Origin of the sequence: Bradyrhizobium sp. 27S5 (assembly GCF_037217225.1) — a bacterium.
GTDB lineage: Bacteria > Pseudomonadota > Alphaproteobacteria > Rhizobiales > Xanthobacteraceae > Bradyrhizobium > Bradyrhizobium septentrionale.
On sequence record NZ_CP147714.1, the window covers coordinates 3,660,589 to 3,717,455 of the forward strand.

Here is a 56,867-nt window from a genome sequence, read left to right on the forward strand (position 1 = left end):
CGATGATCGGCTTGCCCGACTGCAATTCCTCGCGGGTCAGGCCGTAATTGAGGTAGCGCTCGAGATAGAGCGCGGTCATGCCCGGATTGTGCGGGTTGTCGAACCATTCCTGGGAGCGGAGCCGGCGGCCCTTGCCCTGCTTGGTCTCGCCTGCGGCGCTGTGCCCGTTGGTGGGGGGTTTTGTCATTGGTTTCTCCCGCAATGCAAACTCTTGATGGGCCCATTCAAGGGCTCTGGTTCAACGTTGTTCTACCTTGCGCAAATCGTGGCGCATTACAAACCTCGACGATCACGCACAGGTGTTTCACTGGATGGATTGGACCTTAGTTGAAGGGACTTGGTTGCGCTACCATTTTGTCATTTTTGCTTCCCTTGTGACAGGCTGTTGACGGGCGGATGTCAGGTGCGTCGCGCCGAGCTTTGCCGTTCCACGACACTGAAGCCGAGATCGACGACCGGCTCGGCGGGGCGGCGTCCTTCCAGCGTCTCGATCACCATCATGGCAGCGGTTCTGCCCATTTCGTAGCGATTGGTGCGCACGCTGCTCAGCGTCGGCTCGCTCGACGCCATGAATTCGAGGTCGTTGAAGCCGACGATGGCCATCTGCTCCGGCACCGCCACGTGACGGCGCTTGCATTCGAACAGCGCGCCCAGCGCAAGATCGTCATTGACGCAGAACACCGCGTCGACATCGGGCGCCTTGGCGAGCAGGTCGGCAAACAACGTGCCGCCGAGCGTGACCGAGGTCGGTATAGCCGTGGTGACGATGAGCTGTGGATCGAACAGCCCAGCCTCGGTCATCGCGGCGCGATAGCCGTCGAGCCGGCGCTGCACCCGTGGATCCATTCGCGCGCCGAGGAAGCCGATCCGCCGGTAGCCCTGGGCGAGAAGATGGGCAATCGCGCCTTTTGCCGCATCAAAATGCGAGAATCCGATCATCATGTCGATCGGGGCGGGGCCGACCTCCATGATCTGCACGATCGGGCAATCGACCGTTTCCATGATGCTGCGGGAATCGGCGGTCTGATTGATGCCGGTGATGATGAGGCCCGCCGGCCTCTGTGCCAGAAAAAGACGCAGCAGGCGCTCCTCCTGGAGGATGCTGTAGCGGGTGTTGGCGAGCTGGATGCTGTAGCGGCTGCCATCGAGCGCGTCATAGATGCCGCGCAGCACGTCGGAGAACACATTGTTGGTCAACGACGGGATCAGGACACCGATCACCTCGGTGCGCTGCGATGCGAGCGCGCGTGCCGCGAGATTGGGCACATAACCGAGTTCTTTTGCCGCACTCTCGACCCGGGCGCGCTTGCCGAGTGAAAGCGCTTCCGGATTCCTGAAGAAGCGCGACGCCGTAATCGGGCTCACTCCAGCGAGCTTTGCGACCTCAGTGAGCCGGATCTTGCCTGGCGTGATGCGCTTTCGGGCCATTTGCCGCTCATATCACGACGTTCGTCGCAGACAAACTGATATTGACAGCGCTACCAAGCGATTGCTAATCGAACGATTGCCAAAACCGGATAAACTGCTGACAATAAGTTCAGTCCAACAGAGCCGCGCACCCAGCGCGGCCGGAACAAAACAGAGCGGTGGCGGCACTCGTCGTACGTCGTCGGGAACTTGAGGGAGGGAAGTGGATGTCGTCGGTCCAGATTCGCGACGTGCGGAAATCGTTCGGCAATTTTGAAGTCCTGCACGGCGTGTCGATCCCGATCGAGGACGGCGAGTTCGTCGTTCTGGTCGGCCCTTCCGGCTGCGGCAAGTCGACCCTGCTGCGCATGCTGGCCGGGCTTGAGAACATCACCTCAGGCACGATCTCGATCGGCGACCGCGTCGTCAACAATGTCCAGCCCAAAGAGCGCGACATTGCGATGGTATTCCAGAACTATGCGCTCTATCCGCACATGACGGTCGCCGACAACATGGGCTTCTCGCTGAAGCTGCGCGGCGCCAAGCCCGAGGAAATCTCGAGCGGGGTCAAGCGCGCCGCCGAGATCCTCGCGCTGACGCCGCTGCTCGAGCGTTATCCCCGCCAGCTGTCAGGCGGCCAGCGGCAGCGCGTCGCCATGGGCCGCGCCATCGTGCGCGATCCGCAGGTGTTCCTGTTCGACGAACCGCTGTCGAACCTCGACGCCAAGCTGCGCGTCGCGATGCGCACCGAGATCAAGGAGCTGCATCAGCGGCTGAAGACCACGACGGTCTACGTCACCCACGACCAGATCGAGGCCATGACCATGGCCGACAAGATCGTGGTGATGCATGACGGCATCGTCGAGCAGATGGGCTCGCCGCTCGAGCTCTATGACAAGCCGGAGAACCAGTTCGTGGCCGGCTTCATCGGCTCGCCCGCGATGAATTTCCTGAAGGGCAAGGTCAAGGTGAACGGCGCCGCGTATTTCGAGGGACCGAACGGCGTCAAGCTGCCGCTGAAATCGGCGCCGGCCAATTCCGACGGCCAGCCCGCGGTCTACGGCGTGCGGCCGGAGCATTTCACCATCGCCGATGATGGCGCCGAGGCCGAGATCGTGGTGGTCGAGCCGACCGGCTCGGAGACCCAGGTGTTCGCCAAGCTCGGCGGCGAGCAGGTCGTCGCCGTGTTCCGCGAGCGCCATCAGTTCAATCCCGGCGACAAGGTTCGGCTCAAGCCGGACCCGGCGCTGGTTCATCTGTTCGACGATTCGACGGGGAAACGACTGAATAGCTGACGGATCGATTGATCTGAATGGCCGACCAACAGGCCAGATCAAAAACAAGAAAAACACAAATCATTTGGAGGAAGGACGATGCACGATTTGACTCGCCGCTCGCTACTTCAGGGCGGCACCGCGCTGGCCGCAACCGGCATGCTCACCGGGCCGGCGCTGTTTGACTTCGCCAAGGCCTGGGCGCAGAGCGCGCCCTGGAAGGCGGAGCCCGGCGCCAAGCTCACCGTGATGCGCTGGAAGCGCTTCGTGCCCGCGGAAGATGACGCGTTCAACGCCATGGTCGCGGCGTTCAAGGCGGCGACCGGCACCGAGATGAACGTGTTCAGCGAGTCCTTCGAGGACGTGCAGCCGAAGGCCTCGGTCGCCGCCAACACCGGCTCGGGCCTCGACCTCGCCTGGGGCCTGCACACGCTGCCGCAGCTGTTCCCGACCAAAGTGCTGAAGATGAACGACGTTGCCGACTTTCTCGGCAAGAAATACGGCGGCTGGACCGACGCCGCCGCGAAAACCTGCAAGCAGGGCGATGACTGGCTCGGCATTCCCGTCGCGACCATCGGCGGTTACCTGACCTATCGCAAGTCGGCGGTGGAGAAGGCGGGCTTCAAGCAGGTGCCGTCCGACTTCCCGGCCTATCTCGAACTGTGCAAGGCACTGAAGGCGAACAACACGCCGGCCGGCTTCGCGCTTGGCCACGCCACCGGCGACGCCAATGCCTGGGTGCACAACATCCTCTGGGGCCACAATGGCTGGACCGTCGACAAGGACGACAAGGTCATCATCAACTCGCCGGAGACGATGAAGGCGCTGGAATATGCTAAGGCGTTGTCGGACACCTTCATTCCGGGCGTGGCGTCCTGGAACGACTCCTCCAACAACAAGGCGTTCCTGTCCGGCGAGCTGTATCTGACCTCGAACGGCATCTCGATCTATGTCGCGGCCAAGGACGATCCGAGCAAGAAGGAGCTCGCCGAGGACATCGACCACGCGCTGTGGCCGGTCGGGTCGCTCGGCAAGCCGACCGAGCTGCAGCTTGCGGTTCCGATCCTCGCCTTCAACTTCTGCAAATATCCGAACGCGGCGAAGGCCTTTATCGCCTTCATGCTGGAGAAGGAGAATTTCGAGAAGTGGCTGTCCGGCGCGCGGGGCTATCTCACCCACACGCTCAATGCCTACGACTCGGCTCCGGTGTGGACTGCCGATCCGAAGAATGCCGTGTTCGGCCAGGCCTCCAAGCGCGCGCTGCCGGCCTCCGGCATCGGCACGCCCGGCGAGAAGGCGGCGACGGCGATCGCCGACTTCATCGTGGTCGACATGTTCGCGAACTACTGCACCGGCGCCAAGGACGGCAAGACTGCGATGGCGGAAGCCGAGCGGCAGTTGAAGCGCATCTATCGCTGATGTGATGCCCGCGGGCGGCGGACAGCCGCCGCTCGCGCCATCACTGGAATGCCATCATTGGAAGTTTGCGTGGTCATGCTCAATCGTTTGAGCAATCGGGACATCGCCTATGGCTGACATTGCCCTCGCGCCGCGACGTGCGAAGACGGAAATCCGCGAAGCGACCACGTGGGATCAGCTTCGCCACAACAAGAACTGGCTCGGCTTCTGGTTCATGTTGCCGGCGCTGGCCTTCCTGATCTTCTTCCTAGCCTATCCGCTGGGGCTCGGCATCTGGCTGTCGTTTACCGACACGCGGATCGGCCGCGTCGGTCATTTCATCGGCACCGAGAACTATGAGTGGCTGTGGGACGATTCCATCTTCTGGCTGTCGGTGTTCAACACGCTGCTCTACACCTTCGTCGCCAGCGCCATTAAGTTCGCGGTCGGGCTCTATCTGGCGCTGCTGCTCAATGAGCGGATGCCGTTCAAGGCGCTGCTGCGCGCTGCCGTCTTGATTCCCTTCATCGTGCCGACCGTGCTGTCGGCGCTGGCGTTCTGGTGGATCTTCGATTCCCAGTTCTCGATCATCTCCTGGTCGCTGAAGCATCTCGGCGTGATCACGCAAAACATCAATTTCCTCGGCGACACCACCTGGGCCCGCATCTGCGTGATCTTTGCCAATATCTGGCGCGGCGTTCCGTTCGTCGCGATCACGCTGCTGGCCGGCCTGCAGACCGTGCAGCCCTCGCTCTACGAGGCCGCGACGCTCGACGGCGCGTCGCGCTGGCAGATGTTCCGTTTCATCACCTATCCCTTGCTGACGCCGATCATCGCGGTCGTGATGACGTTCTCGGTGCTGTTCACTTTCACCGATTTCCAGCTGATCTGGGCGATGACCCGCGGCGGCCCGGTCAACGCCACCCATCTGATGGCGACGCTGTCCTACCAGCGCGCGATCATCGCGGGACAATTGGGCGAGGGCGCTGCGATCTCGAGCGCGATGATCCCGTTCTTGCTCGCCGCGATCATGGTGTCCTGGTTCGGCCTGCAGCGTCGCAAGTGGCAGCAGGGAGAGAACAATGATTGACCTCTGCCGCCTTGCTTATTTCTTTGCGCGAACGGGGCAGGCCCCGCGCGCGCTGGGAGAGAACAATGACTGACCTGCCCACCAGATCCATCGATCTCAAGGCCGTGCTGTCGGGCTCGACACCAACGGCCGATCACAGCGAGGGCATGAGCTACCTGCAGTCGGTGCCGCGGCGGATCGTGACGCTCTACATCCCGCTCTCGATCATCGTCATCATCCTGCTGTTCCCGTTCTATTGGATGGGCCTGACCGCCATCAAGCCGGACGACCAGCTGCTCGACCTCGACAAGTACAATCCGTTCTGGACCTGGAATCCGACCTTCAAGCACATCCACAAGCTGCTGTTCGAGAGCTACTACCCGCACTGGCTCTGGAACACGATGTATGTGGCGATCGGCGCCACCGTGCTGTCGATCGTCGCGAGCGTGCTCGCGGCCTATGCGATCGTGCGGCTGCGCTACAAGGGCGCCAACCTCGTCGGTGGTCTGATCTTCCTGGCCTATCTGGTGCCGCCCTCGATCCTGTTCATTCCACTTGCCACCGTCGTGTTCCAGTACGGCCTGTTCGACTCGCCGATGGCGCTGATCCTCACCTATCCGACGATCCTGATCCCGTTCTCGACCTGGCTGTTGATGGGCTATTTCAAGACCATCCCGTTCGAGCTCGAGGAATGCGCGCTGATCGACGGTGCCAGCCGCTGGCAGATCCTGATCAAGATCGTGCTGCCGCTTGCGATCCCCGGCCTGATCTCGGCCTTCATCTTCTGCTTTACGCTGTGCTGGAACGAGTTCATCTACGCGCTGACGTTCCTGCAATCGACCCCGAACAAGACGGTGCCGGTCGCCATCGTCAACGAATTCGTTGACGGCGACATCTATCGCTGGGGTTCCCTGATGGCAGGGGCGCTATGCGGCTCGCTACCGCTGGTTATTCTTTACGCCTTCTTCGTTGAGCATTATGTCTCGGCGATGACGGGCGCCGTGAAGGAATGAGCGCGCAAGGCCCGCATCCGAATTCGAAGAACCAGCCAAGAAGACGAGACAAGAAAAGGAGAGCAGGGTCGTGCACATTCTGATTCTGGGCGCCGCCGGCATGGTCGGCCGCAAGCTGACCGAGCGACTGCTGCGCGAGGGCCGCCTCGGCAAGCAGGACATCACCAGGATGACGCTGCAGGACGTGGTCGCGCCGGCCAAGCCCGCGAATGCCGCGATCCCGGTCAATGTCGTCGCCTCCGATTTCGCCGACGCCGGCGCTGCGGCGCCGCTGATCGCCGAGCGGCCCGACGTGATCTTCCACCTCGCCGCGATCGTTTCGGGCGAGGCGGAGGCCGAGTTCGACAAGGGCTACCGGATCAATCTCGACGGCACCCGCTATCTGATCGACGCGATCCGCGCGGTCGGCGGCGGCTACAAGCCGCGGCTGGTGTTCACGTCCTCGATCGCGGTATTCGGCGCGCCGTTCCCTGAGAAGATCGGCGACGAGTTCTTCCACACGCCACTGACGAGCTACGGCACGCAGAAGTCGATCTGCGAGCTCCTGATCAACGACTACACCCGCAAGGGCCTGCTCGACGGCATCTCGATCCGTCTGCCGACGATCTGTGTGCGGCCGGGCAAGCCGAACAAGGCGGCGTCCGGCTTCTTCTCCAACATCATCCGCGAGCCGCTGGCGGGCGAGGAGGCGGTCCTGCCGGTCTCCGAGGATGTGCGGCACTGGCACGCCTCGCCGAAATCGGCGGTCGGCTTCCTGGTCCATGCCGGCACCATGGACCTGAATGCGATCGGGCCGCGGCGCAATCTCAGCATGCCCGGGATGTCCGTGGCCGTCGGCGAGCAGATCGCGTCGCTGGAGCGCGTCGCCGGCAAGAACGTCACCGCGCGCATCAAGCGGGTGCCCGATCCGACCATCATCGGCATCGTTTCCGGCTGGCCGCGCGATTTCGTCACCGACCGCGCACTGAAGCTCGGCTTCACCACCGCCGAGAAGACGTTCGACGATATCATCCGTATCCACATCGAGGACGAGCTCGGCGGCAAGTTCGCCGCCTGAGCGACGTCCGGGCGAGCGCGGCTCTCGAGATGACCAGGGTTGCCAGCATCGGCGAATGCATGATCGAGCTGCGTCAGGCCCCGGGCGGCCAGATCGGCGGTCTGTATTCGCGCTTCTACGGCGGTGACACGCTCAACACCGCCGTCTATCTGTCGCGGCTCGGCGTCCACATCGATTACATCACGGCGCTCGGCGATGACGCGCTGAGCGATGAGATGATCGCCGGCTGGGCGAGCGAAGGCATCGGCACCAAGCATGTCGCGCGATTGGCAGGCAAGCTGCCGGGGCTCTATCTCATCCAGACCGACGACAAGGGCGAGCGGCGCTTCTTCCACTGGCGCGACAGCGCCGCCGCGCGCGAGCTGATGGATCTTCCCGAAACGGACGACCTGCTGAACTCGCTCGCGACCTATGACGTCGTCTATCTCTCGGCGATCACGCTCTCGATCCTGCGCGAGGACGGGCGGGAGCGGCTGATCGCGGCGCTCAAGCGCGCGCGGCTGCTGGGGACGCGCTTTGCGTTCGACACCAACTTCCGCGCCCGTGGCTGGCCGGATCTGAACGTCGCGCGAAAAGTCTTCAGCAGCGCGTTCGAGACCGCCGATATCGTGCTCGCCTCGACGGAAGATCTGGCGCCGCTTTATCCCGGCGAGAGCAACACGGCGCTACTGGCGGGCATCTCGAGCCCGGAGGTCGTGCTGAAGCTCGCCGAACCTGCCTGCATTGTGCGCTCTGCCGGTGGCACGCGCGAGGTGAGGGCGGAGCCGCTGCCAAAGCCGGTGGTCGATACCACCGCGGCCGGCGACAGTTTTGCCGCGGCCTATCTCGCCGCGCGGCTCGGCGGCGCCGAGCCCGAGGAGGCGGCGCGCGCCGGCCATCGGCTGGCCGGCGTCGTGGTGTGCTATCCCGGTGCGATCATTCCACGCTACGCCATGCCGCCGAAGAAGGCGCCTCGTCCCCCACCATCCCGCAAGGCCTCGCAATGACAACGACATCAAAGCAGGACCGGATCGCCGAACTGATCCGCCAGGCCACCGTGATCCCGGTGCTGACCATCGAGCGGCTCGCAGACGCAGTGCCGCTCGCCAGGGCGTTGGTCGCCGGCGGCGTGCGGACGCTCGAGGTGACGCTGCGCACGCCGGTCGCGGTCGATGCGGCCAGGGCCATCATCGCCGAGGTGCCCGACGCGATCGTCGGGATCGGCACGATCCTCAATGGCGACGATCTGGCGCGCGCCGAAGCGCTCGGCGCCAAATTCGGCATCAGCCCCGGCGCGACGCCCGAGCTGCTGAAGGCGGCCGCTACCAGCCGGCTGCCTTTCGCGCCGGGGATCGCGACCGCGTCCGAGCTGATGCAGGCGCTGGCGCAAGGCTTCGACGTTGTCAAATTCTTCCCCGCCGAGCAGGCCGGCGGTATCAAGGCACTGCGGGCTCTGGCTGGTCCTTTTCCGCACGTCAGAGTGTGCCCGACCGGCGGTATTGGCGAGGCCAATGCGGCGACCTGGCTCGCCGAGCCCAATGTGCTGGCCGTCGGCGGCTCCTGGCTGTGCCCGGCCTCCGATATCCGCGCCGGCAATTGGGCAGGCATAACCGCCATGTGCGCGCAGGCGATGAAAACGCTGAAAGCGGCCTGAAGATACGCTACATAACTCCCTGAACAGGAACAGGGAGATACGGCCATGACAGCCAGCATCGTGGGTTGGGCGCATACGCCATTCGGAAAGTTCGACGCCGAGACCGTCGAGGGCCTCGTCGTCAAGGTCGCCAACGAGGCGCTCGCCGATGCCGGTATTGCTGCGTCCGACGTCGACGAGATCATGCTCGGCCATTTCAACGCCGGCTTCTCGCCGCAGGATTTCACGGCCTCGCTGGTGCTGCAGGCCAATCCGGCGCTGCGCTTCAAGCCGACCACGCGTGTCGAGAACGCCTGCGCCACGGGATCGGCCGCTGTGCATCAGGGCATCCGCGCCATCGAAGCGGGCGCTGCGAAGATCGTGCTGGTGGTCGGCGTCGAGCAGATGACGCGGACGCCGGGCCCCGAGATCGGCAAGAACCTCTTGAAGGCGTCGTATCTGCCCGAGGACGGCGACACGGTCGGCGGCTTCGCCGGCGTGTTCGGCAAGATCGCGCAGGCCTATTTCCAGAAGTATGGCGACCAGTCGGACGCGCTGGCGATGATCGCCGCCAAGAACCACAAGAACGGCGTCGCCAATCCCTATGCGCAGATGCGCAAGGATTTCGGCTTCGAGTTCTGCCGCGCCGAGAGCGACAAGAACCCGTTCGTCGCGGGGCCGTTGAAGCGCACCGACTGCTCGCTGGTCTCCGACGGCGCCGCCGCGCTGGTGCTGACCGATGCCGAGACCGCCAAGACCATGGGCAAGGCGGTGAACATCCGCGCCACCGCGCATGCGCAGGATTTCCTGCCGATGTCCAAGCGCGACATCCTGCAGTTCGAAGGCTGCACCGTCGCCTGGCAGCGCGCGCTGCAGAAGGCCGGCCTGCAGCTCGCCGATCTCTCCTTCGTCGAGACCCATGACTGCTTCACAGTCGCCGAGCTGATCGAATATGAAGCGATGGGCCTGACGCCGAAGGGGCAGGGCGCGCGCGCGATCATGGAGGGTTGGACCCAGAAGGACGGCAAGCTGCCGGTCAATCCGTCCGGCGGCCTCAAGGCCAAGGGCCATCCGATCGGCGCCACCGGCGTCTCCATGCATGTCATGAGCGCAATGCAGCTCACGGGGCAGGCGCCTGAGGGCATGCAGCTCAAGAACCCGCAGATCGGCGGCATCTTCAACATGGGCGGCGCCGCAGTCGCCAACTACGTCTCGATCCTCGAGCCGGCCAAGTAGCTTGAACGTTGCCGAATGGCTGGCGGCGACGGCGCGGGCGCGTCCCGACGCGCCGGCGCTGCTGACCGGCTTCGACCTCGACGCCGACTATGCAACCTTTGCCCGCCGCGCCGCCTCGATCGGGGCGACGCTGGCGCGCGATCACGGCATTGCCGCCGGCGACCGCGTCGCGCTGTTTGCGACGAACTGCACGCAATATCTCGAATGCCTCTACGGCATCTGGTGGATCGGCGCCGCCGCGATCCCGATCAACGCAAAACTGCATGGCCGCGAGGCGGCGTGGATCTGCGGCAATGGCGGCGCGAAGCTCGCCTTCGTGTCCGATGATACGGTCGGCGCCCTGAGCGAGGCGAAGGACGACTGTCCCGCCGGCATGACCATGCTGTCGGTCGACAACGCTGCCTACAAGGCGATGCGAAGCGGCGAGGGCGCGCCCGCGCCGCTACCGCGCGAAGTCAACGACCTCGCCTGGCTGTTCTACACCTCAGGCACGACAGGCCGTCCCAAGGGCGTGATGCTGAGCCACGGTAATCTGGTCGCGATGTCGCTGTGCTATCTCGCCGACGTCGATGCGGCGACGCCGCACGATGCCTCGCTCTACGCCGCGCCGATCTCGCATGGCGCCGGCCTCTACAATTTCCCGCATGTCCGCATGGGCGGCCGTCACGTCGTGCCGGAATCCGGCGGCTTCGATCCGGATGAGGTGCTCAACCTCGGCCGCCAGCTCGACAATGTCGTGATGTTCGCCGCGCCCACCATGGTGCGCCGCCTCGTCGATGCCGCGAAGACGCGCGGCGAGAATGGCGAGGGGCTGCGCACCATCATCTATGGCGGCGGGCCGATGTACACCGCCGACATCCTGGACGCGATGGCGACGATGGGCCAGCGCTTCGTGCAGATCTATGGCCAGGGCGAGTCGCCGATGACCATCACGGCGCTGTCGCGCGACTGGCACCATCAGAGCGATCATCCGCGCTATCTCGAACGGCTGGCCTCGGTTGGGTCAGCCCAAAGCGTCGTCACCGTGCGCATCACCGACAAGGACGGCAAGCCGCTGCCCGCGGGCGAGACCGGCGAGATCGAGGTCAAGGGCGCAACCGTGATGCTCGGCTACTGGAACAACCCGAAGGCCAATGCCGAGACGCTGAAGGACGGCTGGCTGCGCACCGGCGATGTCGGCCGGCTCGATGCCGACGGCTTCCTGACGCTGTCGGACCGCTCCAAGGACGTCATCATCTCCGGCGGCACCAACATCTATCCGCGCGAGGTCGAGGAAGCCCTGCTGACCCATCCCGACGTCCGCGAGGTCTCGGCCATCGGTGTGCCGGATGCTGAATGGGGCGAGATCGTCGTCGCCTGCGTTGTGCTGGAGGACGGCGCCGCGGCCGACGACGGCAAGCTCGACGCGCATTGCCTGGCCTCGATCGCCCGGTTCAAGCGGCCGAAGCGCTACGTCTATCTCGATGCCCTGCCGAAGAATAATTATGGCAAGGTGCTGAAGACCTCGCTGCGGGAGATGATGGCCAAAGGGATAGGCTAAGGGATAGGCTAAGGGATAGGCCGCCGGCTCCCGCCGCGCTAAGCTGTCTGCGCCTGTCACCGGGAGAACGGACCATGGGAATCGAGACGTCTCTGTCACTGTCGGAAGTGAACAATCGCATCGCAATCCTCCGGGACAACATCAGGCAGCTGATCGAGCAGGCCGCAGGCGCTGCGGGCGCCGAAGTCGAGGAGCGCATCGCCGACCGCCTCGAGCAGCAGAATGCGGAACTAGAAAAGCTCCTGAAAGCACGCGAGGCGATGACGGGGCAGTAACCGACGTTGGGGGCGGTGGACACGCTTCGGTTTTCCCGCCGTTCCGCCGCGTGGAAACCGTCCGGCCGCCGCCGCGCATACGCCCATACGCCTGGCGCCGGTTGATCTCGGCAAAGACCTCCCGTTACTAGCTCCGTAACCAGAACATCCGGGAGCGAACAGGACGATGGGACCATTGCAGGGTATCAAGGTCGTCGACATGACGACCGTGCTGATGGGACCCTATGCCACGCAGATGCTTGGCGACTACGGCGCCGACGTTATCAAGGTGGAATCGCCTGACGGCGACGTCACGCGGCAGATCGGTCCGACGCGGCACCCCGGCATGGGGCCGGTGTTCCTCAATACCAACCGCAGCAAGCGCTCGGTCTGTCTCGATCTGAAGAAGCCGGCGGGGCGTGAGGCCGTGCTGCGGCTGATCGCGAAAGCCGATGTGCTGGTCTACAATGTGCGCCCGCAGGCGATGACGCGGCTGCAGCTCGGCTACGACGTCGTCGCCAAGGTCAATCCGCGGCTGGTCTATGCCGGCGTGTTCGGCTTCGGCCAGGAAGGGCCGTATGCCGCAAAGCCCGCCTATGACGATCTGATCCAGGGCGCCACCGCATTGCCGGCGCTGATGGCGCAGACCTCGGACGGCGTGCCGCGCTACGTGCCGAACGCGCTGGTCGATCGCATCGTCGGCCTCACCGCGGTCGGTGCGATCTGCGCGAGCCTCGTGCATCGCGACCGCACCGGGCAGGGCCAGCGCGTCGACATTCCGATGTTCGAGACCATGGCCGGCTTCGTCATGGGCGACCACATGGGCGGCCTGACCTACGATCCGCCGCTCGACAAGGGCGGCTATGCCCGCCATCTGTCGCCGGACCGGCGGCCGTACAAGACGCTCGACGGCTATATCTGCGTGATCGTCTATAACGACAAGCAGTGGGAGAACTTCTTCAAGGCGACCGGCCGCGACGATCTGCGCAGCGATCCGAAGTTCGCGACCTTCGCCGGCCGCGCCAGCAACATCGATGTCGTCTACGCCGAGCTCGCGCGCATCCTGCTGACCAAAGCGACTGCCGAGTGGAACGAGATCCTCGAGAAGGCCGACGTGCCTGTGATGCCGATGCACGATCTCGAGAGCCTGCTGCAGGACCCGCATATGGTCGCGACCGGCGTCTTTCCCGTCATCGATCATCCGACCGAAGGCCGCATCCGCAGCATGACGCCGTCGGCGCGCTGGTCGGAGACCAAGGTTGAGCCGAGCCGGCTCGCACCGCGGCTTGGCGAGCACAGCGCGGAGATCTTGCGGGAGGCGGGTTACTCCATCGATGAGATCGCGGCGATGGTGCGCGACGGCGCCGCCAAAGCGGTGCAGGCATAGGAGCAAGACAGATGGATTTCGCACTCTCCGCCAACCAGGAATCGATCCGCGATGCCGTCGGAAAAATCTGTACGCGCTTTGATGAAGCCTATTGGCTCAAGAAGGACAAGGAGGGCGGCTATCCCTCTGACTTCCACCGCGCGCTGGCCGATGCCGGCTGGCTCGGCATCTGCATCCCCGAGGAATATGGCGGCTCAGGTCTCGGCATCACCGATGCAGCGATCATGATGCGCACGATCTCCGAATCCGGTGCCGGCATGTCCGGCGCTTCGGCCGTGCACATGAACGTGTTCGGGCTCAATCCTGTGGTGGTGTTCGGCACCAAGGAGCAGTGCCAGCGCATGCTGCCGCCGATCATCGACGGCCGCGACAAGTCCTGCTTCGCGGTGACCGAGCCGAACACCGGCCTCAACACCACGCAGCTCAAGACCCGCGCGGTGCGCCAGGGCGAGAAGTACATCGTCAACGGCCAGAAGGTGTGGATATCGACCGCGCAGGTCGCCAACAAGATCCTGCTGCTCGCGCGCACGACGCCGCTGGAGGAGGTGCGCAGTCCGACCCATGGCTTGAGCCTGTTCTACACCGATTTCGACCGCAAGCGTGTCACCGTGCACGAGATCGAGAAGATGGGCCGCAAACCCGTCGACTCCAACGAGCTGTTCTTCGAGAATTTCGAGATTCCGGTCGAGGATCGCATCGGCGAAGAGGGCCGCGGCTTCGAATACATCCTGCACGGCATGAATCCCGAGCGCATCCTGATCGCGGCCGAAGCCGTCGGGCTCGGCCAGATCGCGCTGAAGCGGGCGTCGGAGTACGCCAAGGGCCGCATCGTGTTCAACCGCCCGATCGGTATGAACCAGGGGATCCAGCATCCGCTGGCGAAGTGCTGGATGGAGCTGGAGGCCGCCTGGCTGATGGTGCTGCGTGCCGGCTGGCAGTATGACCAGAACCTGCCGTGCGGCCCCGCCGCGAATTCGGCAAAATATCTCGCCGCGGAGGCCGGCTTCCACGCCTGCGAGCAGGCGGTGATGACCCATGGCGGTTTCGGCTATGCCAAGGAATATCACGTCGAGCGTTACTTGCGGGAATCGCTGATCCCGCGCATCGCGCCGATCAGCCCGCAGCTAATCCTCAGCTTCATCGGCGAGAAGGTGCTCGGCCTTCCGAAGTCGTATTGAGATGATGCGCTCGCGCAGACACATCGCGCTCTTCTCCCTCCCCCTGAAAGGGGGAGGGCAGGGTGGGGGTCGGTCAGCCACAGGCGACAGCGCATGGTGCGGAGACAGATCCCCACCCGGCTTGCTTGCGCAAGCCGACCTCCCCTTTGCAAGGGGAGGTTAAAAGATGAGCTTCGTCACCGGCGTCGGCCTCACGTCCTACGGCAAGCATGAGGGCTCATCCTCGCTCGATTTGATGAGCAAGGCGGCCGAGCTTGCGATATCAGATGCCGGGCTCAAGCGCGCCGAGATCGACGGCATCCTTTGCGGCTATTCCACCGTCTCGCCGCACATCATGCTGGCGACCGTGTTTGCCGAGCATTTCGGCATCCGGCCGTCCTACGCCCACGCCGTGCAGGTCGGCGGCGCCACCGGGCTTGCGATGACCATGCTGGCGCATCACCTCGTCGACGCCGGCGTTGCAAAACACGTGCTGGTGGTCGGCGGCGAGAACCGGCTGACCGGGCAGAGCCGCGACGCCTCGATCCAGGCGCTGGCCCAGGTCGGGCATCCCGACTACGAGGTGACGCTTGGGCCGACCATCCCGGCCTATTACGGCCTAGTCGCGACCCGCTACATGCATGAATACGGCCTCACGCAAGAAGACCTCGCCGAGTTCGCGGTGCTGATGCGCAAGCACGCGCTGACGCATCCCGGTGCGCAATTCCACGAGCCGATCAGCGTTGCCGACGTGATGGCCTCGAAGCCGGTGGCGATGCCGCTGAAACTGCTCGACTGCTGTCCGGTGTCCGACGGCGGTGCGGCCTGCGTGATCAGCCGCGAGCCGACCGGCGAACGGCGGGTCCGCGTCCGCGGCTGCGCCCAGGCGCACACCCATCAGCACGTCACCGCCGCGCCGGCGCTGAGCGAGCTTGGCGCGGAGATTTCGATCGCGAAGGCGAAGCAGGCGTCGGGCATCGCGATCTCCGATGTCCGTTATGCGGCGGTCTACGACAGCTTCACGATCACGCTCGCGATGCTGCTGGAGGACCTCGGCCTCGCCGGGCGCGGCGAGGCGGCGGCGCGGGTGCGCGCCGGCTATTTCAATCAGGATGGCGAGATGCCGCTCAACACCCATGGCGGGCTGCTCAGCTACGGCCATTGCGGCGTCGGCGGCGCGATGGCGCATCTGGTCGAAACCCAGCTGCAGATGACCGGCCGCGCCGAAAACCGTCAGGTGCGCGACGCCTCGGTCGCGCTGCTGCACGGCGACGGCGGCGTGCTGTCGTCGCATGTCAGCATGTTCCTGGAGCGCGTGCGATGAGCGGACTGATCGCGGACTGGACCAAGGGCGCGGAAGCCATCGTCTATCAGAGCTGCAGCGGCTGTGGCGCGCGGCAATACTTCCGCCGCAGCTTCTGCGCGGCGTGCGGCTCGTCTCATCTCGTCGAGCATCGCGCGAGCGGGGCAGGGACGGTGTATGCGACCTCGCTGGTCTGCCGCGCCGCGACGCCGGCGACGCGGGCGCATGTGCCCTATAACATCCTGCTTGTCGACGCCGACGAGGGCTTTCGCATGATGGCCCATGGCGACCACGACCTCGCCATCGGCGACAAGGTTTCCGCGCGCTTCACGCAATTCGCGGGACGGCTGGTTCCATATTTCGCGAAGACGAAATGAGGGGCTGAACGATCCGATCAGAACGCGAGACCAGGCTGAATTGGTTCGCTCGCGCCCCTCCAGTCGCGGATACTATGTTTGGGCATGATCTTTCGGAAAACCGCTACACACTTTTCCGGATCATGCCTCAGTGCCAATAAAAGACAAAGCTGGCGATGACGAGCATCGCCGTCACCGCCAGCATTTGCGCAAGCGCTTCCGAGGCCGCCCTCTTGGTGGCTTCCTTCATGCGTTTCCCCTAGACTTGGGCGTGACTCATCGTTGCGCCGAGAGAGCGCAAGACGGCCAGATTTTTGTACTCGGAACACCCCGCGTCGAGCATCCGCTTTTGATGAGTCCCCACTCAGCGAATATCGACTGTGACAAGGTTGTCTCGGAATGCGGCGGCAATTTGACTCGCGCGTGTTGCTCCTGCGACGGCCGCCCGTACAGAGCGTTTTCGAGCGAAGTGGGTGCCGGTTCGTGTGAAGAAAACGCGTCAAAACAAGGATCTAGAGCCCCGTTCCGATTTCATCGGAACGGAAAAGGCTCTAGTGTTTCGGAACCCGACAGAAACAACGGCAAGATCAAGGTTAGGAAATGGCCCGCATCGACTACTCCGATCCTGCGAAGGCAAACCCGCGCACCCGCGAGATCCTCGACAAGAACCGCAACGCCAACATCTTCCGCATGATGGCGCATTCGCCGAGCTACTTTGAACAATACTGCCGGCTCGGCGGTGCGATCCGCCACAAGGGCGAACTCGATCCGATCGTGCGCGAGCTTGCGATCACGCGCACCGGCATTCTCTGCGAGGCGCCCTACGAGATCGTTGCGCACAAACGCATCGGCAAGAATATCGGCGTCACCGACGAGCAGAACGCGGCGCTGGACAACTGGCAGTCCGCGACCTGCTTCAACGAGGTGCAGCGCGCGGCGCTCACCTTCACCGACGAGATCGTCAAGCTGAGGAAACCGACCGACGCGACCTTCAAGGCGATCGCGGCGATGCTGACGCCGGCCGCGCTGATCGAGCTGCAGCTCTCGGTCGGCTTCTACATCATGACGTCGAAATTTCTCGAAACGTTCGAGGTCGACATGCAGCCGGTGACGGAAGTGGTGAGCTAAGGCGTCGCGCGGAGAGGCCGGAGCGCATGCACCCTCCGACGTTATGGCCGGGCTTGACCCGGCCATCCACGTCTTTCTTCACGGTTAGCAGCAAGACGTGGATGCCCGGGTCAAGCCCGGGCATGACGGAGTTGTACAAGTCCTCGCGCTGCATGATTGGAATCTACCCCGACGTCAGCAGATCCACCTTCGCATTCGCCAGGATCAGCCGCTCGGCGAGAATCTGCGCGAGGTTGCGCATGATCCGCTCGCCGGCCCGCGGATGCTGCTCGCGGAAGCGCTCGAAATCCTTGATCGTCACTTCGTACGTGGTCGCCGACATGTCGGCGACCACGTCCGCGATCCGCTTCGGCTCCAGCAGTCCCATCTCGCCGAACGCCATGCCTGCGGTCAGCGTCGCCAGCCGGATGCCGTCGGGCAGGGTGACGTGGACCACGCCGCTGCGCAGGAAGAACAGCGAGGTCGCCTCGCTGCCCGCGGCGATGATCTGCTCATTCGGCTGGTAGGTCCTGACCGTGCAGAGCGGGATAAGATCGGCAATCTCCTGCTCACTTAGTCCGGCGAGCAGCGGCTGCTCGGCAAGCTCCGTCGTCTCGAGGAAGTCGATCGAGCCGCCATAGCGGTAGACGATTTGGTCCTCCGCCCACTCGATCGCGGTGTCGAGCAGATAGAAATCCCTGATATTGCCGAGCCGGTTGGTCCACTCGCTGATCGTGGTCCATTCGCGCGAAGTCCGCTTGATGCCTGAGAGGATCACGGTGACGCCGAGCTCGGCCAGTTCCTGGAAGGCTTCGGCGACCAGCCGGGCGCCGGCGCGGGTCGTCGCGGTGACGCGGCGCAGATCGAAGATCACGAACTCTGGCCGCGGCCCGCCACCGAGGCGGCGCGCGACATAGTCGACATTGGAGAGCGACAGCGTGCCGACCAGCTCGATCACGCGCACCTCCTGGAAGTGCTTCGCCAGGATCTCCTGCTCCTGCGGTCGGCGCACCCGCCGCGACGGGTTCTTACCAATATTGTAGTCAGCGATGATGCTGTGGCGGGCGTCGTCGCTGCGGTTCAGCATGTGTAGGTCGTAATGCGACGACAGCGCCTCGCACACCTTGATGCCGCGCACGCTGTTGCCGTGCTTGTCTAGCTTCGGCGAGTAGCTGCCGAGCCCGAGCCGGGCCGGCAGCGCCGCCAGAATGCCACCGCCGACGCCGCTCTTGGCGGGGATGCCGACCCGGTAGATCCATTCGCCGGCGTAGTCGTACATGCCCGACGACGTCATCACCGAGAGCGTGCGCGCGATCGCGTAGGGCGTCACCACTTGCTCTTCGGTCAGTGGATTGATGCCGCGGTTGGCAAGCGTCGCCGCCATCACGGCGGTGTCGCGCGCGGTGACCAGGATGGCGCATTGCCGGAAATAGACGTCGAGCACCGCAGGCACGTTGTCGGTGATCACGCTGTTGGTGCGCAAGAGATAGCCGATCGCCCGGTTGCGGTCGCCGGTGGCGCTCTCGGAGGCGTACACCGCCTCGTCGACGCCGAGCTCGCGGCCGGCGAAGCGGCCGAGCGCCTGGCGGATGAAGTCGAACGCGCCGTCGCCCTTGTCGGCGTGGAGCAGGCCGGAGCAGGCGATCGCGCCGGCATTGACCATCGCATTGAACGGGTGGTTGTCGGCATTGAGCCGGATCGAGTTGAAGGGGTCGCCCGACGGCTCGACGCCGATCACGCTCTCCACCCGCTCGGCGCCCAGCGTGTCCAGCGCCAGAGCGAACACAAACGGTTTTGACATCGACTGGATGGTGAAGGGCACCCTGGTATCGCCGACTTCGTAGACATGGCCGTCGAGCGTCGCGAGGCTGATGCCAAAATGGGCAGGGTCGGCCTTGCCGAGCTCGGGGATGTAGTCGGCCACCGCGCCGGCGGCCTCCGGAAGGAAGTTTGCGTAACACGTGTGCAGAAACCGCAGCAGCGGCGGCTGCGAGCTGGACCAGTTGACGGTGCTGGCGGTGACAGGCGGAGGCGATTGTTTCATCGCCTCCTGTTGTGCAACGCAATCAGGGCGCGCGCAACTGGTTCGCAACCAGCGGCTGGCGGCGCACCAGCAGCAGCGCGATCAGGGTGGTCGGGGCGAGGATCGCAAGCCCCAGCAGGGTGATCTGGAGCTGCGACAGGGGCACGATGCCGCCGCCGGGCGTCGCCACCACGAAGCCGCCGATCACCAGCAGCACCCGCAATGGCCATTCCACGATGCCGGCCCTGCGCAGGTCGCCGACATAGGCCTGGTAGCCCTGAATGCCTCCGCAGATGAAGACGATGCCGAAACAGGCAAGGCCGGTCAACCCGAGCGCCTCAAGATAGGGGTTGCTGCCCTGGAGCAGCAGGGCCGGGTTCAGCACGAAGAAGAACGGGATGAAATAGATGATGCTGCCGACCCACATCGATTCCCATCCGGTCTTCATCGCCGGCGCGCCGGCGATGCCGGCCGCCGCGAAGGAGGCGATCGCGACCGGCGGTGTGATCGAGGACAGCATGCCCCAGTAGAAGATGAACATGTGCACGGCCATCTTGTTCAGCCCGAGCTTCTCCAGCGCAGGCGCGACAAGAATGGCGAGGAAGATGTAGCAGGACGTCGTCGTCAGCCCGAGCCCGAGGATCAGGCTGGTGATCGCGCACATGATCAGCAGCAGGAAGGCATCTCCGGCGGCGATGCTGAGCAGATCGTTGGCGAGGCTCGAGATCACGCCGGTCAGCGAGAACGCGCCGATCAGGAGGCCGCAGCCGGCGAGGATCGCGATCAACTCGACGAAGGTCTTGCCGTTCAGCTCGAGGAATTGCAGCCAGCGGCCGCCGCCCCAATTCTTGCCGGGGAAGAACTCATTGAGCGCTACAAGCAGGCACATTCCCCACAGCACGGCGTTGAGCACGCCGAACCAGAGCATCAGCGCCGTCACCGCGACCGACAAGGCGAGGACCGCCGTGTTGCCGGCCTTCCACGGCGCCGGGCCCGACCATTGGTGCAGGATCACGAGCAGGGCGGAGGCATAGAACGGCGCGTGGCTCTCGCGCTTGAAGTAGAGCAGCATCACTACCAGCACGACGATGACGAACAGATAATACCAGCCCTCCATAAAGGCATCGCGGAACCGCGGCAGCTCGGCGCGCGGAATGCCTTCCAGTTTGTGGCGGGCGGCGTACGCATCGACCTGAGCGAACAGGCCGACATAGTAGAGCACCGACGGAATGGTCGCGGCGAGCGCGACGTCGGCGTAGCTCGTGTTCATGAACTGCGCCATCACGAACGCCGTGGCGCCGAGCACCGGAGGCGCCAGCACCGCGCCGGTCGAGGCGCAGGCCTCGATGGCACCGGCATAGGACGGCGTGAAACCGGTCTTCTTCATCGCAGGGATCGTCATGGTGCCTGCGGTAAGCACGTTGGACACGATGCTGCCGCCGACGGTGCCGAGCAGTCCCGAGGCGAACACGCAGACCTTGGCTGCGCCGCCGCGGAAGGTGCCGCACATCGCGAACGCGATATTGATGAAGAACTTTCCGGCGCCCGTCATCATCAACGCGGTGCCAAACACCAGGAAGCCGATCACCGTGTCGGCAAAGGCCTGGATCGGAATGCCGAGCAGGCTCTCGCCGGAGAGCATGTGATAGGCCGTGGTTTGCTGCAGCGTCGACTGCGTGCCGCGGAATGGGCCGAGCCAGCTGGCGTCGGCAAACAACGGATAGAGCGTGAACGGCAACACGCTCAGCAGCAGGCTCCAGCCACCGGTGCGGCGCAACGCCTCCATCAGCACGAACCACATGATCAGTCCGGCTACGATGACATTGGTCGGCGCGCCATCGAACTCCCATCCGGCCTGCGCCGCCTTGCGGATGTTGGCCATCAGCCAGATCGCCGAGCCGAATGTCAGCGCGAACAGCAGCAGGTCGTACCAAGGAATCCGGTTAAGCGGCGCTTTCTCGCTTCCCGGGAAGATCAGGAAGGTGAACGGCAGCATCAGCGCGATCAGGACGTAGAAATATTCGGTGTTGAGCTGGGTGTAATCGATGAAGAAGCGCAGCGAGAATTGCTGGTTGACGCACAGAAGGATGGTCGCAGCCGTGGCCACCAGCAGGGCCCAGCGCCAGGCGCCGCGCAAGGTGCGGATGCGCGTGACCTCGGACTCCTGCAGGTCGGCCGCCGCGGAGAGATGCGGATCGTCGAACTCGACCTTCTTCGCCGTCGCGGCCGCGCCGTCGGACATCGCGCTCCCTCTCGATGATCTTGTTTTCGCGGCAGCCTAACAGCTTTCAGTCGAAGCCATTAGGCATGTTGGCCTTCGCGAGCGCTGCGGCGCGCGCCTTCATCCAGCCGTCGAGGAAGGCTTTCTCATCGGAGGGCGGGCTGGACTTGCCGTAATCCGTCCAGGCCGCGCCGAGCACTTCCTGGCGCTTGTACAGCGCATTGTTATGCGCGTCCTGTTCGTCGCTCCAGTAGCCTGCTTCCTTGAGCGCCTTCACCGCGCCGGGATGCACCGGGACGACCCAGTTCTTGGTCTGGCGGTCGGCGCTGAGGCCGCCGGCACCGGGGGCCGAATCCTTGTAGGCATCGTAGTTGATGATCATCGCCTTGGTGATCGCATAGATCTGGTCGGCGGGTTGCGCGGCGTAGGCAACGAAGATCGGGTAAGGGTAGTTGCCAAGCTGAATCGGCTTGTCCGGTGAGATGCCGGCGCCGCAGGTTGCGGTTTGCGGGAAGAAGAACGAGCCGACCTTCTTCACCCGCGCCCAGCCTTCCTTGTCGCTGGCGGGCAGCGGCGGCCACATCAATCCGCGCGGCGAGGTCTCGGCCTCCTTAGCGGGGCCGGTGATCGTGGTGCCGAAGGCGGCGTCGGTGTCGTTGTTGATGAGGCCCTTCCACATCGCGCCATAGCTTGCAAACTCGACGATCTTGACGTCGTTCTGGGTGAGGCCGCCGAAGGCGAGCATCGCCAGCGAGTTCTGGTTCAGCGCCGGCGAGCCGACCACGAAGCCGACGCGCTTGCCGCGCAGATCCTTCATCTCCTTGACGCCGGCATCCGCCGCCACGCCAAGCGCGCCGCAATTGCAGTCGACCGACGACAGCATGAGCTGCAGCGGCTGCGGACCCCATTCCTTGGCGCCGAACTCGAACACGCCTTCCTGCGCGAAGTAGGTGCCCGATCCCATCGCCGAGGAGACCGCGCGCTTGGCGCGCAAGGGTGCGAGACGCGCGACGTCGTTGCCGGCCGGCAGCACGCGGACGTCGGTGCCGTATTTGTCCTTCATCATCTTGCCGACGCCGACCGCGATGTTGAAGCCGGCGGTGCCGGTGTCATAGGCGGTCACCGCCATGGTCGGCGGCAGCTTGATGTCCTCGGCCGAGGCGGGCAGGGCAGCGATGATGGATAAGCCGGCAAGCGCGGCAGGCGCGAGCGCCATCAGCCGATGGATCATAATCCCTCCCTTTGTTTCGTTGTGCGAAACTTTTTCCGGGCGGGATGATTGCATCGCGATCCGGCGATGGCAACGCTACGTCCGACGCAAGGCGGCGATTTCGGCCGCTGCATCACCGGACAGATTGTCGCGGCTGGCCGGAGGTTGCGAGATCTCAGGTCTCGACGATCGCGACCGCCTGGCCTTCGGCGATGACGTCGTCGATCTTGACCAGAATCGACTTGATTCTGCCTGCTGCCGTCGATGTGACCGGTATTTCCATCTTCATCGCCTCGACGAACGCAATCTCGTCGCCATCGCCGATGCTGGTGCCGGCCTCGACAGGAAGCGCGCAAACGCGCCCGGCAACTTCGGTCACGACCTTGATCTCTGGCATTCCACTCTCCGATACCGTCTTGCGGAAATTTCATCCGGCGAGCGGCTTTTTGTTGTGGCGGCAGATTGCCTGAGGTAGCTTCATCTGCAAGTGGAATTTTATTCCGCAGGACGGAATGGAGCCAAAACAAATGGGACGGCGCTCGGAACGACTTAGCAGGCAGGGAATGCTCGCCAGCGAGACAGGCGATGGCGATGTCATCCAGGTGGTGTCGCGCGCCTTCGATGTGTTGCGGTGCTTCGAGGGGCACGAAGCCCGGCTCGGCAATCTCGAAATCTCGAACCGCTGCGGCCTGCCGCGTTCGACGGTGTCGCGGTTGACGCACACGCTGACGCGGATGGGACAGCTCGTCTATCTGCCGCGCGACCAGAAGTATCGGATCGGTCCGAGTGCGGTCGCGATGAGCACCACGATGATGAAGGGGCTGCAGCTGCGCAATCTGATCCGGCTGCGCCTGCAGGATGTCGCCGATCAATTGCCGGGCACGGTGGGCTTCGTGATCCCCGACCGCTTTCAAATGGTCTATCTGGAGTTCGCCCGCGCGGCGAACGCGCTCGGCCTGCATGAGGCCACCGGCAGCCGCATCTCGATGGCGACCACCGCCGCCGGCCATGCCTACACGGCCGCGCTCGATCCTGTGATCGGCGACGCGCTGATATCAGAGATGGAAGGCGAGTTGCCTGAGAGCGCCAAGATGCTGACGCCGCGCATCGAGGCCAACCGCCGTCATTTGCAGGAGCACGGCTACGTCGTCGCCTGCGGCCTGTGGAGCCCGCATATCAACGGCGTCGCGGTGCCGCTGTGGTCGCCGCAATATCAGACCTATGTGGTCACCACGATCGGCCTGCTCTCGGCGATGTATGACGAAGAGCGGCTGCACCGCGAGGTCGCACCGCAAATGGTCGAACTCGCCGCCGCGCTCGGCAGCCTGCTCGAAGGCGCCGACGGCGATATCTTCAGCAATCGGATCGAACGCAAATCGCTATCGGTCGCCGCCCATAACAACAACAAAATGATCAAGACGGAGGCAATGAATGAACTGGAAGCCGGAACTCGACGACCTCGCCCGGCGCGAAGCGTTCGCGCGGGAGATGGGAGGCGTTGACAAGGTCAAGCGACAGCGCGACCAGGGCCGGCTCACCGTTCGTGAGCGCATCGACAAGCTCGTCGACCAGAGCAGCTTCCACGAGGTCGGTGCCATCTCCGGCATCGCCGAATATGACGAGAGCAACGAACTCAAGCATCTGACGCCGGCGAACTGCGTGTTCGGCCGCGCCAGGGTCGACGGCCGCACCGTGGTGGTGGTCGGCGACGATTTCACCGTGCGCGGCGGCTCGGCCGATGCATCGATCTCCGCCAAGCCGCTGATGGCGGAGGAGATGGCGCATGATTTCCGCCTGCCGATCGTTCGCGTGATTGAAGGTTCGGGCGGCGGCGGCTCGGTGAAGACGATCGAGACCAAGGGCGCCGCCAATCTGCCCGGCGGCGTCGGCGGCACGCGCTGGTACTGGTACACGACCGCCAATCTGGCGCGCGTGCCGGTGGTCGGCCTCGGCCTCGGTTCGGTCGCCGGCTTAGGTGCGGCGCGGCTGGCGGCGACGCATTACTCGGTCATGACCAAGAGCTCCGCGATGTTCGTCGCCGGTCCGCCGGTGGTGAAGCGCCTGGGTCAGGACCTCACCAAGCAGGAGCTCGGCGGCGCCGACATCCAGACCCGCGCCGGCGCGATCGATCAGGCGGTCGAGACCGAGGAGGAGGCGTTCGACTACGCGCGGCGCTTCCTGTCCTATCTGCCGTCGTCGGTCTACGATCTGCCGCCGACCATTCCCTGCACCGACGATCCGGAACGCGCCGAGGAGGCGCTGCTGAAGGCCGTGCCGCGCAACCGCAGGCAGGTCTACAAGATGCGGCCGATCATCGAGGCCGTCGTCGACAAGGGCTCGTTCTTCGAGGTCGCCGCCAATTTCGGCCGGCCTGTGATCACCGGACTGGCGCGGATCGAGGGCAGGGCGGTGCTGCTGCTCGGCAGCGATCCGTTCCACTATGGCGGCTCGTGGACCGCGGACGCCTGCCAGAAGGTGGTGCGGTGGGTCGACTTCGCCGAGACCTTCCATCTACCGGTGGTCTATCTGATGGACTGCCCGGGCTTCATGATCGGGCTCGAGGCGGAGAAGTCGGCGACCATCCGCCACGGCGTGCGGGCGATGGCCGCAGTCAACCAGAGCACGGTGCCGTGGTGCACCATCATCATCCGCAACGCTTTCGGTGTCGCCGGCGTGGTGCATCAGCCGGCCAACCGGTTCTCGATGCGCTATGCTTGGCCGTCGGCCTATTGGGGCTCGCTGCCGCTGGAGGGCGGCATCGAGGCGGCCTATCGCGCCGAGATCGACGCGGCCAGTGATCCCGCCGCCAAGCTGCGCGAGATCGAGGATCGCCTCAACAAGCTGCGCTCGCCGTTCCGCTCGGCCGAGAAGTTCTGGGTAGAGGAGGTGATCGATCCGCGCAAGACGCGCTCGCTGCTCTGCGAATTCGCGCGTCTGGCCGAACCGATCCGCACCCCGGGCCCGCCGGGCAACATGTCGACGCGGCCGTAAGCTTTTTCACGCCGTCATTCCGGGGCGATGCGAAGCATCGAACCCGGAATCCCGAGATTCCGGGTCTGGTCCTTCGGACCATCCCGGAATGACGACGCGTGCTACTCGCTCTCCCGATGCACGTCGTGGATCACGATGCCCATGCCGTTCTCCGGCATCTTGATCCATTCGCGATGCTTCAGCGAACGCTTGGTGTCCTCGTGTCCGCTCACCCAGTGCTCGCGCATCGAGGTGCCGGAGAATTCGTGGTCCTTGGCGTCGCCCTCATAGGCCTTCTGCTGATAGATCAGCTGCAGCAACGTGATTCCGGGCAGCCGGCTGTTCGCCTTCTTGAGCTGGCGCTCTTCATCCGAGAGCTGATCGTCGGGGATTTTCCCCAACGCGTTGTGCAGGGCGGTGCGCAGATTGTAGGTCTTGCGGTAGACGTCGGTGTTGTAGCGGGTGCGCGACGAATACATGATGTCCTTGTGGCGGGCCATCACGTCCTGGATGTCGCGCGGCAGCGCGCCGCGCGCCGAGAACAGGTCGACCTGGAACACCAGCGAGTTGGCGTTGTCTTCCTGGTCCAGCAGGTGCTGCAGCGGCGTGTTGGAGACGATGCCGCCGTCCCAGAAATGATCGGTGCCGACCTTCACCATCGGCAGCGCCGGCGGCAGCGCGCCGCTCGCCATGATGTGCTCAGGGATGATCTCGTCATGGGCATTGTCGAAATAGATGAAGTTGCCGGACAGCACATTCACCGCGCCGACCGCAAACCGCATTGTCTTGGAATTGATGCGGTCGAAATCGACCAGCTCGAGCAGTGATTCACGCAACGGCGTGGTGTCGTAATAGCTGGTGGCGGTGTGCGCGCCGGCCGGGCTGAACCACGGATTGGTCTGATGCGGGGTGAAGAAGCCGGGTTGCCCGAGCGTCGTCGTCAGCCATGAGCTGGTGAAATTGCGCGCCTTGCGGAAGATGTCGCCATCAGGCGTGTAATGCCAGATCTTGCGGCTGGTGATGCGATCCCAGAATGTGTGCAGCCGCTCCAGTCGCTTCTCCGCCGGATTGCCGGCGATGATCGCCGAGTTGATCGCGCCGATCGAGACGCCGCAGACCCAGTCGGGCTCGATGTTGGATTCATGCAGCGCCTGGTAGACGCCGGCCTGATAGGCGCCGAGCGCGCCGCCGCCCTGCAGCACCAGCGCCACGCGATCGCAGCCTTCGGGGCGCCAGCCGGGCGTCGCGTGCTCGATATCGTCAAAATGAGGGGTTCGCGCGTCCATCTCAGACACTCCAAAAAATTCGCGGCGAGAATTCAGGGCGCCGATGACGCCGTGATGACAAACGCCGCGTCGGCCCATGGCGCATCCGCCGTGCCTGCCTGCATGGTTAGCATTGGCCTCATCAGCGAAACGCGGGTCATGCGGCTGACGGAAATCCCTCATCTCGCTGTCAATCTCGGCCGTTAGCTTCCGCGCAAGCTTTTCAAACAGGGGGTTATTGCGATGCGCAGGGAAGATCTGCTCAAGCTTCCGTCCATGCCGGCCGCCGGTCCGAGCTATCCCGCCGGTCCCTACCGCTTCATCGATCGCGAATTCCTTGTCATCACCTATGAGACCGATCCGGAGCTGATCCGTGCCGGCCTGCCTGAGCCGCTGGAGCCGATCGAGCAGGCGATCGTGCATTACGAATGGATCAAGATGCCCGACAGCTCCGGCTTCGGCAGCTACACCGAGTCCGGCCTTGTGATCCCCGCGCGCCTGCATGGCGAAGAGGTCAACTTCGTCTGCCAGATGTATCTCGACGATGATCCGCCGATCGCGGCCGGCCGTGAGATCTGGGGCTTTCCGAAGAAGTACGCCCACCCGAAGCTCGAGATCGTCAAGGACACGCTGACCGGCACGCTGGAATATGCCGGCCAGCTCGTTGCGATGGGCACGATGGGCTACAAGCACGAGAGCATGGCGGGCAATGGCGACATCACCCGCGCCACGCTGTCGAAGACGCAGATCAATCTGAAGATGATCCCCGGCGTCGACGGCCATCTCGAAATCTGCCAACTGGTTGCGATCAACCTGACCGACATCGTCGTCAAGGGATCGTGGATCGGGCCGGGCCGGCTGCATCTGGTGCCGCATGTCAACGCGCCGGTCGCGGATTTCCCGGTCAAGCGCGTCGTCGGCGCGCACCATTTCCTCGCCGACCTGACGCTGCCGTTCGGCCGCGTGGTGCACGACTACAACAAGGAAGCCGCCGAGGCGGCGACGCCGACCGGCCTTGCGGCCGAGTAGGGCTGTCGCTGACATAAAACTGTAACGGGCGCGTCCTCCAATATGACGAAGGACGCGCCCGCCCGGTTTTGCGCGGCGGCGGGTTTTTGAGCATGTCATTTCGCGCGGTTGCCTTGAAGATTCTCTTGGAGAGCGGCCATGCTGGCTGATCCACCTCCTGCTCCTGTCGGCTCGCTGCTGACGCATGAGGCCGTCCCCGGCCTGGTATGGGCGTTTCGCCTGCACCACGACGGCCGTGCCGAGGCGCTTCCAATCGACAAACCGATCGAGCCGAGCCATGACGGAAGGTTGTGGCTGCACTTCAACCTGAGCGATGTCCGTACCCGCGCGTGGCTCGCCAACATGCACATCCCGCAGCTCGCGCGCGACCTGCTGCTGTCGAACGACGAATTCCAGCAGATCCACACCATCGACAATTGCGTCTATGGCGTGTTCTCCGATCTGGTGCGCAGCATCGATGCTCCGACCGAGGAGACCGACTTCCTTCGGTTTGCGATGACCGAGCGTCTCCTGATCAGCGGACGCCACCAGGCGCTCTGCGCGGTCGACGCGACGCGCCGCGTGCTCGAAAGTGGCTATCGCGTCGAGAGCGTCGCGGCGCTGCTGGAAAAGATCATCCATGAGGTCGCCGACACCATGGACCGCATGGCCGACAAGATCGGCACCGAGATCGATGCGATCGAGGACCGGGTGGTCGCCGGCGAAACCAATTCCGAGATGCGCGGCACGCTCGGGCGGATGCGCCGGACCTGCGTGCGGCTGCATCGCCAGCTCGCCGGTTTGCGTGTGCTGTTTCACCGGCTCGAGCTGAAGAACATGGACAATCTCAGCCCGGCGCTGCGGTTGCAGGCCGGCAAGCTGGCACAGCGGCTCGACGGCCTCGACCACGACATCGTCGAACTGCGCGAGCGCAGCCGCCTTCTCGAGGAAGAGCTGCGCTTCAAGCTCGAGGAGGAGAGCAACAAGCATCTGCATGCGCTGTCCGTCGTCACCATGATGCTGCTGCCGCCGACGCTCGTCACCGGCATCTTCGGCATGAACACCAAGGGATTGCCGCTGACCGATGTCGACAGCGGATTTCTGTGGGCTGCTGGCTTGTTGGTCGGATCGGCGCTCTTGGCTTATCTGCTGATGCGACGGCTGCGCATCGTCAAATAGCGCGATCGCACCGCGGCATCTCCCATGAGCAGAGCTCTTTCCCGCGCAACACTGGTGGCCGCGGCCCTCGCGCTCTGCGCCCCGGCGCATGCGGACGACAAGCCGGTCGCCGATCGGATCGCGGATACGCGCGCCGCGCCGGAGGAGGCCGGCTACCAGTTCAGCATGACCTATATCGGCGAGGCGTTTACCAACACCTCGGGAGGTGTGAGCAACGGTGCGGCCTATACCGGCCGTCTCGATCTCGGCACCACGATCGACCTCGAGAAGGTGATGGGCTGGACCGGCGCGACCTTCCACGCCAACATGTTCCAGATCCATGGCGACGGGCTGTCGCGGGGCTATGTCGGCAACTTGTTTCTGGTGTCCGGCGTCGAGTCGCTGCCGGCGACGCGGCTCTACGAGTTCTGGATCGAGCAGAAGCTCCTGGACGGCAGGCTCGCGGTGCGCGTCGGCCAGCAGGGCTCCGACGTCGAGTTCATCGACAGCCAGTACGACGACATCTTCATCAATTCGGCGTTGGGCTGGCCCGGCATCACCGGCGTCAATCTTCCGACCGGCGGGCCATCGCCGGCGCTTGCCGTGCCCGGGATCCGCATCAAGGCAAGCCTGACCGACCGCCTCACGGCCTATCTGGGGCTGTTTGACGGTTCGGCCGCTCCACCGCAGGGAACCGAGGATCCGCAACTCCTCAATCCGCACGGGATCCTGTTCCGCGTCAACGATCCGCCCTGGTGGATCGGCCAGCTCAAATACAAGTTCGAGATCGGCGAGAGCAAGCTGCCGGCCACGATCACCGGCGGCGGCTGGTATCACATGATGTCGTTCGCCGATCAGCGCTTCGGGGCCGACGGGCTGTCGCTCGCCGATCCCAACAGCTCCGGCGACACCCGGTGGCTGCGACGGGACAACGGCATCTTCATGGTCTATGAGCAGTTGCTCGCGCGCGTTGAGCCGGACGCGGACAAGGGCGTCGCGTTCTTCATGCGAGTTTCGGTCAGCCCGTCGGACCGCAACCTCATCAGCACCTATGTCGACGGCGGCTTCCTGTTCACCGGCTTCAGCGACAAATATCCGGACGACCGGTTCGGCATTGCCGGGATTTACGGCAGGATTTCCGACGCCGCCCGCGCGCTCGATCGCGATACCCAGATCTTCACCGGCACGGCGTATCCGATCCGCGACTATGAGGCGATCCTCGAGATCACCTACCAGCACGTCGTGAATGCCAATTTCACGATGCAGCCGATGTTTCAATACATCGCCCATCCCGGCGGCGGCGCCGTCGACCCCAATGATCCGACGCAGACGCATCGGATCAAGGACAGCATCGTGTTCGGGATGCGCACCATCCTCTCGTACTGACCAGCGCAAGTCGCGCAGGCGAGGGCCTCAAGCCGCCGCCGGTTTCGGCTCGGCCGCTGGCTTCGGTTGCGGCCGTGCGATCGCCAGCGCGATCAGCGCGGCGAACACGCAGAGCGCGCCGGCAATGAAGAACGCCGGCAGATAGCTCTGATAGAGGGTGCGCGACAGGCCGGCGCCGAATGCGGCGGTGCCGGCGCCGAGCTGGTGGCCGGCGAAGATCCAGCCGAACACCAGATTGGCACGCTCGGCGCCGAAGCGCTGCGCCGTGAGGCGCACCGTCGGCGGCACGGTCGCGATCCAGTCGAGTCCGTAGAACATCGCAAACAGCGACAATCCGTAGAACGTGAAGTCGGAGAACGGCAGGAACAGCAGCGAGAGGCCGCGCAGACCGTAATACCAGAACAGCAGATAGCGGTTGTCGTAGCGGTCCGACAGCCAGCCCGAGACGATGGTGCCGAAGAAGTCGAAGATGCCCATTGCGGCGAGCAGGCTGGCGGCCTGCACCTGCGGGATGCCGTAATCGAGACACATCGGGATCAGGTGGACCTGGACCAGGCCGTTGGTCGATGCGCCGCAGACGAAGAAGGTCGCGAACAGGATCCAGAACACCGACGATTTCGAGGAATCGCGCAGCGTGCCGAGCGCGACCGCCATGATCGGCGTATTGGCCGGCGGCGGCGCGGGGAGGGGCGCGGTGCCGTCATCGCCGAACGGGCGCAGGCCGACGTCGCTTGGCCGGTCGCGCATCACCATCAGCACGGCAAAGGCGGCGACGCCGAGCATGACGCAGACCAGCCCGAGCGCGACGCGCCAGCCATAACGCTCGGTCAGCGTCGCGAGCAGCGGCAGGAAGGCGAGCTGCCCGGTCGCGACGCTCGCGGTGAGGATGCCGACCACCAGGCCGCGGCGTCCGACGAACCAGCGCGCCGCGATCGTCGCGCCGAGCACCAGCGCGGTCATGCCGGTGCCGATCCCGATCACGACGCCCCACAAGAGCACCAGCTGCCAGACCTGCGTCATGGCGAGGGAGGCGAGCAATCCCGAGACCACGATCAGCTGTGCCGCCAGCGTCACGTTGCGCAGGCCGTAGCGGTTCAGCAGCGCGGCGGCGAACGGCGCCATCAGTCCGAACAGGATGAAGCGGATCGACAGCGCCGAGGAGATCTCGGCGGTGGACCAGCCGAACTCCTTCTGCAGCGGCACGATGAAGACGCCGGGCGCGCCGACGGTGCCGGCCGAGATCAGTGCGGCGAGAAAGGTCACGGCGACCATCACCCAACCGTAGTGGATGTTGCGGCGGGCGAGGGTGGAAGCAAGCCAGTTCGAGATCATTGGGCCCCAATTGAAATGCGATGAGGGTTCTGTTCGTGATGCGCAATATGGCACGAGGGAGCTATGTCTAAAATGACATAGTTCCCTCGTTTTCGGACTCGTGCCTCAGGTCAGTGCGCGACGCGCTCGACCGCGATCGCGGTGGCTTCGCCGCCGCCGATGCACAGCGCAGCGACGCCGCGTTTCAGATTCTGCGCTTCCAGCGCGTGCAGCAGCGTCACGATTAGCCGCGCGCCGGTGGCGCCGATCGGGTGGCCGAGGGCGCAGGCGCCACCATTGATGTTCAGCCTGTCCCTGGGAATTCCGAGATCGCGCTGCGCCGCCATCGCGACCACGGCGAAAGCTTCGTTGATCTCGAACAGATCGACATCGCCGACGCTCCAGCCGACCTTGTCGAGCAGCTTTCTGATCGCCGGGATCGGCGCGGTGGTGAACCACTGCGGCTCCTGGCTGTGGGTGGCGTGGCCCTTGATCTCGGCCAGCACCGGCAGCCCGTCGCGGTCGGCAAGCGAGCGCTTCGCAGGATCAGCGCCGCGGCGCCGTTGGCGTTGGCGGAGGAGGCCGCCGGCGTGATGGTGCCGTTGGCACGGAATGCGGGCTTGAGGCCGGGGATCTTTGCGGGATCGACCTTCAGCGGATGCTCGTCATTGGCGATGATGCGCGGGCCGGATTTTTCCTGCAGCGTGATCGGCGCGATCTCGGCCTTGAAGGCGCCGCCCTCGACCGCCTTGCGGGCACGGCTCAGCGTCTCGATCGCGTAAGTGTCCTGGTCGGCGCGGGTGAACTGATAGGCCTCCGCGGTCGCCTCGCCGAAATCGCCCATCGAGCGGCCGGTCTCGTAGGCGTCCTCGAGCCCGTCCATCATCATGTGGTCGATGATGCGGTCATGGCCGGCGCGATAGCCGCCGCGCGCCTTTTGCAGCAGATACGGCGCGTTGCTCATGCTCTCCATGCCGCCGGACAGCACGATCTCGGCCGAGCCGGCCTTGATGATGTCGTGGCCGAGCATGGTCGCCTTCATGCCGGAGCCGCAGACCTTGTTGACGGTGGTGGCGCCGGTGGCATCGGGTAGTTTTGCGCCGCGCGCGGCCTGGCGGGCAGGGGCCTGGCCCTGGCCCGCGGGCAGCACGTTGCCCATGAACACCTCGTCGATCCGCTCGGGCGCGAGTTTTGCGCGTTCGAGCGCCGCGCCGATCACGTGCGAGCCGAGCTTGTGCGCCGCGAGCGGCGTCAGTTCGCCCATGAAGCGGCCAAGCGCGGTGCGGACGGCCGAGAGGATGACGACGGGATCGGCGCTGGATGCCATGGCAGGATTTCCTTCAATGCCGGGGATTTGATTGAATTATCTTCATCATATGATGCAATGCAAGAAATGCAACTGCGTGTCCGCCTGCCATGACAAAATGTCGTGTTCGCATGAGTTGGGGAGGGAGCGCGGGCTGCTGTTGCATCGATGTCCGCTGTCGTCCCTGCGAACCCCAACCCGGGATGTCATCACCCGCGCATGCGGGTGATCCAGTATTCCAGAGACAGCTTTGCTTGAGCCCAGGGGCCGCGGCGTACTGGATCGCCCGGTCGAGCCGGGCGATGACAGTGTGGGTGGGGACACAGCTTCGCGTTCTCGCGACATGATTTGTCCGAGCTTTGCTCTTCGTTTTGCCCTCTCACTTGGCAGAGGGCGCAGGGAAAGCCGGGTGCCGATCGCACCCATGGGCCCCGTGCAAAGGTAGAAAGCACGGGGGTAGGACCACAGGTGTAACCGGAAACACTCCGGCTTTCCCTGCGCGATGGGTTACGGCTTACTTCGTGCTCTCCCCGGCGAGACTGGGCTTGTTTGTCACCGCCTTCGCAAGACGCTTTCGCGCTTTGCTTGAGGACACCGGCCACTAGGGCGTCAGGACCACACGACTTCACCGTCCGCATCAATCACGCTTCGTCCGTCGTGATCTCCGCGTCCACCGCATCCCACACCGCGTTCGTGACGATCGCGAAGCGCCCCTCGATCGGGTGAGACGGGCGAACCATACATCAAATTATCGTTCCGATAAACCGAAATATTTTTGCTGCGGGGGCTTGCGCCGTCGGGCAACTCAGTGATCGAGATTTCGGCACGGAACCGTTGATTTTCGCCGAGCGGGAACACGTTGCCAAGAAACCACAGCCATCTAAGGGAATGGAAATTGGAGGCGTCATTTTCGTGGCGGCGCACGCGCTCGCGGCTTATTGGTTAGGGATCAAATCGGGCAGCGTGAATGATTTCCGGCCCGGCAGTTTGTTTCAGATGCGTGATTGATCAGAGCTGGAATTGGCATGAACCGATTCAAGAAGCCATGGAGCTTGTCGCGAAATGAATTTTGATAATCGATCCAAATCCAATTATTCGAACCACCCCCATTCGGCATCAGCGAACCCCGTCGGCGAAACGACTGAAAACCAGAACGCTGAGATGCGCTTTGGTTTCAAGGCGACGGACTTGATCGTGTACCCTGCGCACGGCGTCGGCCAAATTGTAGCGATTGAGGAGCAGACAGTGGCAGGGGCTTGCCTCGAGTTCTTTGTCGTCTATTTCGCGAAGAGCAAGATGACGCTGCGCGTTCCGACGAGGAAAGCGGCAAGCGCCGGAATGCGTAGACCGTCCGATCCCGCTGCCATCCAGCACATGCGACGAATCCTGGGTCAAGCGCCGCACAAAGCGCGGGGGAATTGGTCCCGACTTGCGCAGGAATACGAAAGCAAGATCAATTCGGGCAATATTGTCGCCATCGCGGAAGTCATGCGCGATCTCTATCGGCCCTCGGTCAATTCCGAACAGAGCTACAGCGAACGACAGCTTTACGCGGCGGCAGTCGATCGCCTGTCCGGAGAAGTCGCGCTTGTCAGCGGCATTACCGAAGCAGAAGCCGTCAGGGAGCTTGAAAGCCTGATGCTCGCTGAGGTCAGGCGGAGCGCATAGAGCGCTCTGCTCGGACATCGTCGGAACGTCCGCTTCCGCCTCCAGGCTGACGTTCCGGCGCCGCTGGCGCTCTAGGATGGCCGCTCGACGAAGGCGACGGCCTTGTTGCTATAGGTCCATATCGCGCCGTCGCGTTTGCTGATCCCGAGAAAGGCGGTCGGCGAACCGGCATATTTCATGTTCCGATTGCGGCCGTCGATGCCGTAGGCCCATGGGTCGAGGCACAGAAACTCGGTGATCTTGCCGTCGGCTCCCGAAGTGCGGTGGCCGACGATGCCGACATAATGGGCGCCGCCAAGGGAGGCCCGCACCGGCACCTTGTTTTCAAGATTCTTGATCGTCCAATCCACCGCTTTGCTGGGATCGCGGGCCGCGCTCACCTGGTCGCGCGCCGTCGGTTCGGCCATTTTCCAGCCCATGTAGCGGACGAACACGATCTTGATGATCGAACCGCACCAATATTGATTGTTCACCGCCTTGAGGAAGCCGCCATTGTTCTGGTTCCATGGCAGCTTGCTCTTCTTGTAGTTCTCCATCGACTCGTCCGCGGTCGCCGCCAGGGTGGGAAGGGTGTTCAGCGGTTCATCCACCAGCATTTCATAGACGCGATGGCGGCTGTCCAATTCGTCGCCGGGGTCTTGGTTGCTGTAGAACTTGCGATAGGCGGGCGTTTTGGCCGCCGTCGTGACGGTGTGGAAATAGTGCCAGATTAAATCGGTTGTCCACGAGGAGTCGCGGGTATGGGTGTCGGACATGGAAAGGTTCCAAATAGGGCATTCGGCTGCGGCGGCTTCGCGGCCGTTTCTCACTTGCGGTCAGACCAGCCGCGCTGAAAGGTTAGTCCCCGCTCGGTTGATGACGGTTCACTGAGGACTTCGCGACGCCCGATCTGGTCTTGGCAGGAACATTGATCAAGCAAACCGTCTTGGAAGCACCGGCCGCATGATCGAATAGCGTCTCTTTTTGGTGCACCGCTTGAGCCGGGATTTGGCCCTTGGCGGACCTGCGCGTGTCCCAGGCTGAGGTCGCGAATGACCCCAAAGCAGATTTCCGCGCCCGCCTACCGTGCGACCGAGCGAGCTGGTAGGCTTGCAAGAACTGGAGGGCCAGTTGCCGGAGGTCACCCAGCGGAGGTGTGCCCGCGCGTCCAGTGCATGGCGTTGATGACGGGAGTAACGAGATGATACTCAATCCTGACCATGTCACCATCGCAGTGGCCGACGCCGGCCCGGCGATCGCGTTCTTCGCGCTGCTTGGCTTCAGAAAGGCGCATGTCGCGACGATCGACGGTGGCGTGCCCGCTCAGTACATGGGTATGCCGGGCATGAAGGCGCAGCACATCACCCTCGCACTCGAGGGAGCGGATCCTCATTTCGAGATCCAGCTGCTCGCGTTCGACCCGCCGCCTGCGACCGATCCCGGTGCGCACCCGACGAATCTGCGACGACGGGGCTTCAACCACCTCGCGTTCCGCGTCGACGACATCGAGGCGGCCACCGCACACCTCGTGGCCAACGGCGTCACCATGCTGAGCGACGAGATGGATTACATCAGCCGAAAGCTGCGGCTGTTCGAGGGTCCCGAGGGCATCACGATCGAGTTGGTGCAGCGGGACGACTGAGACGCTTCCGATTAAGGGCCGTTACTCGGCGCGACGCCGAGCGGCCCGCGCCGGCGTTGACGCCCGGGCGTTTTGCCGCCATATACAACTCATGAACAAGCTTTTCTCAGCCGCTTTGACCACCACCGCGACCGCTGACGGCGGATCGCCTGCTGGTTGCGCGCGCTAGAGACAAGCGTCCTTCACCCAGAAAAGGCCCCGCCGGCGACGGACGGGGCCTTTTCTGTTTGGGTGGTCACCGTCCGCGCTGTTTCCCATCACAAGGAACAATAGCCATGGACGATCTCGACCACAGACATCTCGGCGTACAGCTCAAGCTCTGGCACCTTCAGGATGATGCGCCGGGCATGGTGTTCTGGCATCCGCGCGGCACCGCGCTCTACCGGGTGCTGGAGGACTATGTCAGGCGCAAGATGCGCCGCGCCTTCTATGCCGAGGTGCGGACGCCGCAGCTGCTGCCAAAGCTGCTCTGGGACCGCAGCGGCCACTGGGACAAGTTCGGCGCGCACATGTTCCGCGTCGATGACGGCGAAGCGGCGATGGCGCTGAAGCCGATGTCGTGTCCGTGCCATGTGCAAATCTTCAACAAGGGGCTGCGCTCGTGGCGCGAGCTTCCGATCCGTTATGCCGAGTTCGGCGCCTGCCATCGCAACGAGCCGTCCGGCTCGCTGCACGGCATCATGCGGACGCGCGCGTTCGAGCAGGACGACGCGCATGTGTTCTGCCGCGAGCAGGACGTCGAGAGCGAAGTCGCGTGCTTCATCGCTCTGCTTGATGAGGTCTATCGCGAGCTCGGCTTTCCCGACTACGAGGTGGCGCTGGCGACGCGGCCCGCGCTGCGCGCCGGCGACGATGCGAGCTGGGACTGGTCGGAGGCGAAGCTCGGCGACGCCGCGCGGCGCTGCGGCCTCGCGCCGCAGATCAATCCGGGCGAAGGCGCGTTCTACGGACCGAAGCTGGAATTCGCGTTGCGCGACCGTCTCGGACGATCCTGGCAGTGCGGCACGGTGCAACTCGACAGTGTGCTGCCGGAGCGGCTCGAGGCGTCCTATATCGCTCCCGACGGCAGCCGTGCGACGCCGCTGATGATCCATCACGCCATCTTCGGATCGCTCGGCCGCATGATCGCGATCCTGCTCGAGCATCACGGCGGTGCGCTGCCGTTCTGGCTGTCGCCGGACCAGGTTGCGGTGGCGCCGATCTCGCAAGAGCAGGCGGCGTATGGCGCGGACGTCAAGGCAGCGTTCGAGGATGCCGGGATCCGGGCTGTTGACTACGACGGCGCCGACACGCTGTCGCGACGCATCGTGGCGGCGCATGACATGGCGGTGCCTGTCATGGCGATCGTCGGCAGGCGCGAGATGAGGGAGGGCCGGGTGACCCTGCGCGAGCGCGACGGCGCGCAGGCCGACATGCCGCTGGCCGATGCGGTGTTCCGCCTGCAGGCTAGGGCGCGGCCGGGTGCCGTGATGGCCGAAGCGTTGTAGCCCGCGGATGCAGGTCCCAGGCGAGCAGGCGCCAGGATGAGGGGGGTCTTCGCCCGTTGGCCCACTGCGGACCTGCCGATCGGCGGCGCTGCCGGACGCTTTCACCGCTTTTTCTTGGGCGCGGCTTCGCTGCTCGCGGCTGCCTCGCGCTCCAAACGCTCCGCCTTCAATCGCTCACGGTTCGCATGAAACGCGTTCTGGACGCGTTGGTGTTCCGATGTCGCGCTCTTGGTCCCAGCTGCCCGGAACGCCTTTTGGGCCTCGCGCTGAGCCTGGGTGGGTCTCCTCGACTCATGGGTGTAAGGCATTTCTTCCTCCTTACCGGGGCAGTGCTCCCGACTTGGGCTCTCAGGGGCGTCGCTTGCCGGAGGTAAGAAGTCTACTCCCGATTCGCCCTAAAGTTCCATTTTGCGGTGCAGCGGAACGCACACAGCGTTCGAAGACGCTGTCTTGTGTGCACCTCTGAGCATACGCGGAAGGCAGAAGGGGTGTGAGCCGGCAATCAATAGCGACCACCATCGCGCTTCTGTTGTGTGAGCCATTCCGACAGGGTCTTGGTTTTTGATCCTGGATCGGCCGACGCCCCTCGTCTGATGCTCCCGCCGGAACGCGTTGCCCGAAGCCCGGTTGATTGAGATTCCGTGACTGCCTCCGCGGAAGCGGTCGATCTCTCCGCAGCTTCCTTTTCGAGGCGCAGCTTCTTCAATCGCGCCATCTTGTCCCGCTCGGCCTCAGTTTCAGCTGTGTCCGACAACAGCGCCTTGTGGTGAGCGGTCTCTGCTGAACCCAGGACTCCGATAATCGTCGTCTCGCCAAGCGCCTTGCAGGCCTCGAGCCGATGCAATCCCTCGAGCAAAACGAGCCGGCCTTCGTCAGGCCGAACGAGAATGGGAATCTGTTGTCCTGATTCCAGAATACTCGCCGCGATTTCCTGAACGAGCTCAGGCCTCAGCGTTTTCCTCTTCTTGATGGGAACGTAAATCTGGTCGATTGGAAGACTTTCCGGGTCGGGCACAGTCATACTCCCTCCTCAGGGTCCGTCCACAATACGGTTTAGGGATGAAGCGCTATGCCGCCAAGGGATTTCTAAGGCATTTTTCATCCTGCGCTGCGGCGATCTGCACGAGTTCTTCTGCACTTGTCGCTGCCCTGGAGCGCGGTCCCGCATTCGATGCCACAAGGCCTGCGTGCCTCAGTCCGAACGCCACGCGCCGAGCAGGAATCGCCGCTTCGGTGTGGCGCCTGCCTGCTTGTGCAGATCGGGCAGATCGACGGCGTAACGCTTCATCAGGAGCCGGATTGCGACCCCAAGGATCACAAAGGGCGTCAGATAGATGGCGAAAACTTCGAAGGCTGTCATGTGGTCCTCCGCAGCTTTGAAGCGGACATGCTACCCCAAAAGCCCGCACGACGGCACTTAAAACTGTACCGGTCACGCTGGGTCCGCGTTAACCGAATTCCCGAACGCCGATCAATTCAAGGTTGCGGCATGGAGGGTCCATTTACCGACCGGATGCTAGGCATCGCCGATTGTGCAATGGAAAGTCATATCGCAATGTCCGTCATCGCTGTCGAGCAGTCGCCCGCGCGCATTCCGCTCTCTGTCAAGATCGGCTTCAGCGCCTTCATGGCCGTCCTGGTGCCGGTGTACACATATTCCTACGGGCCGACGAATTTTCTGTATTTCTGCGACGTCTGCCTGATCCTCACTTTGATCGGGGTCTGGACCGAAAGCGCGCTCTTGATTTCGATGTGCGCCGTCGGGCTGCTGGTGCCGCAGACCGTCTGGGTGATCGACTACCTCGCGCATGTCGCCGGCTTTTCGCTGACCGGAATGACCGATTACATGTTCGACTCGAACCTCTCGCTGTTCCTGCGCTTCCTGTCGGGCTTCCACGGCTGGCTGCCGTTCCTGCTGCTGTTCCTGGTCTGGCGTCTCGGTTACGACCAGCGCGCGCTGATCGCCTGGAGCGTGCTGGCGTGGGCGCTGCTGCTGCTCTGCTACTTCGTGATGCCGCCACCACGGCCGGACCCGGGCATGTCCCCGGTCAACATCAACTACGTCTTCGGCACCAGCGACAGGGCGCCGCAAGGCTTCGTGCCGCCGCTGGTGTGGCTCGCCGGCCTGATGATCGGCCTTCCGCTGCTCGCCTTCATTCCCACCCACTTCATGCTGCGGCGCGCCGTGCCGCGGACGTGAAGGACGTCGGCTTCCGCAGATCGAAGACCCCGCCGCTGATGCCACCGCGGCATGGCGGCATGCGGCGGCGCCGGAGTACGATCCGCTGTATCGGCATCCGCGGATGCGTTAACATCCAGCGGCGCCGTCGTTGCAGAACGAGCCGGGGCGGCGGCGCGGTCTGGCCGGCACTAGTGCGCAGGCAATCGATTGTTGTGGAGTTCATTTGACCAAGCACTTTGACGAGATGGCCGTCGTGGTGGACTGGCTCGACTGCTGCAGGAGCCGCGATCTCGAGGCGCTGCTTGACTACTATGCCGATGATGCCCGGCTGGAATGCGCCTGCGAGGGGAGCTCGATCAGCGGCCGTTCCGCGCTGGCGGATTACTGGCGGCCGAAACTGTCCGCGGTGGCGTCGAGCGCGTTCGGGCTCGAGGAGATTTCGCCGCAAGGGAACGGGGTCGTGCTTGACTATCTGAGCTTCGAGGGCAGGCGGGTTCAGATCGTGTTCGGGTTCGATGCCGAGGGGCGGATAGCGCACATGCGCTGCGCCCCGTCATCGCGGTGATGCCTTCCTCATTGCACGACGGCATGGTCGAGCGGCAGCCGGCAACGCACGATGGTGAGACCTTGCTCGCGGACCAGCTCCAGCGTGCCGTCGAGCGCGCGCACGCGTTCCTGCATGCCGGTCAGGCCGCGGCCGAAGACCAGGTTCCGCGGCAGGCCGACGCCGTCGTCCGAAATCTCGATCCGGATCTGGGCCTCCTCGATCGCCGCCGCGACGCTCATCGTCCACGCCTCCGCATGGCGGAGGACATTGGTCACCCCTTCCTGGATGACGCGGTAGGCGGTTTGCGAGAGCAGGCCGTCGAGGTCATTCAGACGCTGATCGATCTGCGATTGCAGGCTGAGGCCGGGAGCCTGGGATTTGGCATTGCGCAGCAACGCCTGCACGCTGGCCATTAGTCCCAGCTCCGTGACGTAGAGCGGGCTCAGTCCCTCCAGCACGCGCCGGTTGGCCTGCTGCAGGGCCTCGGCCGCGCTGAGGATGCCATGCGCCGGCGAGCCGGGCTCGGGAGGGCCCTCGGCCTCGGCCAGCGCCGTGGCGTTGGCGCGGATGGCGAACAGCAGCGGGCCCATCTCGTCATGCAGTTCGCGGGCGAGCTCGCGGCGCTCGTCGTCCTGCACCGCAACGAGCTTGCGCAGCAGCTCGCGATTGTCCTGGCTGAACCGCCTCAGCGTCGCGGCGAGCTGGTTGGCTTCCGCGCAGCTGTTGCGGATCTCGGGCGGGCCGGCCAATGGAATGGCGGCATCGTATTCGCCGTTTCGCATCCGGGTCAGGCCGGCGCCGAGCTGGGCCAGCGGGCGCAGCGCGGTGCCGGTCGTGAAATAGGCGCTGAGTGCGGCGAGCAGCATCAGCGCCATACCGGACGCCACGATGGCCAGGAAGCCCACCCATTTCTCGGAGATTTCGGCGAAAAGGTTGGGGCTGAAAACGATATCGCCCACATGCGCAGGTCCGATTTTGACCGGATGCGTTGAGCCAAGTTGGGGGACCTGCAGCAGAGCCGTGAACCAGGCGGGAACGTTGCCGCGATCGGTGTCCGAGGCCGTGCGGTGCGGCCTCGACCCCGACGGCACGAACTCGATCGCAGAAAGCGTGCCGAGCCCGCCCGCGAACGCATTGAGGGTCTGCTGCGGGTTGTGCGCAGCCGCGAGTGCGGCATTCAGGGCATCGGCTACAAGCTGGGCGGAGCGCGCACCCTGGGCGTTCTCCTGCTCGAATTGCTCGGGTGAAAAGGTCTGCAGGGCGAAGCCGGCGAGCATCAGTGCGCCGATCATCATCGCCGCCATCGGCAGCAACAGCCGGGCGCGAAGGGAGAGGCGGGTCCAGAGTTTCGGCACGTCGGGCTCCGTTTTGGCGATTTCGCTTCCCATTCCCGCGCGAAGTTTCTATCAAGGCGGAGGGGTAGTCATGCACGAAACGGCCAAATCAGCCACCAGGGTATTGATCGTTGACGACCATCCGGTCGTGGTCTCGGGCTGCCGCTCCCTGTTTGCCTCCGACAAGACGGTCAAGATCGACGAGGCCGCCGATGCCAAGGCCGGCCATCGTGCCTTCATGCAGAAGCGGCCCGACGTCACCGTCATCGACATCAAGCTTCCCGATGTCTCCGGGTTCGAGCTGCTGCGCAGGATCCGCAAGGACGATCCGGACGCCCGCATCATCATGTTCAGCATGAATGACGACCCCGCATTCGTGGTGCGGGCCGTGGAGATGGGCGCGCAGGGCTACCTCTCGAAGAGCGACGATCCGCGCCTGTTCGTGAAGGCGGTGCGCAAGGTCGCGGCCGGCGAGCGGTTCATCTCGCCGCATCTCGCGGAGGCGATCGCCTTCGCCGGCGCCGCGATCAAGGCCAACCCCGCCTCACAGATGTCGGCGCGGGAACTGGAGATCCTGCGGCTGCTGGGCCGCGGCGACAAGATCGTCGATGTCGCCTCCGCGCTCGGCATCTCCTACAAGACCGTCGCCAACACCACCTCGCTGCTCAAGCAGAAGCTCGGCGCCAAGAACCACTCCGACCTGGTGCGGATCGCGGTCGAGCTGGAGCTGGGCTGAGCTTTGCGGAAGACGGCCATTCCTGCCTTTCGGGAAAAATATGCAGCCGGCTGGAACTGTTTGTCTCTGTCCCGGTTGATGCCGTGCGTTAAGACACAATCAACTTCCCAATAAGACTCCGGCGCGGCTCCCCGGCTGCGCCGGAGCTAATTTTTGTGTGCAGTGGTGGAGCAGGAACGAGATCAGGCGCGGCGGTCGCGCCGCGCGGGAGACCACAGGCCTGAAAGAGCGTTGGCACCTGAACCCGCGCTAGAGCGGGGCCCGGACCTGCGGCACGGCCGGCATTGCAGGGCTCCTTGCCGCCCGGGACTCGACGAACAGGCTGGATGTGACGATCAGCGCGATCGAGAACAACGCCACCACCGACATGCATGCGACCTGATCGCCAGCGCCCATTTCGCTCCTCCGCGTTTGCTTCGAACGGAGAACTTGGGGGAGATCGGTTCGTTCCTGTGATCGGGAAAAACCAGCAATACTCGCTTCGTCGTTGCCGGCGCTTCCGCCAACGCATGATCGGCTGCGGCTGATTCGGACCGGGTTTGACGCGAGGCATTGACGCCAGCGGTGCGAAGAGGGCCGCGCCCGGCATGGCCGCATGCGGCGGCCGCGATTGACAGGGGCGGCGTTGGCGCTACGCTTCCGGAACAGGGAAGTTTTCCCAAGCGACCGCGATCAAGACCAGACTCATCACGACCAGACTCAAGAGCCAACCAAGAACCAAGAACAAGGGCAGGAACGCCGTGAAACGCGTCATCGCGTCTTGAGCGGAGCCACGCGGACCTCCGCGCTCGCGCCATTTCGCATCCGCAGCTATCGCTTTCAATGGCCGTCCGATCTGCTCACCTCGTGGGCGTTCGAGGTCGAGACGCTGGTGCTCGGCTGGTACATCATGGTCGAGACCGGCTCGGTCTTGCTGCTGACCGTGCTCGCCTCGCTGCAATATGTCGGCACGCTGGTCGCGCCTGTCGTCGGCATGATCGGCGACCGCATGGGGCATCGCGATCTGCTTGCCGTGATGCGCTTTGCCTATACCGCACTCGCCGGCACCATCATGACGCTGGCGCTGACGGGGCACCTGGCGCCCTTGAACGTCATGATCATCGTCGCGATCATGGGCGTGATCCGCCCGTCGGATCTCGGCGTGCGCGGCGCGCTGCTCGCCGACATCATGCCGCCGGAACAGCTGGTCGGCGCCATCAGTCTGGCGCGCACCACGCAGGATTCGGCGCGGATCGCCGGCGCGCTGACCGGGGCCGGATTGTTCGCGGCGCTCGGCATCGGCTATGTCTATGTCGGGATCGCCGGCTTCTATTTCATCGCGGCGATCCTGATGCTGTGCATGGGCCGTCCGAAATCACACGGCGCAGCCGATCTCGCGGCCGACGATCTGCCGGGTTCAAAACTGCTGCGGGACCTCAAGGAGGGCATCGTCTATGCCTGGAGCGGCCCGGGCATGCGCGCCGCCCTGTGTGTTGCGTTCCTCGCCAATCTGACCGCGTTTCCGCTCACCAACGGCTTATTGCCCTATGTCGCGCGCGACATCTTCCATACCGACCAGACCGGGCTCGGCTATCTCTCGGCGAGTTTTGCGGTCGGCTCGCTGATCGGCTCGATCACGCTCAGCATGGCCGGCGGCGTGCGCATCGCGCGGCTCCTGATCGGCGCGACCTTGGCCTGGTACGTAATGCTCTTGGTGTTCGTCGAGCTCAGGACTATGCCGGTGGCGATGGCCTGCCTGGTGCTGGCCGGCATCGCGCAGAGCATGTCGATGATCTCCGCCGCGGTGATGCTGATGCGCAATGCCAGCGCACATCTGCGCGGCCGCGTAATGGGCGTGCGCATGATGGTGATCTACGGCCTGCCGCTCGGCCTGCTCGCGGCCGGCAGCCTGATCGACCTGATCGGCTACACCGCAACCGGCACGCTGCTCGCCGCCGCCGGCTTCATCGCCATGCTGGCGATCGCGCTGCACTGGCGCGCCGACCTGTGGCCGACGCACGCGCCGGCCAATGCAAGGTGAAAGCGAGCTTCCATAGCCCGGATGAGCGAAGCGATATCCGGGGAGCTCGATCCGCGGATGGTGCGCCTCGGATTTCGCTGCGCTACATCTGTGCTACGAACTTGGGCCTGGAGCTGAACGACAGATTGGGGATGTGGTGTGGACGAGCAGCACAGAACGCAGCTGATCGGCGGTCATAACGACGAGTCTGCTCTCTTCACCCTGTTCGAAGAGGGGGACGACTGTCGGCTTCGGTGCGAATACCGAGATAAAACCGTTGAACGCACTGCAGCCGATTTCTTCCAAGCTCTTTGCGATGTTCGCTGTCTGTTAGCCGAGGATGGCCTCATTCCATTCTGCTATGGCGCAAGCCTGAACGTATATCCTTCGGGGATGGCGAGGGATATGGGCGCTGGTCTCAAGGCCTACAAGCTCGTGGTGGGACGACACGCGAAGATGAGCGATCTTGTTGAGATATTCGCCAGCGGCCCCGGCGTGATTCCGGCCTCCGTTGCCGCGCAGGAGCAGTTTTTCCGTGACTGGCTTGCGTCGCCGCGCTCGTAGCCCGGATGACCGAAGCGATATCCGGGACGGCTGGATCCCGCATGTCGCTGCGCTCATGCGGGCTACGAGCTTGCGCGTCCGCGCCGCTATCGCTTCCTGTCCAAAAACCCCTGCAGCAGCCGCTGCGGCTCGCCGGTCTGGAAGGATTTGCCGAATACGCCGACGCTCAGATTCACCGACTCGGTCAGCGGCAGCTCTTCCCACTGACGCAGCAAATCCTTCTGGATGCGCAGCGCTTCGGGGCCGCATTCCAGCAGCGCCTTGACGGTGTGCTCGATGGCGTCGTCGAGGCCACCGGGTTTTGCCACGGTGTCGACCAGGCCCCAGGCGAGCGCGGTCGGCGCGTCGATGTTCTCCGCGGTCATCATCAGCCAGCGCGCGCGGCCCCAGCCGATCAGGCGCGGCAACAGCGCGGCATGGATCACCGAGGGGATGCCGACCCGCACCTCGGGCATGCCGAACATCGCGTCATGTGCCGCGACCCTGACGTCGCAGGCCGCCGCGACCTCGAGGCCGCCGCCCAGGCACCAGCCGGGCAGGCGGGCAATCACCGGCGCCGGGAATTTGCGCACGGCCTCGCAGAGGTCGCGCAGGCGGCTGATGAACGCTTCCGCGGATTTTTGGTCGAGCTTCGCCATCTCCTTGATGTCGGCGCCGCCGATCATGCTGCGCTCGCTTTCGCCTACGAGAATCACCGCGCGGATGCCGCGGTCGGCGGCGAGGTGCTCAAAACCTTCGCGCACGCCGTTGGTCACGGCCGAGCTGACGATGTTCAGCTTGCCGGCGTTGCAGATCGTGAGGCGGACGACGCCTCTCGAGTCGCGGTCGATGCCGCAGTGGGGATTGAGCATGTCCATGGAACGGTCCCGGCGCAGGAATTGATCGCGCCATGTCCCGGACAAAGCGTGTCCCTGTCAAGGGACCGAACCGCGGTTGCGCCGCGCGGTTCGGATCGATAGAATTATACTTGTCATATAAGTGGAGCCGTCATGACCGCCGCCGAGACCACCGACCTTCATTCGCCCGATCTGCTGCGCACCCGCGTGGTGGAGTGGCAGGCGCCCGGGCCGGTCGCGAAGGCGGCGATGCCGATGTCGGGCATCGAGGCGATGCGCGCGATCCGCGACGGCCGGTTGCCGCCGCCGCCGATGGCCAAGCTGATCGGCTTTCGCATGGCCGTGGTCGAGCCCGAGCGGATCGTGATGGAACTCGAGCCGCATGAGAGCCTGGAGAACACGATCGGTCTGCTGCACGGCGCGACCGCCGCGGCGCTGCTCGACACCGCGATGGGTTGCGCGATCTCGACGGTGCTGCCGGCGGGGCAGACTTCGGTGACGCTCGACCTCAAGCTGACCTATCTGCGCCCGCTGTCGGTGCGCTCCGGCACCATTTCGGCGGAGGGCAGGGTAATCAAGCTCGGGCGGCAGACCAGCTACACCGAAGGTTTCGTCCGCGACGGCAAGGGTAATCTAGCGGTGCACGCGACCGCGACATTCTCCATGCTCGGCGGGGAACCCAAGACTCTGGGCAACAGTCGGGACCAGACACCGAATGAGACGAAATAAATGCAGCAACGCGGGCGCAAATCTGCTATTATATGATTAGAAACATTCCATGAGAGCGGCATGCGCTATTCGAAAGAGCACAAGCAGGAGACCCACGCGCGGATCGTGAAGAAGGCCGCGACGCGGCTGCGCGAGCGGGGTGCCCATGGCATCGGCGTCGCCGACCTGATGAAGGATGCCGGGCTGACCCATGGCGGCTTCTACGCGCATTTCGATTCGCGCGAGGCGCTGGTGATCGAGGCCTTCAGCTATGCGATGGACCGCGCCATCGAGCGCTGGCGCAAGGTCGCGGCGGACATACCGCCGGAGAAGCGGCTGTCGACCATCATCGACGGCTATCTGTCGGCGGTGCATCGCGACGATCCCGGCCAGGGCTGCGCGATCCCGGCGCTCGGCGCCGAGATCGCCCGCGAGAGCCCGAAGACCCGCAAAGCCTTTGCCCTCAAGCTCGACCAGATGATCGACATGATCGCCGACCAGATCCCCGACGTGCCGCGCAAGGCCGCGCGCAAGCAGGCGATGGCGGTTCTCGCGACCATGATGGGCACCATCGTGATGTCGCGGATCTCGGGCAACGGCGAAATGTCCGACGAGATATTGGCCGCCGGCCGCGAGGCGGTGATGGGACGGACTGCCGCGGCCAAGGCGCCGGCGAAGAAGAAGGTGAATTAGGCGGGGTCTCTCCCTGCCGTCGTCCCGGGCTTGACCCGGGACCCATAACCACGAATGCCGGCTGATAAATTCCGCTGGGGCCACGCTCCCGTCAACAACACAATCCTGTGGTTATGGGTCCCGGCGTTCGCCGGGACGACGGAGAGATACATTCCGCCAAACAGTGCGCGCTCAGCTTCTAGTGTCTCGTAGACGCAGTCGGCCACAGCGTGGATGCGGGCGAGGCCGCGGACTCACGATCAGTCCGGAAGCCCCGCTTCGCGAAGACCCTTGGCAAAAAGGGCTAGATCCTCCGCGCGGCGAAATGGTGCCAGATCGTCCAGATTGGAGATGCACAGATCGGGATTGCGCTCGCGTGCACGCGCGATGCTCTTCTGTGCCGGCTCAAGGCGTCCGGTGAGCGCATTGCAGGCCGCGCACATGCAGATTGTCAGCAGGAAATCCGGATTGTCGCGCAATGCCTTCTCGGCCCATGACAACGCCATATCATGGCGGCCGGAGAGAAAATGAGCATACGCCACGGCTGCGTTGATGCTGTACATGGACGGATCGAGCGGACTCAGGCGCATGGCGCGCGCAGTGTAATCAAGTACGAGGTCGGGCTCACCTCGAAAAATCCTCACCCACGCACCAAGATTCCAGGCTTGCGCCAGGTTCGGATTGATCGCCAGTCCGCGATCCACGAAAGCAATCGCATCATCGAACTCATGGGCGATGAAGGCGAGGACATATGCACCCATGCACATCGCTGCCGGGTCATCTACTCCCAGATGCACTGCTTTCCAGCCTAGCCGCGTAGCTTCGGCACTTTCCTGCTCACGATCGATCATCCAGCGACGCGCTTTGCGCTGGATGTAGCACCATCCGGCCATGCCATAGGCGCACGCCAGACCGGGGTCGAGCTCGATCGCCTTGCAAAAGAGCAGGAGTGCTTCGCTGTTCGCTTCTCTGGTCCAGCGACGAACGCTCGCCAACCCACGCAGGTAATAGTCGTATGCATCCAGGTTCTCGGTCGGCTTGCGCCTGGCTCGCCTGATTTCCTCGCGCTGCAGCATGGGCGCGATGGCACCCACGACGGTAGAGGTCACCTGGTCCTGCAAATCGAAGATATCCTCGAGCGCACCATCAAAACGGTCAGCCCAGAGATGCGCGCCGGTTTCAGCATCGATCAACTGACCGGCGATACGAATGCGATTTCCGGCCTTGCGCACGCTACCTTCGAGGACATAGCGCACCGCGAGCTCGCGGCCGACCTGCTTGATGTCCACGGGCCGGCCCTTGTAGGTGAAGCTCGAATTGCGCGCGATCACGAGCAGCCAACGAAACCGCGACAGTGCCATCGTGATATCTTCCACGACGCCATCGGCGAAATACTCCTGCTCCGGGTCGGCACTCAGGTTCTGGAAGGGCAGCACGGCGATCGAAGGTTTGTCGGGGAGCGCGACGGTTGGCTTCGGCCGCTCCAACTCGGCGCCGGCCGTTGCCGCGCTTGCAGGCCCCCGATCTTCCCGGACCGCACCGACGAACCGGAAACCTTTGCGTGGCAGTGTCTTGATCAGACGCTGCTGTTCGCCGGAATCACCGATGGCGCTGCGCGCGACATTGAGGCGGGTGGTCAGCGCTGCATCGGACACGCTGCGCCCGTTCCAGATGGCTTCGATGACGTCGTCCTTGCTGACGACGCGCTCCCTGTTGCGGATCAGAAAGTCGAGCAGGTCGAATACCTGTGGCGTGACGGAGACCACCTCCGCCCCGCGATGCAGCTCGCGCCGGTCAGTGTCGAGTGCGTACTCCTCGAAGAGATAGCGCAAGCCGCGAATCCCTTGGGTGTGCCTCCGATGATCGTCATGAGGCGCCTTGGCACCGCCTGGAGCGCCAAGAATAAGCCGCCGGTGAGGAAAATGTAAGCCGCCGGTGAAGCGCGCGCGCTCATGCCGCGGCACCTTGTGCGGGTGAAGAGAACGTATCCCGGAGGTGCTGCAATGAGCACGACCTACAGTCCAACGCGTTCAGCCCGGACCACCGCATCGACGCCGCGCGGCCCCGGCGCCTTCAGGGGTTTTTGGGATGCAATCCAGGAATGGCAAATGGGAGCGGCTGCGCGCCGATCTCGCCAGTTTGAGCGATCGGGAGCTCATCGATATCGGGATTTCCCGTGGCGAGATCGACCACGTCGCCGGGAACCGGGACACCGACCCGCGGGGCATCCGATCCGCCTGACGATGTCGATATCCGGCGGCGGTCGGAATTGGACACAACCATGCGTCTCCTGGCGCAGATGCCCGCCCTGAACGGTCGGTTACGCTTCCCGCCTATGCTCTGCCGCAGGCGGGCTATCCGGCGGCCTGTGCCCAGTTGATGAACGCCGTGATCAAGTCCGTCTTCGGGTGTCCTGCGCGGTGCACGATGTAGAATCCGTAACCCGGCAGCTTGATCCGGGAGACCGGCACCAGCGTGCCGTTTGCGAGTTCGGGACCGATCAGGACGGTGCTGCAGATCGCCACGCCCTGGCCGGCGATCGTGGCCTCGATCGCATGCAGTTCCTCGCGAAAGCTCAGACTTGGCAGCGCCGCGAAATCGGGCGCGGAGCGATGGCGTCGGCTGGCGACGCGTTGCCAGTGCTGCCAGCGCGGCGCATCAAGATCGGCCGGTGGCCATTCGGCTTCGATCAGGGGAAATCGCGCCAGTTCGGCTGGGCTCAACGGTCGCTTGAGGTTGCCGACCAGCCGGGGACTGGCGACGACATAGAATTCGTCGCGAAGCAGCTCGACGGAGGGGCCGCCCGGCGGCGCCTTGCGGGCGTAGCGAACGGCAATGTCGGCCTCTCCGCTATCGAGATCGAGCACCGTGTCAGTGCCGATGATGTCGAGCTTCAGGCGTGGATAGGCGTCCCGCCAGTCGGGCAATCGCGGCACTAGCCACCGTGCGGTGAATGCGTTGGTCGCGGTCAGGCGGAGTCGTCCGCTTGTGCCGCCGCTTCGTATCCCGCTCAGCGCCTCGGCGAAGGTTTCGAAGCCGTCGCGAACTACGGGGAACAGCTGTTGTCCGGCGCGCGTGAGCGCCAGCGGCCGCGGCCGGCGGCGGAACAGCGACTGGCCGCAGTGACGCTCCAGCAATTTCAGCTGGTGGCTGATTGCGGTTGGCGTGACGCCCAACTCGGCCGCAGCCAGCTTGAAACTGAGGTGGCGGGCGGCGGCCTCGAACGCGCGCAGTTCGGTCAGCGGCGGCAATTTGCGCATGCGGCATTGTAGATGAATTCAGTTCACCTGCACCTGAATTCTTCGGATTTGCCGTGGCAGTTCCTGCTTTCTAGACTGCCTGTCGCGCGTGATGGAGGTGTCCATGCTGATGACGGCTCACACCGGTGTGTCGGATTATCTGGCCGCCGTGCAACGGCTCGTGCCTCTCATCGACGAGCATCGAGGAAGCTTCGATACGGAGCGCAGGATCCCCGATGCAGTGTTCATCGCGCTGGCCGAGGCCGGACTATTCCGCCTCTATCTGCCGAAAATACTGGGCGGTCCCGAACTGTCACCGTTCGATTTCATGAACGTCGTCGAAGCCGCTTGCGCGCTTGACGGTTCGGTCGGCTGGTTAGTTGGCAACGGCGCTGGAATGAGCCGGACCGGTGGCTATCTGCCGGAAGCGGTGGTTCGCGACTGGTTCGCCGACCCTCACACGTTCATTGCCAGCGCGACCGGAGCCGTCGGCGTGGCGGAACGCGTGGCCGGAGGCTATCGCGTCAGCGGGCGGTGGCCGTTTGGCAGCGGCGCCCATCACGCCACCAGGTTCATGGGACTGGCCAGCGTCAAGTCCGCCGACGGTGAGAGCGAGCCGCCATTGTGCTGCTATTTCGCGAAGTGCGATGTCACCGTTCACGACAACTGGTTCGTTTCCGGTCTGCGCGCCACCGGCAGCTGCGATTTTGAAGTCCGCGACGTCTTTGTCTCCGCCGACCACTCGCATCCGTTGGTCGACTTCAAGCCGACGCAACCGGGATTGATCTACCGCTTGCCCGGCCTGTCGGCCTTTGCATCGACCATCTCGGCCGTTCCACTCGGGATCGCGCGGGGGGCGATCGACGCATTTATTGCGCTTGCCGGCCGCAAGACGCGCTTGGGCAGCACCATGTTGCTGCGCGAGAGCGAGCTCGTTCAGGCGATGGTGGGGCGCGCGGAAACGGCGCTGCACGCCGCGCGTGCCTTGCTGGTCGATGCCATGGCGGAGCTCATGACGGCGACCGATATCGGCGGGGATCGTCTCTTGCAGGCGCGCGCCGCGTTTCGAGCGGCCTGCAGCAATGCAACCGAATGCGCGCTGCAGATTGTCGATAGCATCGCGGCCAACGCCGGCACCGCGGCCATCTTCGAGTCCGGAAAGCTGGAGCGTGCGGTTCGCGACGCCCAGGCGGCGGCCAAGCATGTGGCGGTCAGTCCAAACAACTACACCATCGTCGGGCGGCTTGCGCTGGGGCTCGAACCCGGCACCACGCGCGTCTGACCATCAGGCGTCAGCGCGTCGGGAAGGCCCGCTGAACAGCGCGCGCTCGGTTTCCACCGTCTCGTAGATGTAATCCGCCACCGCGCGGATGCGGGCGAGGTCCTTGCTGTCGGCGTGCATCAACAGCCAGAAGGTGCGGGAGATCCGCACCTCGTCCGGCAGCACCGGCGCCAACTCGGGGTGGGCGGTCGCCATGAAGTGCGGCAGCACGGCGATGCCGAAGCCGGCGATGGTGGCATTGAGCTGCGCGATCAGATTGGCGCTGCGGAATTTTGCCGAGATTTTCGGCGAGACCTGCGGCAGATAGTCCAGCTCCGGCGTGAACAACAGCTCCTCAATGTAGCCGACGAAGCGGTGCTGCGGCAGGTCGGCGCGCACGGCGATCCTTGGCGCCTGCGCGAGATAGCCGGGTGCGGCATAAAGCCCGAGCGTGTAGTCCAAGAGCTTGCGGCCGACGATGCGGCCTTCCTTCGGCATGGTCAGGCTGATCGCGATGTCGGCCTCGCGCTTGGAGAGCGAGAACAGCCGCGCGGTGGCGACGAGCTGCAGATCGAGATCGGGATACCGCTCGGTGAACTTGACCAGCCGCGAGGCCAGGAAGTGGCTGCCGAACCCGTCCGGCGCGCCGATCCGCACCGTGCCGGTGAGGTGCGCGCGCGAGCCGCCGACCGCCTCCTGGTTGGCGACGATGGTGGATTCCATCGCCTCGGCGCTGTCGGCGACGCGCTGGCCGGCCTCGGTCAGCAGGTAGCCGGTCTTGCGGCGATCAAACAGTTTTGCGGAGAGGTGGCGCTCCAGCCGGTCGACACGGCGGATCACTGTGGCATGATCGACGCCGAGCTGCTTGGCGGCAGCTGAAACCGACCCGCCGCGCACGATCGCCAGCACGAAACGGAAGTCGTCCCAGTCGATCGCGTCGCCGCCTTGATCCTGCATTTCCGCACATCTATGGTGCAATTTATCGGACTTGAATCCTATAAAATGCAGGGTCATTAGGGTTTGTAAAGCGATCCCGCCGCCGGCAGCGGCGATTCAGGTCTCCAAGGGAGGATATTCATGCGCTCGATCGGACATTTCATCGGTGGCAAGGAGGTCAAGGGCACATCGGGCCGCACGGCCGACGTCTTCGAGCCGATGACCGGCGAGGTCCAGGCCAAGGTGGCGCTGGCCTCCAAGGCCGAAGTCCGCGCCGCGGTCGAGAACGCCCGCGCCGCCCAGCCGGAATGGGCCGCCACCAATCCGCAGCGCCGCGCCCGCGTCATGATGAAATTCGTCGAACTGGTGCAGCGCGACTACGACAAGCTCGCCGAGCTATTGGCGCGTGAGCACGGCAAGACCGTTCCCGATGCCAAGGGTGACATCCAGCGCGGCCTCGAAGTCGCCGAGTTCGCCTGCGGCATTCCGCATCTGATGAAGGGCGAGTACACCGAAGGCGCCGGCCCCGGCATCGACATCTATTCGATGCGGCAGCCGCTCGGCGTCGTCGCAGGCATCACGCCGTTCAATTTCCCGGCGATGATCCCGATGTGGAAGTTCGCGCCGGCGATCGCCTGCGGCAATGCCTTCATCCTGAAGCCGTCGGAGCGCGATCCGGGCGTGCCGATGAAGCTTGCCGAGCTGATGATGGAAGCGGGCCTGCCGGCCGGCATCCTCAACGTCGTCAACGGCGACAAGGAAGCGGTCGACGGCATCCTCGACGATCCCGATATCAAGGCGGTCGGCTTCGTCGGCTCGACCCCGATCGCGCAATACATCTACGAGCGCGCAGCGCAGACCGGCAAGCGTTGCCAGTGCTTCGGTGGCGCCAAGAACCACGCCATCATCATGCCTGACGCCGACATGGACCAGACCGTCGACGCGCTGATCGGCGCCGGCTACGGCTCGGCCGGCGAGCGCTGCATGGCGGTGTCGGTTGCCGTCCCGGTCGGCAAGACCACCGCCGACCGGCTGATGGAAAAGCTGATCCCGCGCGTCGAGTCGCTCAAGATCGGCACCTCGGTCGACCCGTCGGCCGATTACGGCCCGCTGGTGACTCGCGAGGCGGTCGAGAAGGTCAAGAACTACATCGACATCGGCATCAAGGAAGGCGCGACGCTTGCGGTCGACGGCCGCGGCTTCAAGATGCAGGGCTACGAGAAGGGCTTCTATCTCGGCGGTTCGCTGTTCGACAACGTCACCAAGGACATGCGGATCTACAAGGAAGAGATTTTTGGGCCGGTGCTCTCGGTGGTGCGTGCACACGACTACCAGGAGGCGCTGGCGCTGCCGTCCGAGCATGACTACGGCAACGGCGTTGCGATCTTCACCCGCGACGGCGACACCGCGCGCGACTTCGCCGCCAAGGTCAATGTCGGCATGGTCGGCGTCAACGTGCCGATCCCGGTGCCGATCGCCTACTACACCTTCGGCGGCTGGAAGAAGTCGGGCTTCGGCGATCTCAACCAGCACGGTCCGGATTCGGTGCGCTTCTACACCAAGACCAAGACGGTGACCTCGCGTTGGCCGTCCGGCGTCAAGGACGGCGCGGAGTTCTCGATCCCGACGATGAAGTAACGCGAGACTGGAGTGAGCTTTAGCAGCATCGGGAAATCACCTCTCCCTTTGGGAGAGGTCGGCGCGAAGCGCCGGGTGAGGGGGCACGGTCTCTCGTTGGAGCGACACCCCCTCACCCGATTTGCTGCGCAAATCGACCTCTCCCCGGTGGGGAGAGGTGACCTCAGCCTGCGGGGGCATTGAGATGCAGTTCGCTCTCAACGAGGACCAGATCGCGGTTCGCGACATGGCGCGGGCGTTTGCGGCGGAGAAGATCGCGCCGCACGCGCTCGAATGGGACGAGAAGAAGCATTTTCCTGTCGACGTGATGCGCGAGGCCGCAGGCCTCGGCATCGGCGGCATCTATATCAAGGACGATGTCGGCGGCTCGGCGATGACGCGCTTCGACGCGGCGCTGATCTTCGAGGCGCTGGCGACGGGATGTCCGACCACGTCGGCCTTCATCTCGATCCACAACATGGCCTCCTGGATGATCGATGCCTATGGCAACGACACCCAGCGTCACACATGGCTGCCAAAACTCTGCACCATGGAGCTGATCGCGAGCTACTGCCTGACCGAGCCGGGCGCCGGCTCCGACGCCGCCGCCTTGCGCACCCGCGCGGTGCGCGACGGCGATCATTACGTGCTCAACGGCCAGAAGCAGTTCATCTCCGGCGCCGGCAGTACCGACCTGCTGGTGGCGATGGTACGGACCGGCGGCGATGGTCCCGGCGGCGTCTCGACTGTTGTCGTCGACGGCAAGACGCCGGGCGTGTCGTTCGGCGCCAACGAGCGCAAGATGGGCTGGAACGCGCAGCCGACCCGCGCCGTGATCTTCGAGAACGCGCGCGTGCCGGTCGCAAACCGGCTCGGCGAGGAGGGCATCGGCTTCAAGATCGCGATGGCCGGCCTCGACGGCGGCCGTCTCAACATCGCGGCGTGCTCGCTCGGCGGCGCGCAGTCAGCACTCGACAAGGCGCTGGCCTACATGAGGGACCGCAAGGCGTTCGGCAAACGCCTCGACGAATTCCAGGCGCTGCAATTTAAGATCGCCGACATGGCGACTGAGCTCGAGGCCGCACGCACCTTCCTGTGGCGCGCCGCGGCCGCGCTCGACCGCAAGGACCCGGATGCCTCCATGCTCTGTGCAATGGCAAAACGGTTCGGCACCGATGTCGGCTTCGAGGTCGCCAACCAGGCACTGCAGCTGCATGGCGGCTACGGCTATCTCAGCGAATACGGCGTCGAGAAGATCGTGCGCGATCTGCGCGTGCACCAGATCCTCGAAGGCACCAATGAAATTATGCGGCTGATCGTGTCGCGCAAACTGATCGAGGGCGCGCGATGAATGATGCGGCAGCTGCCGAGGGCGATCTGATCACGCGCAAGGAGGGATCGGCCGGCATCATCCGCCTCAACCGGCCGAGGGCGATCAATGCCGTGACGCTGGAGATGTTCCACGACATCGACAGGGCGCTCGACCTGTTTGAAGCCGATCCTGATGTCGCGGTCATCGTGCTGGAAGGCGCCGGCGAGCGCGGCCTGTGCGCCGGCGGCGATATCCGGGCGCTGTGGGAAAGCTCCAAGGTCAAGGGTGACCTCGGCAAGATCCTGTGGCGCGACGAGTACATCCTCAACGCGCGGATCAAGACATTCCCTAAGCCCTATGTCGCGTTCATGGACGGCATCGTGATGGGCGGCGGCGTCGGCCTGTCGGCGCACAGCCGCCACCGCGTGGTGACAGAGCGAACCAAGCTCGCGATGCCCGAAGTCGGGCTCGGCTTCTTCCCCGATGTCGGCGGCACCTATCTGCTGTCGCGCTCGCCGGGCGAGATCGGCACCTATTTTGGGCTCACCGGCACCACCATGAATGGTCCGGACGCGATCTACGCGAAGTTCGCCGACGCCGTGGTGCCGAGCGCCAAGCTCCCTGCGTTGCGCGAGGCGCTGACCAAAGTTGCGCCAGGCACCAGCTCGGTCGAGATCGATCGCCTGATCGCAGGCTTCGCCACCGGCGAGACATCCGGCCCTGTTGCCGCGATGCAGGCCAGGATCGACAGCTGGTTCGCGCGCGGACGGATGGAAGACATCATTGTCGCGCTGAAGGCTGATGGCTCCGACCTGGCGCAGGCCACGTTGAAGGCGCTGGCTGAGAAGTCGCCGCGCGGCATGGTGGTGACGCTGAAGCTGCTACGATTGGCGCGCGCGACCGAGACGCTGGAAGAGTGCCTGGTGCGCGAATATCGTGCCGCGCTCGCGGTGTTCGCCAGCGACGATTTCCGCGAGGGCGTGCGCGCCGCCGTGATCGACAAGGACCGCAATCCGAAGTGGTCGCCGGCGAATATCGAGGACGTGACGCCGGAGATGGTTGCACCGTATTTCGCCGAGATCGGCGCCGACGAATTGAAATTTCCTGACAGCAAATAGAA

53 protein-coding genes and 1 pseudogene (1 of these 54 running past the window's edge) are annotated in these 56,867 nt (G+C 64.4%); 35 read left to right on the top strand and 19 right to left on the bottom strand.

Features of this window, described 5'->3' with window-relative positions; genetic code table 11:
- Nucleotides 1–187 carry the start of an IlvD/Edd family dehydratase gene (locus tag WDM24_RS16815; RefSeq protein WP_338699668.1) on the bottom strand. 1,652 nt of this gene lie to the left of the window's left edge, so only the first 187 of its 1,839 coding nucleotides appear in the window; its start codon is at nt 185–187; the stop codon falls past the left edge of the window.
- A 212-nt stretch (nt 188–399) separates the two neighbouring features.
- Nucleotides 400–1,428 (bottom strand): LacI family DNA-binding transcriptional regulator, encoded by a 1,029-nt coding sequence (locus WDM24_RS16820; RefSeq protein ID WP_338699670.1) that lies wholly within the window; start codon nt 1,426–1,428, stop codon nt 400–402.
- A gap of 206 nt (nt 1,429–1,634) precedes the next feature.
- Between WDM24_RS16820 and WDM24_RS16825 the strand changes: the two genes are divergently transcribed.
- The 15 genes from WDM24_RS16825 (at nt 1,635) to WDM24_RS16895 (ending at nt 17,191) form a co-directional block, all read left to right on the top strand.
- Nucleotides 1,635–2,702 carry an ABC transporter ATP-binding protein gene (locus tag WDM24_RS16825; protein ID WP_166296685.1) on the top strand — a complete coding sequence of 356 codons (1,068 nt, stop codon included), beginning with the start codon at nt 1,635–1,637 and terminating at the stop codon, nt 2,700–2,702.
- A gap of 78 nt (nt 2,703–2,780) precedes the next feature.
- A complete protein-coding gene (locus WDM24_RS16830) occupies nt 2,781–4,100 on the top strand; it encodes an ABC transporter substrate-binding protein (protein ID WP_338831834.1) in 1,320 nt (439 codons plus the stop codon).
- A 109-nt stretch (nt 4,101–4,209) separates the two neighbouring features.
- Complete coding sequence (locus WDM24_RS16835; protein WP_338699678.1) at nt 4,210–5,169, top strand: sugar ABC transporter permease; 960 nt, start codon at nt 4,210–4,212, stop codon at nt 5,167–5,169.
- A gap of 65 nt (nt 5,170–5,234) precedes the next feature.
- Nucleotides 5,235–6,161, top strand: coding sequence for a carbohydrate ABC transporter permease (locus tag WDM24_RS16840; protein WP_338699680.1), 927 nt, complete (start codon nt 5,235–5,237; stop codon nt 6,159–6,161).
- 70 nt (nt 6,162–6,231) lie between these two features.
- Nucleotides 6,232–7,218, top strand: a complete 987-nt coding sequence (denD, locus tag WDM24_RS16845; protein ID WP_338699682.1) for a D-erythronate dehydrogenase — start codon at nt 6,232–6,234, stop codon at nt 7,216–7,218.
- A 29-nt stretch (nt 7,219–7,247) separates the two neighbouring features.
- A complete protein-coding gene (locus WDM24_RS16850) occupies nt 7,248–8,204 on the top strand; it encodes a sugar kinase (RefSeq protein ID WP_166296670.1) in 957 nt (318 codons plus the stop codon).
- Nucleotides 8,201–8,851, top strand: coding sequence for a bifunctional 4-hydroxy-2-oxoglutarate aldolase/2-dehydro-3-deoxy-phosphogluconate aldolase (eda, locus tag WDM24_RS16855; protein ID WP_338699685.1), 651 nt, complete (start codon nt 8,201–8,203; stop codon nt 8,849–8,851). Before WDM24_RS16850 ends, eda begins: the two co-directional genes overlap by 4 nt.
- 45 nt (nt 8,852–8,896) lie before the next feature.
- Nucleotides 8,897–10,066: an acetyl-CoA acetyltransferase gene (locus WDM24_RS16860; RefSeq protein WP_338699687.1), complete on the top strand. Its 1,170-nt coding sequence runs from the start codon at nt 8,897–8,899 to the stop codon at nt 10,064–10,066.
- 1 nt (nt 10,067) lies between these two features.
- On the top strand, nt 10,068–11,606 hold the full coding sequence (locus tag WDM24_RS16865; RefSeq protein WP_338831835.1) for a class I adenylate-forming enzyme family protein: 1,539 nt from the start codon (nt 10,068–10,070) through the stop codon (nt 11,604–11,606).
- Nucleotides 11,607–11,680: 74 nt separating this feature from the next.
- Nucleotides 11,681–11,881: a hypothetical protein gene (locus tag WDM24_RS16870; protein ID WP_029078642.1), complete on the top strand. Its 201-nt coding sequence runs from the start codon at nt 11,681–11,683 to the stop codon at nt 11,879–11,881.
- A 166-nt stretch (nt 11,882–12,047) separates the two neighbouring features.
- Nucleotides 12,048–13,247 (top strand): CoA transferase, encoded by a 1,200-nt coding sequence (locus tag WDM24_RS16875; RefSeq protein ID WP_338699692.1) that lies wholly within the window; start codon nt 12,048–12,050, stop codon nt 13,245–13,247.
- An 11-nt stretch (nt 13,248–13,258) separates the two neighbouring features.
- Entirely contained in the window at nt 13,259–14,425 is a 1,167-nt protein-coding gene (locus WDM24_RS16880) for an acyl-CoA dehydrogenase family protein (protein WP_338831836.1), read from the top strand.
- Between the two features lie 166 nt (nt 14,426–14,591).
- Nucleotides 14,592–15,728 carry a thiolase family protein gene (locus WDM24_RS16885; protein WP_338699694.1) on the top strand — a complete coding sequence of 379 codons (1,137 nt, stop codon included), beginning with the start codon at nt 14,592–14,594 and terminating at the stop codon, nt 15,726–15,728.
- Nucleotides 15,725–16,084, top strand: a complete 360-nt coding sequence (locus WDM24_RS16890; protein ID WP_338699696.1) for a Zn-ribbon domain-containing OB-fold protein — start codon at nt 15,725–15,727, stop codon at nt 16,082–16,084. The genes WDM24_RS16885 and WDM24_RS16890 overlap by 4 nt, the downstream gene beginning before the upstream one ends.
- Before the next feature lie 579 nt (nt 16,085–16,663).
- Complete coding sequence (locus tag WDM24_RS16895) at nt 16,664–17,191, top strand: carboxymuconolactone decarboxylase family protein (RefSeq protein WP_338699698.1); 528 nt, start codon at nt 16,664–16,666, stop codon at nt 17,189–17,191.
- 163 nt (nt 17,192–17,354) lie between these two features.
- On the opposite strand, the gene glsA is transcribed toward WDM24_RS16895, so the two are convergent.
- The 4 genes from glsA to WDM24_RS16915 all read right to left on the bottom strand — a co-directional run bounded on the left by glsA (nt 17,355) and on the right by WDM24_RS16915 (nt 23,021).
- Nucleotides 17,355–19,214, bottom strand: a complete 1,860-nt coding sequence (glsA, locus tag WDM24_RS16900) for a glutaminase A (protein WP_338699700.1) — start codon at nt 19,212–19,214, stop codon at nt 17,355–17,357.
- Between the two features lie 22 nt (nt 19,215–19,236).
- Entirely contained in the window at nt 19,237–21,435 is a 2,199-nt protein-coding gene (locus tag WDM24_RS16905) for a TRAP transporter permease (protein ID WP_338831837.1), read from the bottom strand.
- 46 nt (nt 21,436–21,481) lie between these two features.
- Complete coding sequence (locus WDM24_RS16910) at nt 21,482–22,645, bottom strand: TAXI family TRAP transporter solute-binding subunit (protein ID WP_338699704.1); 1,164 nt, start codon at nt 22,643–22,645, stop codon at nt 21,482–21,484.
- A gap of 154 nt (nt 22,646–22,799) precedes the next feature.
- Nucleotides 22,800–23,021, bottom strand: coding sequence for an acetyl-CoA carboxylase biotin carboxyl carrier protein subunit (locus tag WDM24_RS16915; protein ID WP_338699706.1), 222 nt, complete (start codon nt 23,019–23,021; stop codon nt 22,800–22,802).
- A gap of 130 nt (nt 23,022–23,151) precedes the next feature.
- Between WDM24_RS16915 and WDM24_RS16920 the strand changes: the two genes are divergently transcribed.
- Nucleotides 23,152–24,126, top strand: a complete 975-nt coding sequence (locus WDM24_RS16920; protein ID WP_338699708.1) for an IclR family transcriptional regulator — start codon at nt 23,152–23,154, stop codon at nt 24,124–24,126.
- Entirely contained in the window at nt 24,056–25,615 is a 1,560-nt protein-coding gene (locus WDM24_RS16925; protein ID WP_338699710.1) for an acyl-CoA carboxylase subunit beta, read from the top strand. The genes WDM24_RS16920 and WDM24_RS16925 overlap by 71 nt, the downstream gene beginning before the upstream one ends.
- A 101-nt stretch (nt 25,616–25,716) precedes the next feature.
- Here WDM24_RS16925 and WDM24_RS16930 read toward each other — a convergent pair whose 3' ends face one another.
- Nucleotides 25,717–26,880 carry a patatin-like phospholipase family protein gene (locus WDM24_RS16930; protein WP_338831838.1) on the bottom strand — a complete coding sequence of 388 codons (1,164 nt, stop codon included), beginning with the start codon at nt 26,878–26,880 and terminating at the stop codon, nt 25,717–25,719.
- Between the two features lie 222 nt (nt 26,881–27,102).
- On the opposite strand from WDM24_RS16930, the gene WDM24_RS16935 reads away from it, so the two are divergent.
- The 3 genes from WDM24_RS16935 (at nt 27,103) to WDM24_RS16945 (ending at nt 30,411) form a co-directional block, all read left to right on the top strand.
- Nucleotides 27,103–27,888, top strand: coding sequence for an acetoacetate decarboxylase (locus tag WDM24_RS16935; RefSeq protein ID WP_029078656.1), 786 nt, complete (start codon nt 27,103–27,105; stop codon nt 27,886–27,888).
- Between the two features lie 138 nt (nt 27,889–28,026).
- The gene (locus WDM24_RS16940) at nt 28,027–29,046 is read left to right on the top strand and encodes a transporter (protein ID WP_338831839.1); all 1,020 of its coding nucleotides are present in this window, start codon (nt 28,027–28,029) and stop codon (nt 29,044–29,046) included.
- A gap of 24 nt (nt 29,047–29,070) precedes the next feature.
- Nucleotides 29,071–30,411 carry a carbohydrate porin gene (locus WDM24_RS16945; protein ID WP_338699718.1) on the top strand — a complete coding sequence of 447 codons (1,341 nt, stop codon included), beginning with the start codon at nt 29,071–29,073 and terminating at the stop codon, nt 30,409–30,411.
- 27 nt (nt 30,412–30,438) lie between these two features.
- On the opposite strand, the gene WDM24_RS16950 is transcribed toward WDM24_RS16945, so the two are convergent.
- The gene (locus tag WDM24_RS16950; RefSeq protein WP_338699720.1) at nt 30,439–31,743 is read right to left on the bottom strand and encodes an MFS transporter; all 1,305 of its coding nucleotides are present in this window, start codon (nt 31,741–31,743) and stop codon (nt 30,439–30,441) included.
- Between the two features lie 110 nt (nt 31,744–31,853).
- Nucleotides 31,854–33,049: pseudogene (locus WDM24_RS16955) on the bottom strand (acetyl-CoA C-acyltransferase).
- A gap of 1,041 nt (nt 33,050–34,090) precedes the next feature.
- On the opposite strand from WDM24_RS16955, the gene WDM24_RS16960 reads away from it, so the two are divergent.
- A complete protein-coding gene (locus WDM24_RS16960; protein WP_338699726.1) occupies nt 34,091–34,696 on the top strand; it encodes a CarD family transcriptional regulator in 606 nt (201 codons plus the stop codon).
- Nucleotides 34,697–34,767: 71 nt separating this feature from the next.
- On the opposite strand, the gene WDM24_RS16965 is transcribed toward WDM24_RS16960, so the two are convergent.
- Nucleotides 34,768–35,451 carry a hypothetical protein gene (locus tag WDM24_RS16965; protein WP_338831840.1) on the bottom strand — a complete coding sequence of 228 codons (684 nt, stop codon included), beginning with the start codon at nt 35,449–35,451 and terminating at the stop codon, nt 34,768–34,770.
- Nucleotides 35,452–35,876: 425 nt separating this feature from the next.
- On the opposite strand from WDM24_RS16965, the gene WDM24_RS16970 reads away from it, so the two are divergent.
- The gene (locus tag WDM24_RS16970; protein ID WP_029078663.1) at nt 35,877–36,317 is read left to right on the top strand and encodes a VOC family protein; all 441 of its coding nucleotides are present in this window, start codon (nt 35,877–35,879) and stop codon (nt 36,315–36,317) included.
- A gap of 275 nt (nt 36,318–36,592) precedes the next feature.
- Nucleotides 36,593–37,804: a threonine--tRNA ligase gene (gene thrS / locus WDM24_RS16975; protein ID WP_338831841.1), complete on the top strand. Its 1,212-nt coding sequence runs from the start codon at nt 36,593–36,595 to the stop codon at nt 37,802–37,804.
- A 101-nt stretch (nt 37,805–37,905) separates the two neighbouring features.
- On the opposite strand, the gene WDM24_RS16980 is transcribed toward thrS, so the two are convergent.
- The 3 genes from WDM24_RS16980 to WDM24_RS16990 form a co-directional block, all read right to left on the bottom strand.
- Nucleotides 37,906–38,112, bottom strand: coding sequence for a hypothetical protein (locus WDM24_RS16980; protein ID WP_224741579.1), 207 nt, complete (start codon nt 38,110–38,112; stop codon nt 37,906–37,908).
- A gap of 194 nt (nt 38,113–38,306) precedes the next feature.
- Entirely contained in the window at nt 38,307–38,819 is a 513-nt protein-coding gene (locus tag WDM24_RS16985) for a ParB N-terminal domain-containing protein (RefSeq protein WP_338701277.1), read from the bottom strand.
- A 177-nt stretch (nt 38,820–38,996) separates the two neighbouring features.
- Complete coding sequence (locus WDM24_RS16990; protein WP_166296607.1) at nt 38,997–39,164, bottom strand: hypothetical protein; 168 nt, start codon at nt 39,162–39,164, stop codon at nt 38,997–38,999.
- 195 nt (nt 39,165–39,359) lie between these two features.
- On the opposite strand from WDM24_RS16990, the gene WDM24_RS16995 reads away from it, so the two are divergent.
- Together WDM24_RS16995 and WDM24_RS17000 are read left to right on the top strand one after the other, a co-directional pair.
- Nucleotides 39,360–40,004: a hypothetical protein gene (locus WDM24_RS16995; protein WP_338699737.1), complete on the top strand. Its 645-nt coding sequence runs from the start codon at nt 39,360–39,362 to the stop codon at nt 40,002–40,004.
- 205 nt (nt 40,005–40,209) lie between these two features.
- Nucleotides 40,210–40,551 carry a nuclear transport factor 2 family protein gene (locus tag WDM24_RS17000; RefSeq protein WP_338699739.1) on the top strand — a complete coding sequence of 114 codons (342 nt, stop codon included), beginning with the start codon at nt 40,210–40,212 and terminating at the stop codon, nt 40,549–40,551.
- Between the two features lie 8 nt (nt 40,552–40,559).
- Here WDM24_RS17000 and WDM24_RS17005 read toward each other — a convergent pair whose 3' ends face one another.
- Entirely contained in the window at nt 40,560–41,921 is a 1,362-nt protein-coding gene (locus tag WDM24_RS17005; protein WP_338699741.1) for a histidine kinase, read from the bottom strand.
- A 37-nt stretch (nt 41,922–41,958) separates the two neighbouring features.
- Here WDM24_RS17005 and WDM24_RS17010 point away from each other — a divergent pair, with 37 nt between their 5' ends.
- Nucleotides 41,959–42,603 (top strand): response regulator transcription factor, encoded by a 645-nt coding sequence (locus WDM24_RS17010; protein WP_338699743.1) that lies wholly within the window; start codon nt 41,959–41,961, stop codon nt 42,601–42,603.
- Nucleotides 42,604–42,852: 249 nt separating this feature from the next.
- Here WDM24_RS17010 and WDM24_RS17015 read toward each other — a convergent pair whose 3' ends face one another.
- A complete protein-coding gene (locus tag WDM24_RS17015) occupies nt 42,853–42,999 on the bottom strand; it encodes a hypothetical protein (protein WP_166296598.1) in 147 nt (48 codons plus the stop codon).
- A 364-nt stretch (nt 43,000–43,363) separates the two neighbouring features.
- On the opposite strand from WDM24_RS17015, the gene WDM24_RS17020 reads away from it, so the two are divergent.
- Complete coding sequence (locus WDM24_RS17020) at nt 43,364–44,623, top strand: MFS transporter (protein ID WP_338831842.1); 1,260 nt, start codon at nt 43,364–43,366, stop codon at nt 44,621–44,623.
- Between the two features lie 138 nt (nt 44,624–44,761).
- Complete coding sequence (locus WDM24_RS17025) at nt 44,762–45,166, top strand: hypothetical protein (protein ID WP_338699747.1); 405 nt, start codon at nt 44,762–44,764, stop codon at nt 45,164–45,166.
- 86 nt (nt 45,167–45,252) lie between these two features.
- On the opposite strand, the gene WDM24_RS17030 is transcribed toward WDM24_RS17025, so the two are convergent.
- Nucleotides 45,253–46,023 (bottom strand): enoyl-CoA hydratase, encoded by a 771-nt coding sequence (locus WDM24_RS17030; protein ID WP_338699749.1) that lies wholly within the window; start codon nt 46,021–46,023, stop codon nt 45,253–45,255.
- Nucleotides 46,024–46,155: 132 nt separating this feature from the next.
- On the opposite strand from WDM24_RS17030, the gene WDM24_RS17035 reads away from it, so the two are divergent.
- Both WDM24_RS17035 and WDM24_RS17040 read left to right on the top strand, forming a co-directional pair.
- On the top strand, nt 46,156–46,731 hold the full coding sequence (locus WDM24_RS17035) for a PaaI family thioesterase (protein WP_338699751.1): 576 nt from the start codon (nt 46,156–46,158) through the stop codon (nt 46,729–46,731).
- Between the two features lie 60 nt (nt 46,732–46,791).
- Complete coding sequence (locus WDM24_RS17040) at nt 46,792–47,403, top strand: TetR/AcrR family transcriptional regulator (protein WP_338699753.1); 612 nt, start codon at nt 46,792–46,794, stop codon at nt 47,401–47,403.
- 239 nt (nt 47,404–47,642) lie between these two features.
- Here the strand turns inward: WDM24_RS17040 and WDM24_RS17045 are convergent, their stop codons facing one another.
- A complete protein-coding gene (locus tag WDM24_RS17045) occupies nt 47,643–49,214 on the bottom strand; it encodes a winged helix-turn-helix domain-containing tetratricopeptide repeat protein (RefSeq protein ID WP_338699754.1) in 1,572 nt (523 codons plus the stop codon).
- Nucleotides 49,215–49,470: 256 nt separating this feature from the next.
- On the opposite strand from WDM24_RS17045, the gene WDM24_RS17050 reads away from it, so the two are divergent.
- A complete protein-coding gene (locus WDM24_RS17050) occupies nt 49,471–49,623 on the top strand; it encodes a DUF1127 domain-containing protein (protein ID WP_338831843.1) in 153 nt (50 codons plus the stop codon).
- A gap of 113 nt (nt 49,624–49,736) precedes the next feature.
- On the opposite strand, the gene WDM24_RS17055 is transcribed toward WDM24_RS17050, so the two are convergent.
- Nucleotides 49,737–50,642: a LysR substrate-binding domain-containing protein gene (locus WDM24_RS17055; RefSeq protein ID WP_338699757.1), complete on the bottom strand. Its 906-nt coding sequence runs from the start codon at nt 50,640–50,642 to the stop codon at nt 49,737–49,739.
- A gap of 103 nt (nt 50,643–50,745) precedes the next feature.
- Here WDM24_RS17055 and WDM24_RS17060 point away from each other — a divergent pair, with 103 nt between their 5' ends.
- A complete protein-coding gene (locus WDM24_RS17060) occupies nt 50,746–51,903 on the top strand; it encodes an acyl-CoA dehydrogenase family protein (protein WP_338701279.1) in 1,158 nt (385 codons plus the stop codon).
- Nucleotides 51,904–51,906: 3 nt separating this feature from the next.
- Here the strand turns inward: WDM24_RS17060 and WDM24_RS17065 are convergent, their stop codons facing one another.
- The gene (locus WDM24_RS17065) at nt 51,907–52,839 is read right to left on the bottom strand and encodes a LysR family transcriptional regulator (RefSeq protein WP_338699759.1); all 933 of its coding nucleotides are present in this window, start codon (nt 52,837–52,839) and stop codon (nt 51,907–51,909) included.
- A 120-nt stretch (nt 52,840–52,959) separates the two neighbouring features.
- Between WDM24_RS17065 and WDM24_RS17070 the strand changes: the two genes are divergently transcribed.
- The 3 genes from WDM24_RS17070 to WDM24_RS17080 all read left to right on the top strand — a co-directional run bounded on the left by WDM24_RS17070 (nt 52,960) and on the right by WDM24_RS17080 (nt 56,865).
- The gene (locus tag WDM24_RS17070; protein WP_338699761.1) at nt 52,960–54,456 is read left to right on the top strand and encodes a CoA-acylating methylmalonate-semialdehyde dehydrogenase; all 1,497 of its coding nucleotides are present in this window, start codon (nt 52,960–52,962) and stop codon (nt 54,454–54,456) included.
- Between the two features lie 184 nt (nt 54,457–54,640).
- Nucleotides 54,641–55,786, top strand: coding sequence for an isobutyryl-CoA dehydrogenase (locus WDM24_RS17075; protein WP_338699763.1), 1,146 nt, complete (start codon nt 54,641–54,643; stop codon nt 55,784–55,786).
- Complete coding sequence (locus tag WDM24_RS17080) at nt 55,783–56,865, top strand: enoyl-CoA hydratase/isomerase family protein (RefSeq protein ID WP_338831845.1); 1,083 nt, start codon at nt 55,783–55,785, stop codon at nt 56,863–56,865. The genes WDM24_RS17075 and WDM24_RS17080 overlap by 4 nt, the downstream gene beginning before the upstream one ends.
- Nucleotides 56,866–56,867: the final 2 nt, after the last annotated feature.

Bases quoted from the DNA above. Each gene is read 5' to 3' on its own strand.
- WDM24_RS16820 (WP_338699670.1), bottom strand. From the start codon at position 1,428: ATGGCCCGAAAGCGCATCACGCCAGGCAAGATCCGGCTCACTGAGGTC.
- WDM24_RS16825 (WP_166296685.1), top strand. From the start codon at position 1,635: ATGTCGTCGGTCCAGATTCGCGACGTGCGGAAATCGTTCGGCAATTTT.
- WDM24_RS16830 (WP_338831834.1), top strand. From the start codon at position 2,781: ATGCACGATTTGACTCGCCGCTCGCTACTTCAGGGCGGCACCGCGCTG.
- WDM24_RS16835 (WP_338699678.1), top strand. From the start codon at position 4,210: ATGGCTGACATTGCCCTCGCGCCGCGACGTGCGAAGACGGAAATCCGC.
- WDM24_RS16840 (WP_338699680.1), top strand. From the start codon at position 5,235: ATGACTGACCTGCCCACCAGATCCATCGATCTCAAGGCCGTGCTGTCG.
- WDM24_RS16850 (WP_166296670.1), top strand. From the start codon at position 7,248: ATGACCAGGGTTGCCAGCATCGGCGAATGCATGATCGAGCTGCGTCAG.
- eda (WP_338699685.1), top strand. From the start codon at position 8,201: ATGACAACGACATCAAAGCAGGACCGGATCGCCGAACTGATCCGCCAG.
- WDM24_RS16860 (WP_338699687.1), top strand. From the start codon at position 8,897: ATGACAGCCAGCATCGTGGGTTGGGCGCATACGCCATTCGGAAAGTTC.
- WDM24_RS16870 (WP_029078642.1), top strand. From the start codon at position 11,681: ATGGGAATCGAGACGTCTCTGTCACTGTCGGAAGTGAACAATCGCATC.
- WDM24_RS16875 (WP_338699692.1), top strand. From the start codon at position 12,048: ATGGGACCATTGCAGGGTATCAAGGTCGTCGACATGACGACCGTGCTG.
- WDM24_RS16880 (WP_338831836.1), top strand. From the start codon at position 13,259: ATGGATTTCGCACTCTCCGCCAACCAGGAATCGATCCGCGATGCCGTC.
- WDM24_RS16885 (WP_338699694.1), top strand. From the start codon at position 14,592: ATGAGCTTCGTCACCGGCGTCGGCCTCACGTCCTACGGCAAGCATGAG.
- WDM24_RS16890 (WP_338699696.1), top strand. From the start codon at position 15,725: ATGAGCGGACTGATCGCGGACTGGACCAAGGGCGCGGAAGCCATCGTC.
- WDM24_RS16895 (WP_338699698.1), top strand. From the start codon at position 16,664: ATGGCCCGCATCGACTACTCCGATCCTGCGAAGGCAAACCCGCGCACC.
- glsA (WP_338699700.1), bottom strand. From the start codon at position 19,214: ATGAAACAATCGCCTCCGCCTGTCACCGCCAGCACCGTCAACTGGTCC.
- WDM24_RS16905 (WP_338831837.1), bottom strand. From the start codon at position 21,435: ATGTCCGACGGCGCGGCCGCGACGGCGAAGAAGGTCGAGTTCGACGAT.
- WDM24_RS16910 (WP_338699704.1), bottom strand. From the start codon at position 22,645: ATGATCCATCGGCTGATGGCGCTCGCGCCTGCCGCGCTTGCCGGCTTA.
- WDM24_RS16915 (WP_338699706.1), bottom strand. From the start codon at position 23,021: ATGCCAGAGATCAAGGTCGTGACCGAAGTTGCCGGGCGCGTTTGCGCG.
- WDM24_RS16920 (WP_338699708.1), top strand. From the start codon at position 23,152: ATGGGACGGCGCTCGGAACGACTTAGCAGGCAGGGAATGCTCGCCAGC.
- WDM24_RS16925 (WP_338699710.1), top strand. From the start codon at position 24,056: ATGAACTGGAAGCCGGAACTCGACGACCTCGCCCGGCGCGAAGCGTTC.
- WDM24_RS16930 (WP_338831838.1), bottom strand. From the start codon at position 26,880: ATGGACGCGCGAACCCCTCATTTTGACGATATCGAGCACGCGACGCCC.
- WDM24_RS16935 (WP_029078656.1), top strand. From the start codon at position 27,103: ATGCGCAGGGAAGATCTGCTCAAGCTTCCGTCCATGCCGGCCGCCGGT.
- WDM24_RS16940 (WP_338831839.1), top strand. From the start codon at position 28,027: ATGCTGGCTGATCCACCTCCTGCTCCTGTCGGCTCGCTGCTGACGCAT.
- WDM24_RS16945 (WP_338699718.1), top strand. From the start codon at position 29,071: ATGAGCAGAGCTCTTTCCCGCGCAACACTGGTGGCCGCGGCCCTCGCG.
- WDM24_RS16950 (WP_338699720.1), bottom strand. From the start codon at position 31,743: ATGATCTCGAACTGGCTTGCTTCCACCCTCGCCCGCCGCAACATCCAC.
- WDM24_RS16960 (WP_338699726.1), top strand. From the start codon at position 34,091: ATGAATTTTGATAATCGATCCAAATCCAATTATTCGAACCACCCCCAT.
- WDM24_RS16965 (WP_338831840.1), bottom strand. From the start codon at position 35,451: ATGTCCGACACCCATACCCGCGACTCCTCGTGGACAACCGATTTAATC.
- WDM24_RS16970 (WP_029078663.1), top strand. From the start codon at position 35,877: ATGATACTCAATCCTGACCATGTCACCATCGCAGTGGCCGACGCCGGC.
- thrS (WP_338831841.1), top strand. From the start codon at position 36,593: ATGGACGATCTCGACCACAGACATCTCGGCGTACAGCTCAAGCTCTGG.
- WDM24_RS16980 (WP_224741579.1), bottom strand. From the start codon at position 38,112: ATGCCTTACACCCATGAGTCGAGGAGACCCACCCAGGCTCAGCGCGAG.
- WDM24_RS16990 (WP_166296607.1), bottom strand. From the start codon at position 39,164: ATGACAGCCTTCGAAGTTTTCGCCATCTATCTGACGCCCTTTGTGATC.
- WDM24_RS16995 (WP_338699737.1), top strand. From the start codon at position 39,360: ATGTCCGTCATCGCTGTCGAGCAGTCGCCCGCGCGCATTCCGCTCTCT.
- WDM24_RS17005 (WP_338699741.1), bottom strand. From the start codon at position 41,921: ATGGGAAGCGAAATCGCCAAAACGGAGCCCGACGTGCCGAAACTCTGG.
- WDM24_RS17010 (WP_338699743.1), top strand. From the start codon at position 41,959: ATGCACGAAACGGCCAAATCAGCCACCAGGGTATTGATCGTTGACGAC.
- WDM24_RS17015 (WP_166296598.1), bottom strand. From the start codon at position 42,999: ATGGGCGCTGGCGATCAGGTCGCATGCATGTCGGTGGTGGCGTTGTTC.
- WDM24_RS17030 (WP_338699749.1), bottom strand. From the start codon at position 46,023: ATGGACATGCTCAATCCCCACTGCGGCATCGACCGCGACTCGAGAGGC.
- WDM24_RS17035 (WP_338699751.1), top strand. From the start codon at position 46,156: ATGACCGCCGCCGAGACCACCGACCTTCATTCGCCCGATCTGCTGCGC.
- WDM24_RS17040 (WP_338699753.1), top strand. From the start codon at position 46,792: ATGCGCTATTCGAAAGAGCACAAGCAGGAGACCCACGCGCGGATCGTG.
- WDM24_RS17050 (WP_338831843.1), top strand. From the start codon at position 49,471: ATGCAATCCAGGAATGGCAAATGGGAGCGGCTGCGCGCCGATCTCGCC.
- WDM24_RS17055 (WP_338699757.1), bottom strand. From the start codon at position 50,642: ATGCGCAAATTGCCGCCGCTGACCGAACTGCGCGCGTTCGAGGCCGCC.
- WDM24_RS17060 (WP_338701279.1), top strand. From the start codon at position 50,746: ATGCTGATGACGGCTCACACCGGTGTGTCGGATTATCTGGCCGCCGTG.
- WDM24_RS17065 (WP_338699759.1), bottom strand. From the start codon at position 52,839: ATGCAGGATCAAGGCGGCGACGCGATCGACTGGGACGACTTCCGTTTC.
- WDM24_RS17070 (WP_338699761.1), top strand. From the start codon at position 52,960: ATGCGCTCGATCGGACATTTCATCGGTGGCAAGGAGGTCAAGGGCACA.
- WDM24_RS17075 (WP_338699763.1), top strand. From the start codon at position 54,641: ATGCAGTTCGCTCTCAACGAGGACCAGATCGCGGTTCGCGACATGGCG.
- WDM24_RS17080 (WP_338831845.1), top strand. From the start codon at position 55,783: ATGAATGATGCGGCAGCTGCCGAGGGCGATCTGATCACGCGCAAGGAG.